This is a genomic window from Curvibacter sp. GW821-FHT01G03, from assembly GCF_059422285.1.
Window position 1 is genome coordinate 170,213 of record NZ_JBWKWP010000009.1, and the last position, 53,752, is coordinate 223,964.

The window sequence follows — 53,752 nt, forward strand, 5'->3', positions numbered from 1 at the left end:
CCAGCGCATGCCCAGGTGGCCGCCGATCAAGCCGCCCAACATGGGGCCGGTGACCTGTCCCGTGTACTGGGCCGAGGTGGAGTAACCCAGCATCTGGCCGGCCGTGCCTTCGGGCACGTTGTGCCGGATCACCGCGGCGATGCAGGGCAGCAGGCCGCCCAGTGACAGGCCCATGAGAAAGCGCAGCCCCACCAGTTGCCACGTGGCCGTGACGAAGGCCTGGGGCAGCAGCAGCAGGGCCGCCACCACCAGGCAGGCGATGACCACATTCCAGTGGCCCACCCGGTCGGCCAGGCGCCCCAGGTGCGAGGCGGACAGGATGCTGCCCAGGGCGGCGGCTGACATCACCAGGCCCGCGTGCAGGGTGACTTGGGCCGGGTCGGGCACCAGGGTGGCCACGTAGACGGTGATGATGGGCTCGATCGACATGTTGGCCAGCATCAGCAGCATGCCGGTGAACAGCATGGCCAGCAGCGGGCGCCGATCCGGAATGGCCTGCCAGCGGCTGGGGGCGCCGGCGGCGGGCCGAGCCGCTGGGCGCACGTCTTCGCGGATCAGGGTGCAGGTGGCGATGAAGGCCACGAAGATCACGGCCCCGGCGGCAAAGAAGGTCCAGCGGATGCCGATCCACTGGGGCAGCACGCCGCCCACCAGCGGGCCGACCAGGCTGCCTGCCATCACGGCCGATGACAGCGTGCCCAGGGCCCAGCCCGACTGGGCCTTGGGGGTCTGGGTGGCCACCATGACGGTCGAACCCGAGGCGTAGCCGCCCAGAAAGCCGGCCAGCAGGCGCAGCAGCACCAGTTGCCAGACGTTGCTGGCCAGCCCGATCAGGGCCATGGCCACGGCCATGCCCAGGCTGGCGCGGATCAGCATCAGTTTGCGGCCGTAGCGGTCGGCCAGCCGGCCCCAAAGCGGCGCCACCAGGGCGGCCGATAGAAACGAGGCCGCATAGGCCGCCCCCGACCACTGCACGATGGCGGCCGGGTCATGCACGCCCAGTTGCTCCACATACAGGGGCAGAAAGGGCAGCAGCAAGGTCATGGCCACGATGGTGGTGAAAGAGCCGAACATGCAGACCCAGAGGTTGCGTTTCCAGTGGGCTGAACCGGCCTGGGCCGATGGGGGTGGTGTGTTCATGCGGGCATTGTTCATGGCGGCGGCCCCCTTGTCTCTTGCCGCTTTGCGGGCTCAGCCATCGTGATCAGGGCGGACTTCCGGCGGGCCTTAGAATCACAGCCCCCAGCGGGTGTCCCGGCAGCTGGGGCTTTTGCATTCCGGGGCCATGTCGAGGAACACCATGTACAAAAACCTCGCCGCCAGGGGGCGCAGTGCGCTCCTGGCCGCCTGTTTTTCCATTCCCTTTGTCGTTCACCCGGCTGCTCAGGTGGCCCCCGCAGCGCCCCCTGTCAAGGCCGCCTTCGTCTATGTGACCCCCATCACCGAGGCCGGCTGGGTGCGCCAGCACGAGCAGGGGCGCCTGGCGGTTGAGGCCGCCCTGGGCGATCGTGTGAAGACCACTTTTGTGCAGGATGTGCCCGAGGGTGCGGATGCCGAGCGCGTGATCCGCGATCTGGCCCAGCAGGGAAACCAGATCATCTTCACGCCCAGCTTCGGCTACATGGAGCCCACGCTCAAGGTGGCTGCCGAGTTTCCACAGGTGAAGTTCGAATCCATCACGGGCTACAAGACGGCGGCCAATGTGGCGGTAGCCAATGCCCGCTACTACGAGGGCCGCTACCTGGCCGGCATCGCGGCCGGCCGCATGAGCAAGAGCCATGTGGCGGGCTATGTGGCGGGTTTCCCCATCCCCGAGGTCTTGCAGGGGCTGAACGCGTTCACGCTGGGCATGCGCTCGGTCGATCCGCAGGCCCGTGTCAAGGTGGTCTGGCTCAACGCCTGGTTCGACCCGCCGCGCGAGCGCGATGCGGCCATGACCTTGATGAACCAGGGCGCCGATGTGCTGGCTTTCCACACCGGCTCGACCGCGGTGATGGCGGCGGCTCAGGAGCGCGGCAAGCTGGCGGTGGCCTACCACTCGGACATGCGCAAGGTGGCGCCGCAGGCGCAGATCCTTGCCGTGACCCACGAATGGGGGGCTTACTACACCGCCCGGGTGAAGGCGGTGGCCGATGGCCGCTGGAAGCCCGCGGCCCTGTGGGGCGGGGTGCGCGAAGGCATGATCCGGGTCGGCGACTTTGGGCCCCAGGTGCCCGTGGCGGTGCAAAACGAGGTGCTGGCGCGCCAGAAGGACATGGCGGCTGGCCGGCTGCAGCCCTTCAAGGCCGGTGCCCAGCCGGTGCGCGACAACCAGGGGCACACCGTGATTGAGCCCGGCCAGGCCTTGAGCGATGAACAGATCCTGAATCTGAACTGGCTGGTCGAGGGCGTGCAGGGCAGCCTGCGCTGAGGATCAAGCGGGGGTATCCACCCGACCTTCAGAGTTCGCCCAGGGGCACCAGCGGCCCGAGCAGCCAGAGCTTGAAGCGCAGCCAGGGGCTGGTTTCGGGCTCTTCGGAGTGCACCGTCTCCTGGCCCTCGCCATTGCGTTCGATCCATTCGATGCTTTGTCCATCGGCCGCCAGACGCAGCTGGTAGACGCTGGCGAGGTCGCTCATGGCCTCCAGTTGGGCGGCCATCTCGGGGCTGTCGATGATCAGGCCCAGTTCGGTGTTCAGGCGCACCGAGCGCGGATCCAGGTTCATCGAGCCGAGGAACACCTGGCGGTGGTCGAGGATGGCGCTCTTCATGTGCAGGGCGCTCAGGCTCTTGCCGATCACGCCCAGGCGCCGGCGCTTGGCGCTCAGGCTGGGGCTGATCTCGAAGATCTCGACGCCCATCTTGAGCAAGGCCTGGCGCTGGCGCGAGTAGCCCACATGCACCCAGGGCTCGTCGGTGGCCGCCAGCGCGTTGGTCACCAGTTGCAGTCGCACCCCCTGCTGGCGCGCGTGGGCCAGGGATTGCAGGGCCGTGTCGTCGGGCACGAAGTAGGGCGAGGTCATCCTGAGCAACTGGCGGCTGGTGGTGAACCACTGGTAAGTGCCCTCGAACACCGTGCCGGTGATGGAGTGCTCGTGCTCGTTCACGCCCTCGGTCTTGCTCAAGGGGTCGACCAGCACCCGGGCCTGGGCCTGAAGAAGGGGGCCCAGCCGGCCCTCGGCCAGCTCGTAGGGCAGGTTGAGCATGCGGACCAGGGCCGGTGGCAGGTGGTCAAAAGGCAGGTCCAGGCCCGAGTCCTCGACCTGACCGTTGTCCGGCACCCGTCCCGTATCGGTGGGCGGGTGGGTCTTGGCGGTCAGGCGTTCGAATTGGGCACGGCGTTGCTCAGGGCTCAGTGGGCTGAAGGCGATCTGGTCCACGGGGTAGACGTGCTCGCTGTTCCAGTACAGGTCAAAGGCGCGCGAGAGTTCGCGCACCGCCGGGCCCGCCACGAAGGTGTCCATGTCGATGAAGTTGCTGCCCTCGGCATTGACCATGTACTCGTCGGCGATGTTGCGCCCGCCCGCCACCGCCGCCACGTTGTCGGCCACGAACAGCTTGTTGTGCATGCGCCGGTCCACGCGACCGATGTCCAGCCCCGAGCTGATGAAGCGCGTCAGCAGGTGGCCGCGCCCGCTGGGGAAGGGGTTGAACAGCCTCAGCTCCACGTTGGGGTGGGCCGCCAGGCCCAGCAGCAACTCGTCGGAACCTGCCGTGTGCAGGTCGTCCACCAGCACGCGCACGCGCACCCCGCGTGCGGCTGCATCGCGCAGGGCGCGCATCAGGGTGCGGCCCGTGTGGTCGGATTGCAGCAGGTAATACTGAACATCCAGGCTGCGCGTGGCCAGCCGGCACAGGGCCAACCGGGTGGCGAAGGAGTTGGGCCCGTAGGGCTGAAGCAGAAAGCCAGAACGTCCGTCATCGGGCAACTGCGCCTGGGTGATGCGGGCCAGCGGTGTGTCCTCGAACCCCTTGATGGCGTGGGTGGGTGGGGCTGGCGGCGGCTTGGGCAGGCTGGAGCAGGCGGACAACGCCGCCAGCACCAGCACAGGGCTCAGGATGCGCAGCAGCCAAAGGGTCAAAGGTCGGGTCGGCATGAAGAATGTTCTTGTTGAGCGTGGACTTTGCAGCAAGGAGGGCGCGCCATCAAGCACTGTCCTGGCGACCCGGCAGGGCCAGCGGCAAGGCGGTGCTGCTTTTGATCTGCTCCATCGAAAACGCCGAGGAAACCCCGCTGAGCTCACCCACCCGGATCAGCTTCTTGTAGAAGGCGTCGTAGCCCTCGATGCTGGTGGTCACCACCTTCAGCAGGTAGTCGACGTCGCCGCTCATGCGGTGGAACTCCTGCACCTCAGGCAGGGCGGTGATGGCGGCGGCAAACTGCGCCAGCCAGCGTTCATCGTGCCGGGCAATGCGCAGGCTGACGAAGACCGTGATCGGCAGGCCCACCTTTTTGCGGTTGACGATGGCCACGCGGCGCTCCAGGTAGCCCTCGTCCTCCAGCCGCTTGACCCGCTTCCAGCACGGCGTGGAGGACAGGCCCACCTGCTCTCCGAGTTGGGCGATGGACAGGCTGCCGTCGTGTTGCAAGGCGTCCAGCAGTTGAAGGTCGATGCGGTCCAGTGGGTTCATCTTGTTTTTTGGCTTGAAATTAGGAAAATTTTCTATCAAAACCCAATTCTTGGGGGATTTTTGGAATGTTTTTCAAAGAGCGAATCTCTAGACTTTCAGCCTTCAGTCACCTCTTGCAACCCCGCTCCCGCCCCATGAATCTGGACCTGCCCGCCGAGCTCTACCTTGATTTCAACGCCACCAGCGCCGTGCTGCCCGAGGCCGCCGCTGCCGCCCAGGCCACCATGCTGAGCGCCTACGGCAACCCCAGCAGCACCCATGCCCTGGGCTTGAGGGCGCAGACCCTGCTCAGCCAGGCCCGGCAACGGGCGCGCGAGGTGTTGGGAGCGACTACAGGGCACTTGCTGTTCACCAGCGGCGCCACTGAGGGCATCCAGACCGCGGTGCTGTCGGCCCTGTGCGGCCTGCGTGACCGACTTCGCCAGGGCCTGCCGGCGGGTCGGGTGCTGTTGTATGGCGCCACCGAGCACAAGGCCGTGCCCGAGGCCCTGGCGCATTGGAACCAGGTGCTGGGTCTGGGTTTTGAAGTGCGCGCCTTGCCCGTGGATGCGCGTGGGCGGCACGATCTGGCGGCCTTGCGTGTCGCCTTGCCCCAGGTGGGGCTGCTGTGCACCATGGCGGCCAACAACGAGACCGGCGTGGTGAGTGACCTGGCCGGCATCGAGGCGGTATTGGAGGAGGCCGGCAGCCCTGCGCTGTGGCTGGTCGATGGGGTGCAGGCGCTGGGCAAGCTGCCGCTGAACCTGGCGGCCAGCCGCATCGACTACGCCCCGTTTTCTGGCCACAAATTGCATGCGCCCAAGGGGGTGGGCCTGCTGTACGTGCGTGAGGGCAGCCCCTTCACCCCCCTGATCGCCGGGGGTGGCCAGGAGGGCGGCGCCCGGTCGGGTACCGAGAACATGCCCGGCATCGCCGCCCTGGGGGCTGTGCTGGCGGCCTTGCAGCGGGGGAACACCTTTTGCCCGCCCGCGCGCTTGAAGGCCTACCGTGAACGCGTGTGGCAGGCCCTGCAGGCGGCATTCCCGGGCGTGGTCCTGAATGCCGCCCTAGAAGACAGCCTGCCCACCACGCTCAATTTCTCCTGGCCCGGTGTGCCGGCACAGCGCTTGATGAGTGCCCTGGAAGCCGCAGGCCTGATGGTGAGTGCCGGCAGCGCCTGCTCGGCGGCCCAGGCCAAGCCCAGTGCCGTGCTGGCGGCGATGGGCTGGCCGGCATCGCGCAGCACGGCCTCGGTTCGACTGTCTCTGGGCTTGCTGGTGGATGAGACTTTCGTGAATCAGGTTTGTGAGCGCCTGCTCGCCTGCGGCGCCGCTCTGCAAGGGGCAGGGCTGCCAGAAGACGATCAGACTGCACCTGCTCCTGCAGGTCTTGCCGAGGCCTTGTGCGTGGCACCTGAAGCCTTGGCGGATTGGCTGGCCCGCCATCCACAAGCCCGCCTGGTGGATGTGCGCGACCCCCACGAGCACCAGGCCAGCGGCCTGACCCGCATGGCCGGCCGGCCAGTGCAGTCGGTGCCCTTGAGTCAACTGGCACAGGTGCTGCCGGGGTGGCTGGAGGCGTCGCCGCCGCTGTTGTTTCTGTGCCGCAGCGGGGCTCGCAGTCAGCGGGCCGCCGCACAGGCATTGGCCTGTGGCCATGTCGAGGTCGGCCAACTGGCGGGTGGCCTGGTTGCCCTGGCGGGCCTGGCGCAACAGCGTTCTGCGGGCATGCCGCTGTCGCGATAGCGGTTATGGCACCTGCCATATGGGCGCCCCGGGGCCTGCGGGTATGCTGCGGCCCCATGAAAGCACACCGCGCCGCCATCCTCCGCTTTGCCGATGACCGTTCTGCCGTCTATGAAGAAGACGGCCTGCTGGTGATCGGCCCCGACGCCCAGGGCCGCCCCGTGGTACGGGCCGTGGGCTCGTACCGCGAGCTGATCGACCGTTACCCGGGCGTGGTGGTGACCCATCACCCGGGCCGCATCCTGGCGCCGGGTTTTGTCGATCTGCACATCCACTGCCCCCAGACCGACGTGATCGGCTCGCCCGCCGAGGGTCTGCTGCCCTGGCTGGAGAACTACACCTTTCCTCACGAATCGCGCTTTCACGACGGCGACTACGCCACCGAGGTGGCGGGCTTCTTCCTCGACGAGTTGCTGCGCCATGGGGTGACGACGGCACTGGCCTTTGCCACCTCGCACCCGACCTCGGTCGATGCCCTGTTCGAGCAGGCCCGCCAGAGGCAGATGCGCTTCATCACCGGCAAGGTGTTGCAAGATCGCTTCTCGCCCGACGGCGTGCGCGATCAGACCGAACAGAGCCTGATCGATACCGAAGACCTGATCCGCCGCTGGCATGGCGTGGACCGGTTGGGCTATGCCATCACGCCGCGCTTTGCCCCGACCAGCACGCCCGCCCAGCTGCGGGGCGCCGGCGAGCTGGCCGCCCGCTATCCGGAGGTCTGGGTGCAGTCCCATGTGGCCGAAAACAAGGCCGAGATCGCCTGGGCCCGCGAGCTGTTTCCCGAGTCGCGCAGCTACCTGGGCACCTATGCCGATTTCGGCCTGATGCGGGAGCGTGCCATCTACGCCCATTGCATCCACTTTGATGACGATGACCGTGCCTTGATGCGCGAAACCGGGGCGGCCGCCGCCATCAGCCCGACCAGCAACCTGTTCCTGGGCAGCGGATTCTTCGACTACGAAGGCGCCGATCGGGTCGGTTACCGATATGGCCTGGCCAGTGATGTGGGCGGAGGCACCTCGTTCAGCCCGTTCCACACCATGCTGGCGGCCTATTACGTGGGCCGCGAGGGGCAGACCAAGCCCGGGCTGTCGCTCAGCCCGCAGCAATTGTGGTGGCAGCACACGGCCGGTGCGGCCCAGGCGCTGGGCCTGGGCGGGGTGGCCGGAGCCCCCGCCATCGGCAACCTGCAGCCCGGCAGCGACGCCGATTTCGTGCTGTTGAACCCCCGGGCCACCCCGCTGCTGGCGCGCAAGACGGCCCAGGCGCGCAACCTGGATGAACTGCTGTTTGCCCTGATCGTGCTGGGTGACGACCGCCTCATCGAGCAGACCTTCGTGGCCGGCCAGGCGGCCCTGGCCCAGGCGTGATCCCCCACGGGCTGCCCTACAATGGGCCGCCCAACGCCTGGCTTGCGCCAGGGCGGGCAACGGAGCATTCCCATGAGCATCAAGAGCGATAAATGGATTCGGCGCATGGCCGAGCAGCACAGCATGATCGACCCCTTCGAGCCGGGTCAGATCCGTGAGCAGGAGGGTCGCAAGATCATCAGCTACGGCACCAGCAGTTATGGCTACGACATCCGCTGCGCCCCTGAATTCAAGGTGTTCACCAACATCCACAGCACGGTCGTCGACCCGAAAAACTTCGATGAAAAGAGCTTTGTCGATTTCGAGGGTGACTCGTGCATCATCCCGCCCAACAGTTTTGCCCTGGCCCGCACGGTCGAGTACTTCCGCATCCCGCGCAATGTGCTGACCATCTGCCTGGGCAAAAGCACCTATGCCCGCTGCGGCATCATCGTCAACGTGACCCCCTTCGAGCCCGAATGGGAGGGCTATGTGACGCTGGAGTTCTCCAACACCACACCGCTGCCCGCCCGCATCTACGCCGGTGAGGGTTGCGCCCAGGTGCTGTTCTTCGAGAGCGACGAGGTCTGCGAGGTCAGCTACAAGGACCGTGGCGGCAAGTACCAGGGTCAGCATGGCGTGACCCTGCCACGCGCTTGAGCACCCCCCAGCTGTCGCCGTTGCAGACCACCGGCTACACGCTGGAGTCGGCCGGGGCGCCCGAACTTTCCCGGCCCCGACCCGAGCGCCTGGAGGAGGGCAACCCTCTGCGCGAAACCTGGACGGCTGTGACCGCCCCGGTGGGCCAGGCCAGTGCCCTGAGCAGCGGGCTCTGGCGTTGCGAGCCGGGCCGTTGGCGCATCGAGTTCGGCGCGCACCAGCAGGAGGTCTTCACCGTGCTGTCGGGGCGCTGCCGTGTGCATGATCGCCTGGGCACCTGGCGCGAGGCCGGTCCCGGGGACAGCCTGCACATTCCGGCGGGTTTTCAGGGGGCTTTCGAAGTCCTGGAGACGGTCACCAAGGCCTGGGTGATCCTCGACTGATTCTGGGCGGGCACCAGGCCAGACGAGCCGGGATTTGGACGGTTTCCATGTTGGTGCCAGCGGCGTTTGTGTCATCTGCTGGACATTTCGCACGGGGGGATGGGCTTCCGTCCTACAGCCCGGAAATATCTGCTTACCTACGATTTCCTGTCACCCAACAGGAGCGCAGTGTCATGAAAAATTCTTCCAGTCCCACGATCCGCTGGACTCAATGGCTGGACCTGCCCATCCTGATTGCCGTTGGGGGCGTGCTGGCTGTCCTGGTCATGATCGAGGTGCTGAGTCGCGGTGGCTTGCTGTACAGCGCCAGCCCGCAAGAGGACGATGCCTTTGCCCCGGCACCGGCCGCCTGGGTGCAGCAGCGAGAACTGTCGGCCATGTGCGGCAGCGTGCCGGGGCGCCCCGTGCACCCGGCCTGCGAGAGCCCGAGCACCCCGCGCCGCAATCCCTGACGCCGGACGCCCTGATACCGGGGCTGTGGCCTTGGCGCCCGCCCGATCGCCGAGTGCTCCGCAGGCGGGCCCCATGCCGTGCCATTTTTCACGCTACCTCATCCCTTTTGAGGACGGCTCCCAGGTAGCATCCGTCCTGACTGCCGTTGATCGGCTTGGGAGTGCCGCATGAAATGGGAAGACCAGAGAAGTTCCAGCAACGTTGAAGACCGCCGTGACGAGCCTGCCTCGGGTGGGGGCGGCTTTTCTTTGGGGGGCGGACGCCTGGGTCTGGGCACCGTGCTGGTGGTGCTGGCCGTGGGCTGGTTCATGGGCATCAACCCACTCACCCTGCTGGGTCTGCTCGAGGGCGGTGCACCCAGCCAGAGCGCGGCCCCCGCCGCCAGCCATGCCCCACCTGCTGACGACCGCTTGGCCCGTTTCGTCTCCGTGGTGCTGGCCGATACCGAAGACGTGTGGAAAGACATCTTCCAGCACTCTGGCGGCCAGTACCGAGAGCCTCGGCTGGTGCTCTTCCGGGGCAGCACGCCGACATCGTGTGGCCAAGGGCAGGCGGCCATGGGGCCGTTTTATTGCGCGGCAGACCAGAAGGTCTACATCGATCTCGATTTCTATGAGGTTTTGCGTACCCGCCTGGGCTCGCCAGGCGATTTTGCCCAGGCCTATGTGATCGCCCACGAGGTGGGGCATCACGTGCAGCACCTGTTGGGCATCAGCCAGAAGCTCGACGAGGCCCGTGGCCGTGTCAGCCCGGAGCGTTACAACGCGTTGAGCGTGCGGCTGGAGCTGCAGGCGGATTGTCTGGCCGGGGTGTGGGCTCAGCATGCCGATCAAAGCCGACACATTCTGGAGGCTGGCGACATCGAGTCGGCGATGAACGCCGCGGCACACATCGGCGACGATGCCTTGCAAAAGGCGGCAGGCCGTGCGGTGGTGCCGGAAAGCTTCACGCACGGCAGCAGTGCCCAGCGTCAGCGCTGGTTTGCCACAGGGCTGCGCGAGGGCACGGTGCGCGCCTGCGACACCTTCAGTGCCCGTAACCTCTAGACCACAGGCCGATGAGCCTTGACCTGACTCAGCAGGCCGCTATCAATTTCATGGCATTCAAGGTGGTGAAACCACTTTTTGGGCGGCAAAAATACGCCGCATTACCGGGTTTTCCCCGCCGGTGCGACAATACAAGGCTTCATGACGACATCATTCTCACATTTATCGCTCGCTGAGCCCCTGGCTCGCGCCGTGGCCGAGATGGGCTACGAGTCCATGACCCCCATCCAGGCTCAGGCCATTCCGGTGGTGCTCACGGGCAAAGACGTGATGGGGGCCGCACAGACTGGCACCGGCAAGACGGCGGCGTTCTCCCTGCCTTTGCTGCAGCGACTGCTCAAGCACGAAAACAGTTCGACGTCTCCTGCCCGCCACCCCGTGCGTGCCCTGGTGCTTTTGCCCACGCGCGAATTGGCCGATCAGGTGGCCCAGCAGGTCAAGCTCTATGCCAAGTACACCCAGTTGCGCAGCGCGGTGGTGTTTGGCGGCATGGACATGAAACCCCAGACGGCAGAGCTCAAGCGCGGTGTCGAAGTTCTGGTGGCCACGCCAGGGCGTCTGCTTGATCACATCGAGGCCAAGAACGCGGTGCTGAACCAGGTCGAGTACGTGGTGCTGGACGAGGCGGACCGGATGCTGGACATCGGTTTCCTGCCTGACCTGCAGCGCATCCTGAGCTACCTGCCCAAGCAACGCACCACCTTGCTGTTCTCGGCCACCTTCTCGCCTGAGATCAAGCGGTTGGCCAGTAGCTACCTGCAAGACCCGGTCACGATCGAGGTGGCTCGCTCGAACGCCACGGCATCGACCGTGGAGCAGCATTTTTATGGCGTGAACGACGACGACAAGCGCCGTGCCCTGCACCAGGTGCTGCGTCGGCAAGGCATCAAGCAAGCCTTTGTTTTCGTGAACAGCAAGCTGGGTTGTGCCAGGTTGGCCCGTTCGCTGGACCGAGATGGTCTGAAGACGGCCGCGTTGCACGGTGACAAAAGCCAGGACGAGCGCTTGAAGGCCCTTGATGCCTTCAAGAAGGGTGAAGTCGATCTGCTGGTGTGCACGGACGTGGCGGCCCGAGGCCTCGACATCAAGGACGTGCCGGCGGTGTTCAACATGGACATCCCTTTCAACGCCGAAGACTACGTGCACCGCATCGGCCGGACCGGTCGGGCGGGTGCTTCGGGTCTGGCCGTGAGCTTTGTGGGCGGCAACAACGATGCCCGTCTGGTGGCTGACATCGAGAAGCTGATCAAAAAGAAGATCGAAGTCGAGGCCCTGGAATACGACGAAGACCGTCCTCGCGAGCGTATCAACGAAGGGCGCCGCATGTACCAGCAAGGCGAAGGTCGTCCTGCTCCGCGTGAACGTGAACGCGAACGCACCGAGGCAACGGCCGAAGGCTATGGCCGTGAGCGCCGTTCCTATCGCACCCATTCTGCGCCGCGGGATCCGTTTTTTGACCAGCCTTATCAGGCCCCGGTGGTCGATGCAGCACCTGCCTGGGAGGCCGCTGCCAAGGCGCCTGCCAGGGCGATTTCGTCGAACATCAAGCCCAAGCGCAAGGTGGCTGCGTTGTTCAAGGCGGCTGATCCGGTGGTTTCCTGATCTCAGCGCCGGGCTTCTGGCCTTTGGCGAGGCTCAAGGCCGGTAGGAATGCCCTCAACGCCCGGGTTTCTGAGCGGGCGGGCATTTCACCTGGATCAATTCCCGATCTTCTGGTCGCTTGCCCAGGCGCACAGCGCTCAGGCAACCACCCCAGACGCAGCCCGTGTCCAGTGACAGCAAATGGGGGCGATTCTGCCAACCCAGGGTGGACCAATGGCCGAAGGCCACCAGGGTGTCTGCAGTAGCCCTTCCCGGCACGTCGAACCAAGGCAGGTAGCCGGGTGGCCCTCCCTCCGCACTTTCGGTGCTGGCGAATTCCATTTCTCCCTGAGGTGTGCAAAAACGCAGTCGAGTGAGCGCGTTGACGATGACGCGCAGGCGGTCGTGACCGCGCAGGCCATCACGCCATCCCAGGGGCAGGTTGCCGTACATGTTCTGCAGAAAATCAAGCCAGTCCGGGCCGCTCAGCATTTGCTGAACCTCAGCGGCCAAGGCCATGACCTGGGTCGGTGTCCAGCTGGGCAGCACCCCGGCGTGGAACATCAGCACCCCGTTCTCATGGCGCGCCAGGGGCTGGCGGCGCACCCAGTCGATCAGGGTGGCACGGTCGTCGGCCTGGAGGAGGGTCTGGAGGGTGTCTTTGCGACCGGGCGGGCGAAGACCCTGCGCTGCAGCCAGCAAGTGCAGGTCGTGGTTGCCCAGCAGGCAACGGGCAGCGTCGTCCAGTTTCATCAGGCGCCGCAGCACCCCGGCCGAGTCGGGGCCCCGGTTGACCAAGTCGCCCAACAGATAAATCGTGTCACGGCTGGGTGAGAAACCCAGCGTGTCCAGCAGACGGCCCAGGGCATCGTTGCAGCCCTGGACATCACCAATCAAGTACATTGCCATGGTGTTGATTCTCCACTCCCCTGCATGGATTTCCTGCTGATTGCCCTGCTGACCCTGCTCAATGCAGTGTTCGCCATGTCCGAGATGTCCCTGGCATCGAGTCGCAAAGCCCGTTTGACCGCCATGGCCGAGGCGGGCGACAAGGGGGCCGCCACGGCACTCGCCTTGCTTGACAAGCCGACCCAGTTTCTGTCGTCGGTCCAGGTCGGCATCACCTCGATCGGGATGCTCAACGGCATTTTGGGCGAGGCCGCTTTCAGCGATCGTCTGGCCCATTGGCTGGTGAGCTGGAACATGCCTGAGGGCGTGGCCGGTGTCACGGCGACCGCGGTGGTGGTGACCGTGATCACCTTCATCACCATCGTGTTTGGTGAACTGGTGCCCAAGCGCATCGGCCAGCTGTATCCGGAGACGGTGGCCCGTTGGATTTCGCGCCCCATGTCCTGGGTGGCGGTCGGGGCCAAGCCCTTTGTGCGTCTTCTGTCGCTCAGTACCCATGCGGTGTTGCGCTTGCTGCGGGTCGATGATTCGGGAGGGCGCTCGGTCACCGAAGAGGAAATCGTGGCCAGCCTCGAAGAAGGGCTGGACGCCGGGGTCATTGAAGAGCACGAGCATCAGATGGTGCAGAACGTGTTTCGCCTGGATGACCGGCCCCTGACGTCGATGATGTTGCCCCGGGCCGAGATCGACTGGTTGGAGGCCCAAGATACGGTGGCGCAGTGCCTGCAAAGGATTCGCGGTGCAGGCGCGCTGAGCAGTCACTCCTGGTACCCCGTCTGCCGTGGTTCGCTGGACGACGTGGTGGGGCTGATCAGTGTGGCGTCGTTGCTGGAACTGGGGCCGGACCACGTCGGCCCCATCGAGGCCCATGCCTTGCCGGCGGCCTTTCTGCCCGAAACCCTCAGCGGCATGGAATTGCTTGAGCAGTTCCGGGCCCGCGCGGCCCGCATGGTGCTGGTGGTGGACGAATATGGGGTGGTACAAGGCTTGATGACTCCGCACGATGTGCTCGAAGCCATCACCGGCGAACTGCAACCCTTGGCCCAGGCCGATGCCTGGGCCGTGCGCCGCGAGGGAGGATCGTGGCTGTTGGATGGCCTGATGCCCGTGGATGAATTGCGGGCTCGATTGGATATTCGCGAATTGCCCGATGAAGAGCGCGGCCGCTACAACACCCTGGCAGGCCTGCTGATGTTTGAATCCGGTCATTTGCCTGCGACGGGTGAACGCATCGAGTGTGCTGGCTGGATTTTTGAAGTCGTCGATCTTGATGGTCGAAGAATTGACAAAGTTCTGGCCTGGCCCCTGGGTACCAGCCCCTGAGTGCCTGGGCATTTGGCCGCGTTGCCGGCGCTTCAATAATCAGGTGCCTGTGTCTGCTTCGTGAAGATAATCCTCAAATTGCAGAAGGGCTCAGCCCTGATCTTTGTACGGCTTGAATTTATTTCTATAATGGGGTTTTAAACACGAATGGGTTGATCAAATCATGAGCACCACTTACAAGGATCTACTGAAGCAACGCGAAGCCCTTGAGCAGCAAATTCAAGAAGCCCGCAAGCGTGAAACCGCTGACGCGGTGGCGCAAGTGCGTACTTTGGTGGCTGATTTTGGTCTGACGGCCGAAGATATTTTCCAGGCACCGCGCGCCCGCAGCAGTTCTGCTGCCAAGGGTGGCAAAGTGGCTGCCAAATACCGCAATCCCGCCACAGGCGAAACCTGGACTGGCCGCGGCAAGGCCCCTAAGTGGATTCAAGATCAGGACCGTGCTCAATTTCTGATTGCCGCGTGATCCCCTGATGATTGATTGAATCCCGTTCTGCGCTTCAGGCGCATGACAACAAAAAGCCCGTGCAGAAACACTTCTGCACGGGCTTTTTGTTGTCTCGTTGGTCAAGAACATTGGGGTTCTCGCGCGTGGTAGCCGAACTTGTGTCTAAATGTGTTTGAGACCCTGCCTTCCGGTGGGCTCATGGATCGGCGGGTTTGATGATGTGAATTGATATAGTGAAAATCATGTGTTTTTGATTTTCATTTTGGGTGCGTGAAGGTATTTGAGATTGGCGTGTTGGCTATCTCCTTGAATTGTCAGTGTCGGCAGAGCGCTTTGTCATTCAAGCAAGGTGCGCCGCAAGGCGGACCCCATATCAGGCCGCAGCGTTGCGCGGATGAAATGAACGGCTGAACCCGTCTGTTCGGCTGGTGCTCAGGATTTCGTCATCCGCAGGAAGACCGGTGCTTTTTGGGAGCGCCATGCCCTGCCGCCTCGATTTTTCCATGGCGGTTCTCCGTTCGTTTTCGCATCGTCGCTGACAAGTCCTTCATGCACCGAACCGGGGCAGGCGGTGCGGCCTCGGCCCGGGATGGGCCTGCCGTGTCATCGGTCATGGGGTGAGTCCAATGATCAGACCTTGCTGCGGGCTGACGAAGACCGTTCTCTAGCAGCCGACCGACGGGATTGAGGTATTTAGGCCGCAATGCTCCACATTCTTATTGTCGATCGGTCGTTTTTGCCTGATAAAGGATGTAACGAAATCGATAGGCTGTCAGCATGAAGGACCAAGACGCCAGTCTTCAGGCGCGAAAAATAACGACCCGACTGGGGATGGCTGCCGGGGTGCTTCTTTCATTGTTGATGTTGTCACCCCCGGTGCGGCTGTTTGAGCGGGGTGAGGGTTTGTGGCTGGGTTTGCACCTTCTGCTGGAGTTGTCGGCCGTGGTGGTGGCCTCTTTGGTGGTGGCCGTGTCCTGGTACTCGCTGGACCGGGTGCAGCGGAGGCAGTCCAATGCCCTGATTTTCGGCTTCACGGTGACGGCTGTCTGCGATTTGTTGCACGCGCTGTCCTACGCCGGGATGCCGCCTTTGTTGTCCACATCGAGTACCTCCAAGGCGATTTACTTCTGGTTGGCCGCTCGGATTTTCGAAACCCTGGCGTTGACGCTGCTGGCGATCAACCTTCGCCTGCCGGGTGCGGCCGGACGCTGGTTCGGAGCCGCCGTGGCGGTTTCGCTGGGCTTGTTCGGGCTGTTCACCTGGCCGCCAGCGGGTTTGCCTGCGGTCTATGTGCCGGAATACGGCCTGACGACATTCAAGGTGTTTGTCGAATACCTGCTGTGTCTGGTCAACCTGGCGATTGCGGTCACTTTCTGGGGCTCGGCACAGCGCACCGGCCGATCGCGTGGGTATTGGCTGGCGGGGGCCTGTTTCGTGATGGCCTTGGGCGAGGTCGTGTTTGCCAGCTACCACGCGCCAGAAGATTCACTCAATGTGCTGGGGCATGTCTTCAAGGTGCTGGCGGATTGGCTCATCTTCCGGGCCGTGTTTGGCATCAACATTCGCCAGCCCTATGAACTGGTGAGGCGGACCGAAGCCTCGTTGCGTGATCGGGAGGCCCAACTGGCTGCCCTGGCCAGGAATATTCCCAACGGACTGCTTTTTCAGGCCGAACGTGACCTGCAGGGCCACAACAGATTTGTGTATGTGAGCGATGCGGTGCAGCGTGTGGGCGGCATGAACATGGCCGATGTTGTGCGCGATCCGATGTTGTTGTACGGGCGCCTGCTACCCGAGGACCTGGACTTGCTACGCGCGGCAGAGGCCGAATCAGCGCGTTCGATGTCCGTGTTGGATGTGGTGGTGCGCATGCCTGGCAAAAATGGGGTCATGCGGTGGCTGCGTGTCTGCTCGGCGCCCAGGCCTTTGGACGATGGTCGCGTCATGTGGGACGGGCTGGTGTTGGACATCACCCGTGAAAAGTTGGACGAGCAATTGCAACGCAGCAATGAAGCCGTCTTGCGCACCATGGTCGACAACATGCCATTTGAGGCCTGGGTGCGGGACGAGCAGGAACGCCTCGTGCTCGAGAACCCGGCACGGGTGGCCCATTTCGGCACCCAACTGGGCCTGACACCGGCTCAGTGCACCGACCAGGTGGAAGAGCAGGCACGCTGGGCACGCTACAACGCCCGAGCCTGGCAAGGCGAAGTGATCGAATACGAGATGGACACCCCGGTGCAGGGCCGGATGCGCTCGTTCCTGTGCATCGTGGCGCCTCTTTGGCAGGGTGAATCGGTGCGGGGACTGGTGGGCTTCAACATTGATGTCACCCCCCGCAAAGAGGCAGAGCGACGGGCCCATGAGAAGGATGCGCAACTGGCCAGCATTCTCATGCAGATGCCCGGTGGGGTGTCGCGGCTGGATCGCGACCTCAGGTTTCAGTTTGTCAACCAGGCCCACGCCTCCTGGTTCGGTCATTCGGTCGAGGCCATGCGCGGGCAGCCCTTGTCGGCCATCGTTTCACCGGACCGGCTGCAGCGCATGCTGCCCTTTGTGGAGCGTACCTTGGCCGGGGAGCTGGTCGTTTTCGAGAACCGGGTGGAACTGCCCTCGGGGCAGGTGCGCTACCGCCACACCACATTGGCGCCCGAGCGTGGGGCGGACGGCGCGATCGTCGGCTTCATTGCCTTTGCCATCGACACCACCGAACGCAAGACCATGGAACTGGCCCTGGAGCAGAACCAGACCCGCCTGCGAGCCCTGGTCAATGCACTGCCTGACATGGTGTTCCTGAAGGACATCGAAGGCCGTTACCAATATTGCAATCCGGTTTTCGAGCGATTTGCCGGGCACGGCGAGGCCGCCATCATGGGGTGCACCGACGAGCAACTGTTCTCGGTGGAGGCCGCCCGGCATTACCGTGCCCGGGACCTGGAAATGCTGAAATTGAAGCAGGCGATGATCTACGAAGAGGACATGGTGTTCTCGGATGGTCACCATGGCTTGTTCGAAACCATCAAGACACCCATTCGGGACAATGAAGGCCAAATCACGGGCATTCTGGGGGTGGCGCGTGACATCACGGATCGCAAGCGAGCCGAGCGCGAAATCGAGCGCCTGGCTTTCTACGATGCACTGACCGAACTGCCCAATCGTCGCCTGCTGATCGATCGCCTGCATCAAGCCTGCCTGTCCAGCGAGCGCATGGGGCATCACGGGGCCCTGTTGTTCCTGGACCTGGACAACTTCAAGGATCTGAACGACACCTTGGGCCACGCCAAGGGCGATCAACTGCTGGTGCAGGTCGGGCGCCGGCTCGTCAAGTGCGTGCGGCAGTGCGATACGGTCGCGCGCTTCGGAGGCGACGAGTTTGTGTTGATGCTGGAAGACCTGGCCCATGACCGGGCTGCGGCCGCGGAGCAGACCGAACGTGTGGCTGAAAAGCTGCTGGCCAGCATGAACAAGCCTTTTGACCTCAACGGCCTGGAGTACTACAGCACACCCAGCATCGGCATCACTCTGTTCCAGGGCGACGAAACCCCGATTGATGAGTTGCTCAAGCGTGCCGACCTGGCCATGTATCAGGCCAAGGCGAACGGGCGCAACACGCTGCGCTTCTTTGACCCGCAGATGCAGGCCGCCGTCACCGCACGTTCGGTGCTGGAGGGCGACCTGCGGCAGGGCCTGCTGCGCCATGAACTGCTGCTGTACTACCAACCCGTGGTGGACGACGCGCGTCGCATCACCGGTGCCGAGGCCTTGGTGCGCTGGGCGCATCCGCAGCGCGGCATGGTCTCGCCGGGGGAATTCATCCCCTTGGCCGAGCAGACGGGACTGATCCTGCCCCTGGGTCTGTGGGTGCTCGACCAGGCCTGTGCCCAGCTCGTGAGGTGGTCAGAGCAGGAGGCCACGCGTGACCTGACCATTTCTGTCAATGTGAGCGCCCGGCAATTCAGACACCCTGATTTCGTGTCCTGGGTACGCCAGAGCCTGTCGCGCTCCGGGGCTCGGGCGCGATGTCTGCAACTGGAGTTGACGGAGAGCCTTCTGCTCACCGATGTGGAGGACATGATTGCCAAGATGACCGAATTGCGCATGGAAGGCGTGCGCTTTTCGTTGGACGACTTTGGCACCGGGTACTCCAGCCTGAGCTATCTGAAGCGTCTGCCGCTGGATCAGTTGAAAATCGATCAGTCCTTTGTGCGTGATGTCCTGGTTGATCCCAACGACGCTGCCATCGTCCGCACCATTCTGGCTTTGGCCGGCAGCCTGGACCTGGCCGTGGTGGCCGAAGGGGTCGAGACGCTGGGACAGCTCGAATTTTTGTTTCAAAGTGGGTGCCGAGCCTTTCAGGGCTACCTCTTCGGGCGGCCGTCGCCAGTCGATGTGCTTGAGCGAGCGCAAGGCTTGGTCGAAAACGAGCGCCAGGAGCGCGGCACAATCCTCGGATGAGTCAGCAGATCGAAGTTTTGGTGGCCGGTGGTGGGATTGGCGGCTTGGCCGCCGCCCTGGCCTGTGCGCAAGCCGGTTGGGTGGTGCGCCTGTTTGAGCGCGCCCCTGTTTTCAGCGAGGTGGGGGCAGGGATCCAGATCAGCCCGAACGTGGTCCGTGTGCTCCATCACTGGGGGCTGGAGGCCGCGCTCAAAGAGGTGGCTGCCTTTCCGGATCGGCTGCAGGTGCGGTCTGCGTTGTCTGGGGCCGTGCTGGGCGGGCTGGCGTTGCGTGGCCGCGCCGAGGCGCGCTACGGCGCACCCTATGCCACCATCCACCGCGCCGACCTGCACCACGTGCTGTTGGAGGCCGTCCGTGCCCATGGGCAGGTGGCGCTGCACCAGGCCTCGTCCGTACTGGGCGTGCATGGGGCGGCCGCTGGGGAGGGGGTGTCACTGGAGCTGGAGGGTCGAAAGCGCATTGAAGGTGATGTATTGGTCGGTGCCGACGGCCTGTGGAGCCAGGTGCGGCGTGAGGTGTGGGGCGACAGTCAGCCGCGTGCCACCGGCCATCTGGCCTTTCGTGCCATGTTGCCGCAATCGTCTTTGCCTGCGGCCTTGAGAACCCAATCTGTCACGGCCTGGCTGGGGCCGCGTCTGCATGTGGTGGCCTACCCGGTGCGGGGGGGCGACTGGCAGAACGTGGTGGCTATCGTGCACGGCGAGGTCGAGGGCGATCTCAGCCATTGGGACCACAGCACCAATGCGCAGCAGTTGCAAATCGCCATGGCCGGGACCTGCGCGGGCTTGCAGGCGCTGATCGGAGCCGTGCCTGAATGGCGCCTCTGGGCCTTGTGCGACCGGCCGCCCGTGGCGGGCGCCGACCAGATGGCTCGCGGGCGTGTGGCCCTGCTGGGCGATGCAGCGCACCCCATGCGCCCCTACCTCGCCCAGGGTGCAGGCATGGCCATCGAGGACGCCCACGCCTTGGCGCAGTCCCTGGCCATGTTCGAGATCGATCTACCCACCCGGCTGCAGCGCTACGCACTGAACCGTTGGCAACGTTGCGCCCGCGTGCAGGCCCGGGCCGAGCGCAACGGGCGCATCTTCCACTCCAGTGGTTTGCTGCGTTGGGGCCGAGACCTGGGCATGCAGCTCCTGGGTGACCGGCTCCTGGACGTCCCCTGGCTCTACGGTGGCGATCCGCTCAACTCTTTGCCGGCGCGCGGCTGAGGCCCTGAGCCTCAGTCGGCAGGCTGGGAGATCTTGCGGGCTTCGTCGATCTGGTATTCAAAGTAGCGCTGAAAACTGTAGACCAGGCTGGCCATCAGCACGCCGGTGCCGATCAACAAGGCGGCTGCCAGCACCGCAACTGTGCCCCAGTGGGTGCGTCCCGGGGGCGCATCACCCGCTGCGCCGGGGTTGTAGCGGCTGTTCCATTTCTCGGGTGTCATCAGTCCGTAGACGATGGCACACAGGGCACAGCCTGCGATGTTGAAACCCATCACGGGCAGCAGCACCCAACTCAAGGTGTCGTCCAGGCCCAGAGCCTGCACCCGCTCAAGACCCCACAGGCCGAGCAGGGTCGGAACCCAAAGCGCCCAGCCCAGCCAGTCACCCCAACCCTTCAAGTAAAAACGATGCAAGCCCAGCGGGCCGCCCAGAAAGGCCAGCCACGCCGCGAGGGTTTTGTTTTTCATGGCCCGACTTTACTCGGGTGAACTGCGGTCGCCCTGACCCAGGCTTTTTTCCATCAGCACGATGTCGAGCCATCGATTGAACTTCCAGCCGCAGGCCTTGAGTACACCGGCCGGAGTGAAGCCGACACTGCGGTGCACGCCGATCGAACCGGCGTTGGCCGAGTCACCGATCACGGCGATCAACTTGCGCACGCCCACGGCCTCGGCCCTGGCGGCCAGTTCGGCCAGCAAGGCGCGCCCCCAGCCCTGGCCCTTGGCCTCCGGGGCCATGTAGATCGAGTCTTCTGCGGAAAAACGATAGGCGGGCCGAGGCTTGAACCAGTTGCAATACGAGAAGCCCACCACCCGGCCCTCGTGCTCCATGACCAGGTAGGGCAGGCCTTTGGCCAGCACGTCAGTGCGCCTTGCGGCCATGTCGGTTTCATTGGGCGGGTCGACCTCAAAAGTACCGGTGCCATGCAGCACATGGTGGGCATAGAGGGCGGTGATGGCGGGTACGTCGGCTTCGGTGCTGGGGCGGATGATCGGCATAAAAACGTGAAGGGGTTATAATCGAGAGCTATTCAGCGTGTCGCTGGCCGGGTGGCTATGTCGCGTGTCTCAACGCTGGAAGAAATTTCGGAAGAAATTCCACCACCCAAGGATAAATCATGGTCGTCATTCGACTCTCCCGCGGCGGCTCCAAGGCCCGTCCGTTCTACAACATCGTCGTCGCAGACAAGCGCGAACGTCGCGATGGCCGCTTCATTGAGCGTCTGGGTTTTTACAACCCCAGCGCCAAGGAATCGGAAGAAGGTCTGCGCATTGCGCAAGACCGTCTGACCTACTGGAAGGGCGTTGGCGCCCAGGCTTCCGACACCGTGGAACGCCTGATCAAGCAACTGGCCAAGAAGGCTGCCTGATCGCGCCACGCGTTCAATCCGCACGCTCTTCGCTTGACTGATTGAGCGCATAGACTGAGCGCATCAACAGGCCGGCAGTGTTCGCACCGCCGGCCTGAATTTTTTTGGGGCCTGCATTTTCATGTCACAGAACTTTCCCCCTCTCGAAGCCGCTGAGCTTCCGGTCGATGCCATCGAGGTGGGTCGCATTGCCGATGCCTGGGGCATCAAAGGCTGGTTCCGGGTGTTGCCTTACAGCGCCTCGCCTGAGGCCCTGTTTTCGTCCAAGCGCTGGTACCTGCAACCGGCTGAAAAAGGGGCCAAGACCTTCACAGGGACCGTGCGCCTGGTGATCAAGGAGGCCAAGGACCATTCGGACTCTGTCGTGGCCACCTCTCTTGATGTGCCTGATCGCAATGCGGCCGAAGCCCTGAAAGGTGCGCGGATTTTTGTGCCGCGCTCCAGCTTCCCGACTGCTGGCGCCGATGAGTACTACTGGGTGGACCTGCTCGGTCTGAATGTGGTGAACCGCGAAGGCCTGGCGCTGGGTGTGGTGCGCGACCTGATGCACACCGGGCCTCAGACGGTGCTGGTCATCGCCTATGAGCAAGACGGCAAGACCCTGGAGCGCATGGTGCCCTTTGTGGCGGCTTATGTGGACAAGGTGGACCTGGCGGGCCGATGCATCACCGTCGATTGGCAGCCTGATTACTGAGCCTGGCCGGCATCAACCCATGCGATTTGACGTCATCACCCTGTTCCCTGAGTTGTTCGAGCCGTTTCTGGCGGCGGGCGTGACGCGCCGGGCCTATGCCTCAGGCCAGGTGAGCGTTCGTCTCTGGAATCCGCGCGATTTTGCCCAAGGCAACTACCGGCGCGTGGATGACCGGCCTTTTGGTGGTGGTCCAGGCATGGTCATGATGATCGAACCTCTGGAGCGTTGCCTGCAGGCCCTGCGTGCCGACCGTGCCAGCCTGGCCGAGGATGAGCGGGCGCCGGTGGTGCTGTTTTCGCCCATCGGGCGGGTGCTCAACCATCCTGGCGTTGAGCGGTGGGCGCAAGGTCCAGGTGCGATCTTGCTGTGCGGTCGTTACGAGGGCATCGATCAGCGCTTCATTGATGCCCATGTCGATGCGCAGATCAGCCTGGGTGATTTCGTGCTGTCGGGGGGCGAGATTGCTGCCATGGCCCTGATCGATGCCGTCACACGTCTGCAGCCCGGTGTGCTCAATGACGAGGGCAGCCACCAATTCGACAGCTTCAATCCGGCCCTCGATGGGCTGCTGGACTGTCCGCACTACACCCGGCCCGAAGTCTGGCAGCCCGGTGAGGGCGCCGCGCCGGTTCCTGTGCCTGAGGTGCTGCTGTCGGGGCACCATGCCCACATCGAGCGATGGCGTCGGGACGAGCGCCTTCGCATCACGGCGCAACACCGGCCTGAACTGATCGTGGCGGCGCGTGAATCCGGTCTGCTGAGTGCCAAGGATGAAGCCGCCTTGGCCAGAAATTCCTGATTGGTTATAATCAAAGGCTTTTCGATCCTCTGGCCGGCCGCTTGATCCGTCATTTTGCGGACAAGCCACCTTGCAAATTCTTCTGAATTGTCCCCAGGGTTGAAGCAGTGTGTCGTGCGCCAGCACGGCGTTTTGCTTCAGTTCTGTGCAGCACGGTGCACGTCATTCCGACACTGCCATCCTGGCGCGGGCAAGATCGTATGAGGTCCTCATGAATCTGATCCAAACTCTTGAGCAAGAAGAAATTGCTCGCCTGAACAAGACCATTCCCGAGTTCGCCCCTGGCGACACCGTGATCGTCAGCGTGAACGTGGTTGAAGGCACCCGCAAGCGCGTTCAGGCTTTCGAAGGCGTCGTGATCGCCAAGCGCAACCGTGGCCTCAACAGTGGCTTCATCGTGCGCAAGATCTCCAGCGGCGAAGGCGTGGAACGTACGTTCCAAACCTACAGCCCGCTGATCGCCAGCATCGAAGTCAAGCGTCGTGGTGATGTCCGCCGTGCCAAGCTGTACTACCTGCGTTCGCGCAGCGGCAAGTCGGCTCGCATCAAGGAAAAGCTGCCGTCGCGTGTCAACAAGGTGGCTGCTGCCGCCTGAGCTTGATAGCTTCTTCCGGGAAAGCCGCTGCAGCCCATGCTGTCAGCGGCTTTTTTGTTTTTGCGGCACACCATCCGGTCTGCCGGGCCATTGCTTTCACCCCAGGGGCCTTTCCTTGAGCACTGAACCCTCCGCCCTCACGCCCTTGTCGCGCCTGCCGAACTTTGACCCCCGTGCGGTGCCGGTGCTGCGCACGGATGCTGATTTGCCGGCCGTCAGTGCGGAGCGAATGCGCCCCGAGGCCATGGCCAAGCGGTTTGCCCTGCCGCCGACCTGGCAGCCCGAAGTGACGATGGAGCGCCGCTTCGCCAATCGGCAACCCGCCCAGGCTTCGGTGCTGGTGCCCATCGTGCTGCGTGACGAGCCTACGGTGCTGCTCACCCAGCGCACTGAGCATCTGTCGACGCACTCCGGCCAGGTCGCGTTTCCAGGGGGGCGCATGGACGACACCGATGCCTCGCCTGCGGCCACGGCCTTGCGCGAAGCCCAGGAAGAGGTGGGGCTGGCGCCAGAGCACGTTCAGGTGCTGGGCAGCCTGCCCATTTACACCACCGGCACGGCTTACATCGTCACCCCGGTGGTGGGCTTGGTCAGTCCGGGTTTCAGCCTGCAGCTCAACCCTGACGAGGTGGCCTCGGCCTTTGAGGTGCCGCTGGCCTTTCTGATGAACCCTGCGAACCACCGGCGCCATGCCTATGAGGCCGAAGGGGTGCGGCGCGAATGGTTTTCGATGCCGTGGATGGACGGTGAGCAGGAGCGTTTCATCTGGGGTGCCACGGCCGGCATGTTGCGCAATTTCTACCGATTTCTGGTCGCCTGAGGGCTGCGACGCTGAAGCGGCAAGAGCCCCCGGTATCATCGCGACATGAGTTTTTTCGCCATTCTTTTGGCTTTGTTGATCGAGCAGGCCCGGCCGTTGGGGCGCAGCAATCCGATTCATGCGGGATTGCGGGCCTGGGCGCGCACGGCCAGCCGCAATTTTGATGCCGGCAAACCTCAGCATGGCTGGATCACCTGGGGCCTCGCTGTGCTGTTTCCGGCGCTGATGGCGCTGGCCATCCACTGGTTGCTGTGGGTGTTTGTGGGCTGGCCAGTGGCCATGCTCTGGAACGTGGCTGTGCTGTACGTCACCCTGGGATTCCGGCAGTTCAGCCACCATTTCACCGACATCCGCGATGCCCTGGAAGATGGGGACGAGGCGCGAGCCCGTGAGCTGTTGGCCCAGTGGCAGCAGGTGGATGCCAGCGAGTTGCCGCGCAGTGAGATCGTGCGCCATGTGATCGAGTACTCGGTGCTGGCGGCCCACCGGCACGTGTTTGGCGTGCTGGCCTGGTACTCCGTGCTCGCGGCGGTCGGCCTGGGGCCCGCAGGGGCGGTGATCTACCGCTTGTCCGAGTTTGTGTCGCGTTATTGGCGTTACCGCAATCGCGTGGGGCAGCAGGCAGTGAGCGATGCCCTTCAACGTGCTGCCGCCCAGTCCTGGACTGTGATCGATTGGCTGCCCGCGCGCCTGACGGCGCTGGTCTTCGCGGTGGTTGGTAACTTCGAGGAGGCCATCGATGGCTGGCGCTACCATGCCCAGCGGTTTCCCAATGACAACGACGGTGTGGTGCTGGCCGCGACGGCAGGGGCGATCAATGTGCGTCTGGGTGGCGAGGCCTTGAAAGTCACCGCCTTGCCTTCTCAACTGCCCGAATTTTCGGCAGGCGAGGCCGATGCCGAGTCGGCAGACAGCGACAGCACGCCGGGCCGAGAGCCGGAGGTCGCTCACCTGGCCCAGATCGTGGGCTTGGTGTGGCGCTCTGTCGTGGTGTGGATGGTTTTGTTGGCCCTGCTGACGCTGGCCCGTCTGCTGGGTTGATCACAGCTGTCAGGACGCTGCGCCTGACAGCCCCGGGCCCGTCCAAGGCCCCGTCTTGATTCTGCCCTGCACCCTGGGGCCCTCATGCAAGCGAGAGATCCGTCATGAATCCAAGTTTCTGGAGCCCCCTGGTGGGCACGCTCAAGCCCTATGTGCCCGGTGAGCAGCCGCGCATGGCCGGCCTGGTCAAGCTCAACACCAACGAGAACCCTTACCCGCCATCGCCTCGGGTGCTGGCCGCGATCCATGCCGCTACCCTTGCGGGCCTGGAGCGCTACCCTGATCCGGAGTCCCTCGAATTGCGTCGCACCATCGCGGCCCACCATGGTTTGCAGTGGGGTGAGGTGTTCGTGGGCAACGGGTCGGATGAGGTCTTGGCCCACGCCTTCCAGGCCTTTTTCCAGCACGGTGGCGCCCCGCTGCTGATGCCGGACATCACCTACAGCTTCTACAGTGTTTATTGCGATCTGTATGGCATCCCTGCGCTGAAAATCCCTTTGCGTGAAGGGCTTCGGCTGGAGGTTGCTGATCTGGTCGCGCCGGCGGGTTCCGTGACCGCAGGTGTGGTGGTGGCCAATCCCAATGCCCCTACCGGTATCGGCTTGCCCTTGGCTGAGATCCAGCGCCTGCTGCGCCAGCACCCCGACAAGGTGGTGTTGGTGGACGAGGCCTATGTTGACTTTGGCGGCCAGAGCGCGGTGTCCTTGATTGAGCAGCACCCGAACCTGCTGGTGGTGCACACCTTGTCCAAGTCCCGCTCGCTGGCGGGATTGCGGGTGGGGGTGGCGATGGGGCAGCGCCACCTGATCGACGCCCTGGAGCGGGTCAAGAACAGCTTCAACTCCTACCCCCTAGACAAGCTGGCCCAAGCGGGCGCGCAGGCGGCCTACGAGGATCAAGCCTATTTTGACAAGACGCGCCAAGCGGTGATGCACAGCCGCGAAGGCCTGGCCCTGCAGCTTGAGGATCTGGGTTTCGAGGTTCTGCCCTCGCAGACCAATTTTCTGTTCGCTCGCCACCCGGCATGTGATGCGGGCTTGCTGGCTGCCGGGCTGCGTGAGCGCGCGGTGCTGGTGCGGCACTTCCGTTTGCCGCGCATTGACCAGTACCTGCGCATCACGGTGGGTACGCCGGACCAGTGCCATGCCCTGGTCGAGGCCTTGCGGCCCCTCTTGCCCGCTTGAGCGGGTGGCGAGGCCGTCAAGGCTTCAATAGCGGCTTTGACTCAGTTCCGCGAACAGGTCGGCATAGATGCGGTAGCGTTGTTCGCTGATGGCGTCCGGCCGGTCTTCGGCGCTCACTGCGGCCATCACGCCGCAGCCTGGCTCGTGCAAGTGGGTGCAGTTGTAGAACTTGCAGTTCGCCACATGGGGCTTGAGGTCGGGCATGTAAGCCGCCAATTGGGCCGGGTCGATGTGATGCAGTCCGAACTCCTGGAAGCCGGGGGAATCGATCAGGCCGGTCTGGCGCTCTGCGTCCACCCAGTACCACGAAGTGCTGGTGGTCGTGTGCTTGCCTGAGTTCAGGGCCTGCGAAATCTCCTGGGTCTCGGCCAGAGCCCCAGGCACCAGCAGGTTGATCAGCGTGCTTTTGCCGGAGCCCGAGGGCCCCAGCACCAGGGTGTTCTTGTGGCTCAGAAGCCGCAAAAGGTGCTCGCGATCGACTTCTCCCGACTGTTTGAGCGACAAGGGCAGAACACCGTAATGCATGTGCCGGTAGGGGGCCAGTCGGGCCCAGGCGCGGGCAAAGGGCTCGACGAGATCGCTCTTGTTAAGACCGATGATCGGCGTGATGTGTTCGGCTTCGGCCGCGATCAGGGCGCGCGAAAGCTGGTGGGCCGAGAACTCGGGCTCGGCCGCCACCAGGATCAGCACCTGATCGAGGTTGGCGGCAAAGGACTTGGTGCGTATTTCGTCTTGCCGGTAGAACAGGTTCTTGCGGGGCAGCACCTTCTCGATGGTGCCTTCCTCGCCTTGGCCCGGCGTGGCCGACAGCCAGCTCACCCGGTCACCCACCACTGCCTGACTCTTCTTGCCGCGAGGGTGGCAGATCCGCCGCACGCCATCTGAACTCTCGACGACGCAGTGGCGCCCGTGGCTGGCGACCACCAGGCCTTCGTGCAAGGTGCGGCGATCACTCACGGGGGCTGCCTGCGGGGTCGGTGTTGAGCAGTCCATCCACCTGGGTGGCGGCATCGAAGTCGCGCTCGGACAGGCCCTTCACATCATGGGTGTTGAAGCGCACCACGCAGCTGTGCGGCCGCACCGTCATTTCCGGGTGATGATCGCGTCGACGAGCAACGAAGGCCACTGCATTGACGAAGGCCATGGTGTCCGCGTAGCTGTCGAATTCAAAGGCCTTCTCGATGCAGACGTCGGCGCCATCGCCGTTGAGTCGCCAGCCTGGGTGGCGCGCCAGTCGGGTCACGATCTCGGTCGGGCTCAGGGCGCGCATGGTGCGCTCGGGCTTCGCGGGGGATTGCGGGGCGTTCATGGTGAGATGCGTGTGGGCCAAAGACAAAACCGTTTCAAGTGCCCAGGCGAACCAGCCGTTCGGAGGCCGGGGGATGGGAGTAGTAAAAATTGGCAAACACCGGGTCCGGCGTCAGCGTGGAGGCATTGTCCTCGTAAAGCTTGAGCAGGGCGCTGGCCAGGGCCTGCCCATCGGTCTGGGCCACCGCGTAGGCATCGGCCTCGAACTCGTGGCGTCGCGACATGCGTGCCATCAGGGGCGACACAAAAAAGCTGAACACCGGCACCACCAGCATGAACAGCAGCAAAGCCAGGGCGTCATTGGCGCCTGTCAGCGAGGGCTGCACCCCCAGCCCGGCAAAGAACCACACCTGCCCACTGACCCAGCCCAGCAAGGCAAAGCCAGCCAGGCTGAACGCAAACACGCCAAGCAAGCGCTTCAGGATGTGCTTGTGCTTGAAGTGCCCCAGTTCATGGGCCAGCACGGCATCCACTTCGGCGGGTGAGAGCTTGCTGAGCAGGGTGTCGAAAAACACCACCCGCTTGGCTGCGCCAAAGCCCGTGAAATAGGCATTGCCATGGGCGCTGCGCCGGCTGCCATCCATCACGAAAAGACCTTTGGCCGAGAAGCCGCAGCGTTGCATCAGGGCCGTCACCCGCGACTTGAGCGTCTCATCTTCCAGCGGTTGGAACTTGTTGAACAGCGGCGCAATGAAGGTCGGGAAGATCACCATCATCAGCAGGCTGAAGGCCATCCAGGTGCTCCAGGCCCAAAGCCACCAGAAGCGCCCGGTGCTGCCCATCAGCCAAAGGATCAGGCTGGCCAGCGGCAGGCCGATCAGCGCACCGAGCAGGCTGGACTTCACAAGATCACCCAGCCACAGGCGCCAGGTGATCTTGTTGAAGCCGAAGCGCTCTTCGATCACAAAGGTCTGGTAAAGCGAAAACGGCAGGTCCAGCAGCCCGCCGATGAGCACGAAGCTGCCCAGCAAGGCCATCTGTTGCACCATGCCCGCGCCCAGCCAGCCAAGCAGGGACTGGTTCAGGGCGTCCAGGCCGCCCAGCAGCGTCCAGGCCATCAGCGTGGCCGTGCTCCAGGCCAGCTCCAGCATGCCCAGCTGACTTTTGGCAATGGTGTAGTCGGCCGCCTTCTGATGTGCGGCCAGGGAGATGCTCTGCGAGAAAGGCGTCGGCACGTTGGCGCGGTGCCGGGCCACATGGCGGATCTGGCGCGACGAAAGCCAAAGGCGCAGCAACACGCTGGCCACCAGGGCCAGTGCAAAAACGCTGGTGAGCAACAGCGCAGGGTTCAGGGTGGAAGAGGCTTCAGGCATGGTGGCGGAGTTTAGGTCATCAGCGACAATCGGCCCATGTCAGAAACCATATCTCCCCTGAGCAAATCCGACCTCAACCTGGTGTGGCTGGATTGCGAAATGACCGGACTGGACCCCGAGGTAGACCGCTTGATCGAGATCGCCGTGGTCGTGACCGGACCGAACCTGGAGCCCCGCGTCGAGGGGCCTGTTTTTGTGATTCACCAGAGCGATGCGCAACTGGACAAGATGGATGCCTGGAACAAGGGCACCCATGGCCGCAGCGGCCTGATCGACAAGGTCAAGGCATCCACCACCACCGAGGCCGAGGCCGAAGCGGGCTTGATCGAGTTCATCCGCCAGTACGTGCCCAAGGGCAAGGCCCCCATGTGTGGCAACTCCATCGGGCAGGACAGGCGCTTTCTGGTCAAGTACATGCCCAAGCTGGAGGCGTTCTTTCACTACCGAAACCTGGACGTCAGCACGCTCAAGGAGCTTTCCAGGCGCTGGAAGCCCGAGGTCTATGCCAGCTTCAAGAAGGCGCAGAAGCACACGGCCTTGGCGGATGTGCATGAATCGATCGACGAGCTGGCGCATTACCGTCAGCACTTCCTCAAGTCATAAATTCGCTGGGTCCGCCATCACCGGCGGCGCATGACGGTCATTTTTGGTCTTTCTCTTGCGGGAAAACCCTGAACCTGTCACAATCGCAGGCTGCACTCGGAAACGGGTGCTTCTTGTGCATCTCCCTTCACTCCCGGGCTTGCGGCTGTGGACGGTGACCCAGAGCTTTCCAGAAAAGCAGGTCTCGTCCGGATCGATGAATGTCGGTCTTCCAGATTCGCTGAAACGCCCACCCGCACCATCGTCTCCCAGACACCAGATGGTTCAGGCTTCGTTTGATGGTTGATGTTGTTTAACCATTGACGAAGCGTCCGCTGGCTACGCCGGCGGCGCATTTCGTGTGAGAAAACCATGACCGACACTCTTGCAGTGCAGGGCGACATCGCGCCTGCCGAATCCTTTGTTTCCACCGCCGCCGTGGTGGCCCAAGTTGCCGCCCAGGTGCTGGGTACCGAATCTGATGCTGCCAGCCAGCCCGCAGAACCCGCTCTCCCCAATGGCTTCGTGAAGCTGGGCCTGGCGCCCGAACTGGTCCAGGCCGTGGCCGACCTGGGCTACACCGAACCCACCTCCGTGCAGTTGAAGGCCATTCCGCTGGCCTTGCCCGCCGATGTGCAAGCCGGCGAAGCCGCCCGCTACATCGACTTGATGGTCTCCAGCCAGACGGGCAGCGGCAAGACCGCCGCCTTCCTGCTGCCGGTGCTGCACACGCTGATCCAGCAGCAGGCCCAGGCCGAGGCTGATGCCCGTGCCGAGTTCGACCGTGCCGTGGCTGAGGCCGCCGCCCGCGGTGAGCCCGCCCCCAAGCGCCCCAAGCGCAAAGACCCCACCAACGCCCGCAATTTCAAGGCCGCCGTTCCCGGCGCCCTGATCCTGTGCCCGACCCGCGAACTGGCACAGCAGGTGGCCCATGACGCCATCGACCTGGTCAAGCATTGCCGTGGCCTGCGCGTTGCCAACGTGGTGGGCGGCATGCCCTACCAAGTGCAGATCGCCAAGCTGCAAAACGCCAATCTGGTGGTGGCCACGCCGGGTCGCCTGCTTGACCTGCAGCGCTCGCAGCAGATCAAGCTGGACCAGGTTCAGTTCCTGGTGGTCGACGAAGCCGACCGCATGCTCGATCTGGGTTTCTCGGACGACCTGGCTGAAATCAACCAGCTCACGATCCAGCGTCAGCAGACCATGATGTTCAGCGCCACCTTCGCGCCGCGCATTCAGCAACTGGCTGCCCGCGTGATGCGCGAGCCGCAACGCATCCAGATCGATTCCCCGCAGGAAAAGCACGCCAACATCAAGCAGGTGCTGTTCTGGGCTGACAACGCTCAGCACAAGCGCAAGATGCTCGACCATTGGCTGCGCGACACCAGCATCGACCAAGCCATTGTGTTCGCCAGCACCCAGGTGGAATGCGACGGCCTGGCCACCGACCTGCAGCAAGAAGGCTTTTCGGCTGTGGCCCTGCACGGGGCCTTGAGCCAAGGCCTGCGCAATCGCCGCCTGATGGCACTGCGCAATGGTCAGGTGCAGATCCTGGTGGCCACCGACGTGGCTGCGCGTGGCATCGACGTTCCCACCATCACCCACGTGTTCAACTTTGGCCTGCCGATGAAGGCTGAAGACTACACCCACCGCATCGGCCGTACTGGCCGTGCAGGTCGCGATGGTCTGGCCATTACCTTTGCCGAGTTCCGCGATCGTCGCAAGATCTTCGACATCGAGGGTTACAGCAAGCAGACTTTCAAGGCCGAAGTCATCCCCGGCATGGAGCCGCAACAGCGCTTCGATGCGCGTCCGCGTGGCGACTTCGGTGGCCGTGGCCGTGGCAGCGAAGGCCGTGACTACGGTCCGCGTGACCGCAAGTTCGGCGGCGGTGGCCGTGGCGGTTTTGCCGGTGGCGATCGCGGCGGTTTTGGTGGCGGTGACCGTGGCGGCTTTGGCGGCGGTGACCGGGGTGGTTTCGGTGGTGGCTTTGGCGGTCAGGGCGACCGTGGCCAGCGCCCAGCCCGCGGCGAAGGTTTCCAAGGGGCTGACAGCTTCGGCGGTGGCCGTCGTGAGCCGCAGCGCGATGGCCAAGGTTACGGCCGCAAGACGGGCTTTGGTGATTTCGGCGGCGCTGCTCCCCGCGGTGATTTTGCTGCCCGCAAGCCGGGTGGCGCGCCGCGCCATGCCGGCCCCGGCCCGGCCCGGCCTTTCGTTCCGCACGATGCGCGCAAGCGTCCCGTTCGTTGAACTTGCTGTCCAGTCAAGGGCCGGTTCGGCCGCTTGACTGACACGGTTGCCGCTTTGAAAGCGCTGACACCGCAAGGTGCCGGCGCTTTTTTGCGTCTGGCGAGGGGGGCAGCAGCCACAAAACCACGGCATGGCGTGGCATGGCAAGCGACCAGAGCCTGGTGCCGGCTTGATCCTCTTACACCACCTGATCCCAGGGGCGGGACAGGCGCATGGCACCGTGGATGATCCCGACCATTGAGTAGGTCTGAGGGAAGTTGCCCCAGAGTTCGCCTGTCTTGGGTGCCAAATCCTCCGAGAGCAACCCCACATGATTGCGATGGCTGAGCAGGCGCTCGAAGCTGGCGCGTGCTTCGTCCAGGCGTCCCACCCGGGCCAGGGCATCCACCCGCCAGAATGAGCACACATTGAAGGCTGTTTCAGGCAGGCCAAAATCATCAGGCGCCTCATAACGACGCATGAAGGGGCCGTCGCACAGTTCGTTGTCCAGAACCCGGACCGTGCTCACGAAACGGGGGTCGAGTGCATCAATGAATCCCACTTCGCACATCAGCAGCACGCTGGCGTCCAGGTGCTCGCCTTCAAAGCTTTCAACAAAGGCCTGGCGTTTGTCGCTCCATGCTCGCTCGAGGATCTTTTGCCGGATCAGCGTGGCTCGTTCAGCCCAGAGAGCTTCACGCTCGGGCAAGATCAGCTTGCGGGCGATCTTGGCCAGGCGGTCGCAGGCGGCCCAGCACATCAGGGATGAGGAGGTGTGCACCCTGGCCCGGGTGCGCAACTCCCACATCCCGGCGTCGGGGGCGTCATGCAAGAGCCAGGCTTGTTCGCCCATGCGTTCAAGCAGTCTGAAGTCTTCGGCATCGGCCCGCCTCTGCAGGCGGTGATCGTGGAAGGACTGGGCCGCGCCCAGCACAATGTTGCCGTACACATCGTGCTGGAAATGCTCGTAGGCCTGATTGCCGACCCGCACCGGCCCCATCCCCCGGTATCCGGCGGGGCCGGCTTGCAGGCGTTCGGGTAGTTGTGACTCCAGGCCTACGCCGTACAAAGGTTGCACGTGACCGGGGCTGGCGCGCACCACATCGTGCAACCAACGCAGGTAGTCTTCCATGGTGCCCACCTCGGCCAGGCTGTTGAGTGCCCGGACCACAAAAAAGGCATCGCGCAGCCAGCAATAGCGGTAGTCCCAGTTGCGCTGGCTGTGTGGCGCCTCTGGCAGGCTGGTGGTCACGGCGGCGAGGATGGCGCCGGTCTCTTCGAACTGGCACAGCTTGAGGGTGATGGCCGCGCGGATCACGGCGTCCTGCCATTCCAGCGGCAGGGCCAGGCGCGAGGTCCAATGACGCCAATAGGCGTGGGTTTCTTCTTCAAAAAGGCGCGCCGTTTCTTCGATGCCCCCGTTGAGCGATTCGTCAGGGCCCAGCAACAGGCTCACCGGCCCGGACAACGAAAACCAGGTCTCCTCCACCAGGTAGGTGATCGGGACATTGGTGTTGACCCGCCAGGTCCCGTCCGGCATCACATAACGCACATGGTTGCTCCCACGGGTCAGCTCAGGCCGGGTGTTGCCCCAATCTGCACGGGGTCTCAGCACGAAGCGCACCCTGGGATGGCCCGCCAGCGGGCGGACCCGGCGTACCAACTGAGCTGGCCTGAACATGCGATCGCGGCTGCGATAACGCGGTGCGAAATCAAGCACCTCGATACCCGCACCGGCTGTGTTGAAAAGACGCGTTCGCACAAGGGCTGTGCTTTCATCGTAGGCCTGCTCTGTCCGGCACAGACCCTCCAACTCGACGGCCAGTGTTCCATCGAGGCCTATGCCGTCGGCTGAATCGAGCAGCGCATGAAACAAAGGATCGGCATCGGGGCGCGGCATGCAGCACCACACGATGCGGGCCTGGCGATCGATGAGTGCGTTGATGGCGCAATTGCCGATCAGGGCCAACTCGAGGTTGGCGTTGGGCTGTAACTGGGGCACGGCACACCTCCTGGATACGGGTTGTCAAATGCAGTCATGTATATTTGTGCAAATGTATTTTGACGGCCCAGTGGGTTGAAGTCCACCCGACGCATGATCTGGCAAATCGGGTTTTCCATGAAGTCCGGACCCGGATGGCGGCAGGGGGAAGGAGATGGGGAGGGGCAAGAAGGGAAGGGTAGAACCATGATTTTGAATACCTTGCGATTGCAGTTCCGATTTTTGTTGCCATTGGTGTTGACCTTGGTGGCAGCTGCCTACCTGGCGCTGCCTTTGATGGACAAGCTCACGCTGCGCTGGTCGTCACGGGACCTGTCGCTGCGGGGCGAGTTGGTGACCCGTGCGCTGACCGAGCCCATTGCCGAGGCCCTGCCTGAGCCCGCGCGCCTGCGCACTGCGCGACTGCAGGCGCTGTTCAATCGGGCGGTGCAGGACGAACGGCTGTTTGCGGTGGCCTTGTGTGGTTCTGACGACACCATCGTCCACAAGACCGGAACCTACCCGCCCGATCTCGGGTGTGCTCAGGCGCGCAGCCTGGCGGCTCAAACCCTGGCCCAGCTGCCTTTGGCCAGCGGCGCGGTGCATGTGGGCATGCATCCGGTGGTGGTCGATGGCGAGCGGGTGGGCAATCTGGTGCTGCTGCACGACCTCAGCTTTGTGGAGCGGCGCAGCCAGGACACGCAGAAATACCTCATCGCCTTCATGGCCGGTCTGGGGCTGGTCATCTCGGTGATCACGGTGGTGGTCGCGCAGCTGAGCTGGCGCGGATGGGTCTCCGGCGCGCGGGCGCTGCTGCGTGGCGAGGGCTTGTTGAGCCCGCTGATCAGCACGCGTGGTGAATTGGCGCCTCTGGCGGCTGATTTTCGCGAGCGCCTGCGTGACCTGGAGGACAGCTACCGGCGATCGCTCGATCGCGATGACCACTGGGGGCCCGAGCGCCTGCGCGCCTTGCTGCGCTCGCAGTTGCGCGGTGACGAGTTGATGGTGGTGTCCAACCGCGAGCCTTACATCCATGAGCATCGCGGTGACAGCATCGTGTGCAAACGACCGGCCAGTGGCCTGGTCACGGCCGTCGAGCCGGTGATGCGTGCATGCTCAGGCACCTGGATTGCCCACGGTGGGGGCAGCGCTGACCGCAGCGTTGTCGATGCGCACGACCGGGTGATGGTGCCGCCAGGCAGTGCCGACTACACCCTGCGACGCCTTTGGCTCAGTGCCGACGAGGAGCGGGGTTATTACAGCGGTTTCTCCAATGAAGGTCTGTGGCCGCTGTGCCATGTGGCCCATGTGCGCCCTGTGTTCCGCGAGTCCGATTGGGTGGCCTACCGCGCCGTGAACGAGCGCTTTGCAGACGCTGTGGTGGCCGAGGCACGCAGTGCAGATCCCGTGGTGTTGGTACAGGACTATCACCTGGCCTTGCTGCCCGCCTTGATCCGTCAGCGCTTGCCGCGGGCCACCATTCTCACGTTTTGGCACATCCCCTGGCCCAACCCGGAGTCCTTTGGCATCTGCCCCTGGCGCGAGGAGCTGCTGCAAGGCCTGTTGGGCAGCACGATCATCGGCTTTCATACGCGCTTCCACTGCAAGAACTTCATGGAAACCGTTGACCGTCACCTGGAGGCTCGCATCGAGCACGAGCATTCGACCATCACCGTCAACAAGCAGACCACGCTGATCGAGAGCTACCCGATTTCAATCGCCTGGCCCGATGAGCAGGAGCGACAACGTTGGCCAGCCATCGCGGCCTGTCGCGAGGCGGTGCGCCAGCGCCTGGGGCTGCCTGCGGGGCACAAGCTGGCCGTGGGGGTGGATCGCTTCGACTACACCAAGGGCATTCTGGAGCGGCTACATGCGGTCGAGCGCTTGCTCGAAAAGTACCCGCAGTGGGTGGGGCAGTTCAGTCTGGTCCAGGTGGCTGCACCCTCGCGCAGCGCGCTGGATGAGTACCAGGCCTTTCAGCAGCGCATCCATCAGGCCACTGAACGACTCAATGCGCGGTTTGGCCGGCCGGACTGCCTGCCGGTCTACCTGTTGGCCGAACACCACGAATTCGACGCTGTGAACGAGCTCTATCGTGCCAGCGAGATCTGCCTGGTCACCAGCTTGCACGACGGCATGAACCTGGTTTGCAAAGAGTTCGTGGCTGCGCGCGACGACGAACAGGGCGTGCTGGTGCTGAGCCGTTTTGCTGGCGCCGCGGCCGAGCTGAACGAGGCCTTGATCATCAACCCCTACCATGTGGAAGAAGGCGCCGATACCTTGCACCGTGCCCTGACCATGCCTGAGGCCGAGCAACGCGAGCGCATGGGCAATCTGCGCACCACGGTGCGTGACGACAATGTGTACCGCTGGGCGGGCCGCATGCTCACCGATGCCGCGCGTTGGCGCCTGCGGGAGCGCATTGAAGCCCGCATGCAACGCCACAACGGCGCTTGAGAGCTGCCATGCAACATCTTTTGACTGCCCAGGGGCTGCAGGCACTGTCCCGTTTGATGTGTCGGCGAGTCTTGTTCGCTTTTGACCTCGACGGTACCTTGGCCCCGATCGTCGAACACCCGGCCGATGCCCGTGTGCCAGATGCCTTGGCCAATCGCCTTCGGCAACTGGCGATGGTGGCGCCGGTGGCGGTGGTCACCGGTCGCAGTGTGGCGGACGCCCGGCCGAGGCTGGGGTTCCGTCCGCACTACCTGATTGGCAACCACGGTGCCGAAGGCTTGGGCCATGTGGCCGAGTCCACTGGATTGGCAAGTCTGCGTGCCCGATGGCTTGAGCGTGGTGGTGTACCGCAGGCGGCCGGCGTTGCGTTCGAGGACAAGCGGTTCTCGCTCGCCCTGCACTACCGCCAGGCACCTGACCCGCAACACGCGTTGCAGGCCATCCAGGACTGGTTGCATCCGCTGCCTGCCGACCTGTCCACGCTGGGGGGGAAAGCCGTCGTCAATGTGTTGCAACGTTCGGCCCCTGACAAGGCCGATGCCGTGCTGCGTCTTCTGGCGCTCAGTGCCTGCAACGGCCTGTTGTTTGCTGGTGACGACGTGAACGACGAGCCTGTCTTTGAACGCGCACGGCCTGATTGGTTGACCGTGCGCATCGGCTCGCCGGAGGCCGTCAGCCGGGCCCTGTATTGCCTGGAAGATCCTGCGGCCATGGCGCAATTGCTGGACCTGATCCTGCCGCAGCTGATGGCGCGGCCCTAGAGGCCGTGCGCGTGGGGGCACGCCTGGGTCCGGGTTTTGGCCGGGTCGACATTCAAGGCAGGTTCAAATCGGCCTTGATCCTGGCCACTTGCTGCTGGATGGCTTCCTTGAGCGCATAGCGGTCGACCATGGTCAGGCCTGGGAAGCCGTTCCTGAGCAACTGTTCCAGGGGTTCGAATGATCGGAGGTACTCCACAGAGCGCCTGTAAAACGCCAGCAGCAGTGTCGATCGCCTCGCATCCAGGGCATGACGCAAGGGCCGTGGTACTTCCGCCGGGCCCATTTGTTGAAACGCTGAATCCAGAAACTCAAGTGCCAGCAGGTTGTCGTGCTCTTCAATGAGATCGATGGCCTTGTTCAGATCGCTTGCTGGCCCCCCGGCTCGTTTGAGTACGCTGTTGACAAAGACTTCCATGACGCAGGCAGGCTTGACGGAGTCTGGATTGTCAATCGTGCCCGCCCCTGGATGCCTTGATCTGAGTGGTGTGTCCGCCAGATTCCGGACCTATTTCACGCCGCGCATCCATCCTGGCCAGCCTGGGCTGCAAGAATCGATCGAGGCCGGTGTTCTGTTCCAATGAGGGCAGTTTCAAACCGGAGAACAATGTGATTGATCGTGCCCTCAGGATTGCCCAGGTGCTCGCCTTGCTGTGGATCGGCTACGAGCTGCATGCTTTGGCCAACCCTGACGCAGAGAGTCCGGACCTCGATAGCACGGTTGATTCTGCGGCCGTGGTGGCACCTCGGTTGTGAGGGCGGTGCCTGCCTGCGCGGGCCTTGGCCTGGGTGCGGGTGTGGCTCGGTACTTGGGCCTCAGTCGTTCCACTGAATCCAAAGCCATGCGCAAAGAATCGAGCCCAGTGCCCAGAGCATCCAGGTTTCTGTGATGGCATAGGGGTAGAGCATCAGAACAAGCCCGCTCCATCTGACGACAGGGCGTTGGGTGTGTTTGCCATGGCGCCAGGCCACCATGCCCACCAGCCCGAACAGCACCGCACCGACGAGGTAGGCCGCGCTGGGCAGCTCAATGCCGAGTTGGGAAAGTGGGTCCATGAGGGCGGTGAGTGAGGGGGGGGTTGGGGCGACGCCGATTTCAGTAATCTACTTGCATCCGCCATGACATCGGATGGAGTGGCCCGGAAACGAAAAAGCCACCCGAAGGTGGCTTTCTTGTCCAAGTGCTTGTCGCACATAGAGAAATTTTGGTGGCGCTTCACGGATTCGAACCGCGGACCTGTGGATTATGATTCCATCGCTCTAACCGACTGAGCTAAAGCGCCAACTTTTCAAAAGCCTTGCGATTGAGGCTTTTGTTTCAAACTCATTTCGTCTGAGCCCTCAATTATAGACACAAAATTTGAGGCGAAATCACTGGTGGGTGAAATTTGGGCTGCGTTTGTTCAAAAATGCGTCCATGCCTTCCTTCTGGTCCTGTGTCGCGAACAGCGAGTGGAACAGGCGGCGTTCGAACATCACGCCATCCGACAGCGTGCCCTCGAAGGCGCGGTTGACCGACTCCTTGGCAGCCATCACTGCAATCTGCGAGTAGGAGCAGATCACCAGGGCGGCCCCCAAGGCTTCTTCCATCAATTTGTCCAACGGCACCACCCGGCTGACCAGGCCCGATCGTTCGGCTTCGGCCACGTCCATCATGCGCGCCGTGAGGGCCATGTCCATGGCCTTGGATTTGCCGACAGCCCTTGGCAGACGCTGTGTGCCGCCAGCACCCGGGATCACACCGATCTTGATCTCGGGCTGACCAAACTTGGCGTTGTCTGCCGCGATGATGAAGTCGCACATCATGGCCAGCTCGCAGCCGCCTCCGAGGGCAAAGCCTGCCACGGCCGCAATCACGGGTTTGCGGATGCTGCGGATGGTTTCCCAGTTGCGCGTGATGAAGTCACCCTTGTACACATCCTGAAAGCTGAACTTGGCCATGGCGGCAATGTCGGCCCCTGCGGCAAAAGCCCGCTCGCTGCCCGTGACGATGATGCAGCCGATCTTGGCGTCTGCATCGAACTCGCGCAGGGCGGCGCCCAGTTCGGTCATCAGCTGGTCGTTCAGGGCGTTGAGCTGTTTGGGGCGGTTCAGGGTGATGATGCCGACCTGATCAGCCTCGACGCGCACTTCGATGGTTTCGTAAGCCATAAACCTATATCTCCGTCAGTAGGGGTTGCCGGGACTATACCCAAGCCATTTGTCGCCAGGCTGTCAAACGGGTTGCAATGCGTGCTGAAGGCTTTGGGCAGAATGATCGATCCAGATTCAAAACACCCAGCAGGAGACTTGGCATGACCGATGAAGCTCAGCCCGCAGTTTTGTATGCCACCGACGACGCCAGTGCTGGCGCAGTGGCCTTGATCACTTTCAACCGGCCCCAGACGCTCAACAGTTTTGACCTGACGATGCACCGCGCCTTGTGGGCGGCCCTGGATGCGGCCGAGGCCGACGAGAACGTGCGGGCCGTGGTGCTGACGGGCGCGGGCCGGGGTTTTTGTGCAGGGGCCGATCTGTCGGCCTTCGACTTTGCCCCGGGGCCCGATCGGGTGCGCCGGGCCGACCCGGGGCCGGTGATCGATCAGGCCTTCAACCCCACCGCCCGGCGTCTGCAGGCCTTGCGCATGCCGGTGCTGGCTGCCGTGAATGGGGTGGCCGCGGGGGCCGGCATGTCGTTGGTGATGAGTTGCGACCTGGCGATCGCCTCGCCTCAGGCCAGCTTCATCCAGGCTTTCAGCAAGATCGGGCTGGTGCCAGATGCCGGCAGCACCTGGTTGCTGCCACGCCGCGTGGGCTTGACCCGCGCGCTGGGCCTGGCGCTGACGGGCGACAAGCTGGGCGCTCAGCAGGCCCGGGAGTGGGGCTTGATCTGGGATGTGGCGGACGACTGCCTGGACACCACCTTGACGCTGGCCCGCCGCCTGGCGGCCATGCCCACGGCGGCCTTGGTGGCCACCCGCCGGCTGTTGCGCGAATCGACCACGCGTGAGCTGGACGCCCAGTTGCTGGCCGAGCGCGACGCCCAGTCAGCCATGGGCCGCACCCACGATTACTTTGAGGGGGTCGAGGCCTTTTTGGCCAAGCGAGCCCCGGTCTTCCGGGGCGATTGAGGCGCTCGGGCCTTGGTTTCAGTGGCGGCGGCCGGTGCACTGGCAGGCACATCGGCTGACGCAGGGGCTGGCATTGGGTCCCCACCCAGCCAGGCCTTGACCCAGGCCGCCTGCTCGATGGCCAGGCGCACCGTGGTGGCCTGGGCGGGCAGCTTCAACGCCAGTCGCAGCAGGCGCCGGTCGCGCGCGACCAAGGCGGTGGCGCGCTTGGCCGGCCCCGCGTACAGCGCCAGGTCGTCCAGCTTGGACAGGCGCCAGCCTTGCGGGCCCACCTCCAGGCCAAGCCATTCATCACCGGCCGCCATGCCGGCTTTCTCGGCCAGGCCACCGCGCAACACCGCCTTGATCTGGACGCTGCCGTTTTCCGTCACGCGCAGGCCCAGGGCTTGCGCGGGTTGGGCTGGGTCATCGTGCCAACGCACACCGGCCTTCGCCAGCAAGGGCTGCACCGGCAGGTCGGCCACGCCGTGCACCCAGGCCTTGAGTTCGGGGCCGAAGTCGCGGCCCGAAACCTCTTTGAGCACCTGGGCAAAGTCGTCTTCGCACATGGGGCCGCCGCTGCAACGCTGCCATACCGCACGCATGGCCTGGTCCAGGCTCTGTCCCTGGGCGCGCAGCGTCAGGTCCAGGCACAGGGCCACCAGCGAGCCCTTGGTGTAGTAGCTGATGGTGGCATTGGCCGTGTTTTCATCCTGCCGGTAGTACTTCACCCAGGCGTCGAAGCTGGCTTCGGCCACGCTCTGCACCAGGCGCCCCGGGGCCTGCAGCACCTGGTTCAGGGCCTTGTTGAGCAGGCGAAGGTAGGCGGCATCGTCGATCAGGCCGGCGCGACGCAGCAGCAGGTCGTCGTAGTAGCTGGTGAAGCCCTCGAAGAACCAGAGCAACGGGGTGTAGTTCTCCTGGGTGTAGTCGTAGCGGGCCAGTTCTGCGGGGCGCAGCCGCTTCACGTTCCAGGTGTGGAAGTACTCGTGGCAGATCAGGCCCAGCAAGGTGGTGTAACCCTCGGGCGTGCGGGCTTCGCCCAGGCGCGGCAGATCGCGGCGGCCGCAGATCAGCGCGGTGCTGGCCCGGTGCTCCAGCCCGCCGTAGTTGTCATCCACCACATTGAGCATGAAGACGTAGCGCGAGTGCGGCACGCCGCTGGCCGCCGGCTGGGCGGCGTCGACCTCGGGGTGCCAGAAACGGATGGCGGTTTCGCAGATCTGCTGGGTGTCGCGCAGCAACCGGGCCGAGTCAAAAGACGCCGGTGCGCCCGCCACCACGATCTGGTGTGCCACGCCGCAGGCGGTGAAGCTGGCCTGCCAGAAGTCGCCCAGTTCGAAGGGGCTGTCCACCAGCTCGTCGTAGTCGGCCGCCTGGTACAGACCAAAACCGCGACGGTCGACCTTCAGCGCCGTCAGCGCCGTGGCTGCGCTCCAGCCTTCAGCCGGGGATTCCACCGTGATCTGGTGGGGCAGGCTTTCCTGGCCGTGCACCCGCAGGCACAGGCTGGTGCCGTTGAAAAAGCCACGCTGGCTGTCCAGCCACGCGGTGCGCACCGAGTTGTCAAAGGCGTAGACCTGGTAGCGCAGTTCCAGCGGGCTGCCGGCCTGGCTCGCCACTTGCCAGCGGCATTTGTCCAGTTGCTGCAGCGCCACGCGCCGGCCTTTCTGCCGGGCTTGCAGCTGTTGCAGGTTCTTGGAGAACTCCCGCACCAGGTAACTGCCCGGAATCCACACCGGCAGGGAGACCTCCTGCTGTGCCGTGGGGGCGGGAATGGTCAGGGTCACCTCATACAGGTGGGCGTGCCGTTGACGGGCGTCGATGCGGTAGTGCGGTGCGCTGGGGTGTTGTTTCATACGGGCCTGAGGCGGGGCGGTCGGCAGAGGGGTCAGGTATTGGCAGCGCCCAGCAGGCAGCTCAGGGTGGCCACCACGGTCAGCCTGAAGCGCAGGGTGAGCCAGGGCCTCAGTTGGGGCGAAGTCCAGGTCTTGCGATCCACCAGGTAGCACACCACCAGCAGCAGGCCCAGCAAGGGCAGCCCAGCATAGATCGGCATCACCACGGCGATCCAGGCCACGATGGGCGGGATCACGCCCCACACCAGATGGATGCGCGGCGCTGCTTCACCCTGTTGAAAGGCGATACCCCAATGGATGCCGCCCAGAAACGAGGCCACGGTGGCCGCATAGGCCATCAGCGCCAGGGCCACAAAGGGCATCAGGTCGGGCGTGACCAGCCACATCAGCAGGGCCAGCAACACGAAAGGCGCCAGGCCGGCATAACCCAGGCGTTCGATCACGAGGGACAGGGGAGCCCCAGCCGGATGGGGAGTCGGGACAGAGGTGTTCATGCCCCGGATTGTGGCCGGGTTTGCGTGCCCCAGCCGCAGGCCAGGGCAATCCTGTGGGGCGAGTGTGGCGTGAACGACGCACTCAGGCGGTACCGGTCCGTGGCCCGGTCACTCCTTGCTGGGGCTGGCCGCCTGGGCAATGCGCTGCTCGATCTGCTGCGTGTTCAGCGCGCCGGGCACCCGGCTGCCATCCGAGAAGATGATGGTGGGCGTGCCGGTGATCTTGTACTTGCGCCCGAATTCCACGTTGCGCGCAATGGCGGCCACGTCGCAGCTGCCATTGGGGGCGGCCTTCTCGCGCACCATCCAGTCAAGCCAGGCGCCGCTCTTGTCCTTGGCGCACCAGTGGTTGCGCGCCTTGTCGGCCGAGTCGGGGCCCAGGATGGGGTACAGGAACATGTAGACCGTCACGTTGTCCACCTTGGACAGGTCTTTTTCGAAGCGTTTGCAGTAGCCGCAGTTGGGGTCTTCAAACACCGCGATCTTGCGCTGGCCATTGCCGCGCACGATCGTGAATGCGTCGCCCATGGGGAGGGTGCTGAAGTCGACCGCGGTGATCTTGGCCACGCGCTCTTCCGTCAGGTTTCGTTGCTGGGCGGTGTCGATCAGCTCGCCCTGGATCAGGTAGTTGCCCTTGGCGTCGGTGTAGAACAGATCATTGCCCACGCGCACCTCGTAGAGGCCGTTCATGGGGGTCTTGCGCACCTCATCAATGTTCTGCAGTTGGGGAAGGCGGGCCGCCAGGGCTTTCTTGATCACCGCCTCCTGGGCCAAGGCGCCCAGGCTGAGCAGGGGCAGGGCTGCCAGCAGCAGGCGGGGGATGAGGGCTGTTTTCATGGTGTGGTGTGGGGCAAAAGGAGTAAAAGACCGTGGTCAGGCCTGGATCAGGCCAGGCCCATGGCCAGGCGGGTCACCCAGTTCTTGAGGGGGCCGCTGCGGTTGAATTGGTTCATGCCCCAGTTGCGGGCGTTCTGTACGCTGGGCAGCGTATGGTCAAACAGGCGCTGCAGCCCGTCGCTGGCCAAGCCCAGGGCCCAAATCCCAGCCTTGCGTTCGCGTTCGTAGCGGCGCAACAGCTTGGGGTCGCCCACGCTGCGCCAGTAGTCACGTTCGCGCAGCACGCGGGCCAGGGCTTCAACGTCGCCCAGGCCCAGGTTCAGGCCCTGGCCGGCCAGCGGGTGCACGGCATGGGCGGCGTCGCCTGCCAAGGCAAAGCTGCGCACCGGGCCCTGAGCGGGCTGGCCGGGCAGGGGCCCCACCCAGCGGTCGGCACGCGACTGCTGCAGCGACCAACTGGCCCGCTCGCTGCTGAGGCTCAGCGAGCCCGCAGGCCAGCCGGCCTGAGCGGCCACGCGATCGGCAAAGTCTTGGGGGGGCAGGGACATCAGTTCGGCAACCTCGGCATGAGGCACTGACCAAACCAGAGCGATGGAGTTCCCTTGATCGCCGCCCAAAGGCAAAAAAGCCATCACCTGAGCCGGTAAAAACCACTGGCGAGCCAGTTGCCCATGGGGCTCCGCGGCCTCCAGTCGGGCCGCAATGGCGGTGTGCGGGTAGGGCGTGGTCTCGTATTGCACGCCAAACTCTTCGCGGGTGCGGCTGGCGCGCCCCTCGCAGACCACCGTCAGGGCGGCATCGCGCGGGCTGTCAACGCGTTCGATCTGGGGTTGGTAGCGCACGGCCTCGGTCAGCCGGGCCTCCAGGGCAGGCACGTCGACGATCCAGGTCAGTGCCGGGGTGTTCTGCTCGCGGGCCGAGAACACCACCTCGCCGCCCTGGTCGCCCAGCACCTGCATGCCGGTGACGGCGGTGACGGCCTCGCCCTCGGGCCAGCAACGCAGCGAATCCAGCAACTGCTGCGACGCGTTATTCAACGCGTAGGCGCGCACATCCTGGGCCGGGGGGGCGGGCTGGGTCGGGCGGGGCGGGCTCACCAGGGCCACCCGCAGGCGTTCTCGGGCCAGCAGCAGGGCCAGGGTCTGGCCGACCACGCCGGCACCACGGATACACACATCAAAGGCTTGCGTCATGGGCCGTGATTGTAGGAGGCAGGCACAATCGCGACCTGACCTTGCGCAAGCGGCATTCGCCCTTGCAGGGGTGTTTGGCCGACATGAATGGATGTAAAGCAGGAGTGAGCAGGACATGACATGGGACGCAGAGGCTGATTTCGACGTTCAGGGCACGGTGGCGCGCCTGTTTGTTCACCCCATCAAATCCTGTGCGGCCGTCGAAGTGCAGGAAGCCGTGCTGACCGAAACCGGCCTGGATCTGGACCGGGCCTGGATGGTGGTCGACCCGGACGGCCTGTTCGTGAGCCAGCGCGAGCTGCCGCGCATGGCCCTGATCCGGCCCCAGCTCAAAACCTTCGAGATGGTGCTGCGCGCCCCGGGCATGCTGGCCTTGCACCTGGCCATTGAGGGTGTCGAGGCGCCCTGCACCGCTCAGGTCTGGAAAGACCGGGTCAAGGCCTACGACATGGGTGACCTGGCCGCCCAGTGGTTCAGCGATTTTCTGGGGCGTCCCCTGCGGCTGGTGCGTTTCGACCCCGAGCAGCGCCGGCTGTCCAGTCTGCAGTGGACTGGCGGCCTGGAGGCCCCCAACCAGTTCAGTGATGGCTTTCCGGTCCTGGTCTGCAGCGAAGCGTCGGTGGACGACCTCAACCAGCGCCTGGGGCAGGCCGGACATGCGCCGGTCGGCGTGGAGCGTTTTCGGGCCAACGTGGTGCTGGCGGGGGTGGAATCGTTCGACGAAGATCGCCTGGAAGACCTCGTGATCCGGGCCGACGAGGGGCCCGTGGTGCTGCGCCCGGTCAAGCCCTGCACCCGCTGCCCCATCCCCGACATCGATCCCGCCACCGCCACCAGCAGCCCCGAAGTGGGCGACACTTTGCGCACCTTCCGCCGGGATGACCGGGTGGGCGGCGGCATCACCTTCGGCATGAACGCCATTGTGATCGAGGGCGCCGAGCGCCTCTTGCGCGTGGGGCAGGTGGTGCAGGGGCGGTACCGCTTCGATTGATGCGGCGCTGATCAGTACAATCAGCGCCAATTTCCCCAGGCGAGGCAAGAGGTCTGTCCATCAGGGCGCCGCTTGCAGGTTTGGCGCGTGGCCCAGTCGCTTGCGCCACGGAGCCCGGGAACCATCACCAAGAAAGCAACCTCCATGAGCCTCAAATGCGGCATCGTGGGCCTGCCCAACGTCGGCAAGTCCACTCTTTTCAACGCCCTGACCAAGGCCGGCATCGCGGCCGAGAACTACCCCTTCTGCACCATCGAGCCCAATGTGGGCACGGTCGAGGTGCCGGATCCGCGTCTTGACCAATTGGCCGAGATCATCAGCCCCGAGCGCATCGTCCCGGCCATCGTCGAGTTTGTCGACATCGCGGGCCTGGTGGCTGGTGCCAGCCAGGGTGAAGGCCTGGGCAACCAGTTTCTGGCCCACATCCGCGAAACCGACGCCATCGTCAACGTGGTGCGCTGCTTTGAAGACGACAACGTGATCCACGTGGCCGGCCGCGTCGACCCGATCGCTGACATCGAAGTCATCCAGACCGAGCTGTGCCTGGCCGACCTGGGCACGGTTGAAAAGACCTTGCAGCGCTCGATCAAGGCCGCCAAGTCGGGCAACGACAAGGAAGCCGCCAAGCTGGTGCAGGTGTTGACCCGCGTGCAGGCCACCCTCGACGAGGGCAAGCCGGTGCGCACCCTGGACCTGAGCAAAGAAGACCTGCTGGTGATCAAGCCGCTGTGCCTGATCACCGCCAAGCCGGCCATGTTCGTCGGCAACGTCAGCGAAGACGGCTTTGACAACAACCCCCTGCTGGACCGCCTGAAGGAATACGCCGCCGGCCAGAACGCCCCCGTGGTGGCCATCTGCGCCAAGATGGAAGCCGACATGGCCGACATGAGCGACGAAGACCGTGCCATGTTCCTGGCCGAGCTGGGCCAGGACGAACCGGGCCTGAACCGCCTGATCCGCGCCGGCTTCAAGCTGCTGGGCCTGCAGACCTACTTCACCGCGGGCGTCAAGGAAGTGCGCGCCTGGACCATCCATGTGGGTGACACGGCGCCCCAGGCCGCCGGTGTGATCCACGGTGACTTCGAGCGTGGCTTCATCCGGGCCCAGACCATTGCCTTCGAAGACTTCATCGCCTTCAAGGGCGAGCAGGGCGCCAAGGATGCCGGCAAGATGCGCGCCGAAGGCAAGGAATACGTGGTCAAGGATGGCGACGTGATGAACTTCCTGTTCAACGTCTGAGCGTGAGTTGAGATCTCGTGAGACGTTCCTAGACAGTCTCACCCCCAGGAAAGCCCCGCCGATGCGGGGTTTTCTGTTTTTTGGCGTCTCATGATGTCCATTGGCATCTCATCTAAAACCGGGTATGCTGCCGGGTATGAAATTCACAGGAGGTCCGTGCTGCCGGGTACGGATGCTTGCCCGGGAACACCATGCTCAACGACACCCAATGCCGAACTGCTAAGCCCAGAGCCAAGCCGTACAAGATGACGGATGGGAATGGGCTGTACCTCGAGGTGAAGCCGAATGGCAAGAAGGCTTGGCGCTACCGGTTTGAACTGCGTGAGGGCGATCAGGTCAAGGAGAGCACCTACGCCGTTGGTGATTACGGCTCTGCCCCCTCAGGTGAAACCCCCGAAGCGGCGCAATTGCGCAAAGCCGGGCGGGTTTTCACACTGGCCGAGGCCCGTGAGGAGCGAGCCAAGGCCAGGGCCCTGGTCGTTCAGGGCATAAACCCCGCGCATCATCGTCAAGCATCTCGTTTGCGACAGGCGTCTGAGTCTGCTGTCACTTTTGAAGTGGTGGCTCGGGAGTGGGTTGCTTCAAAAGATTGGGAATCCCAGACCAAGGGCCGTCGTCTAGATATGTTCGAGCGCGTCGTGTTTCCAAAGATCGGGCGCCTTCCCATTCGCTCTGTAACCGCTGCTCATGTTCTGGATGTTCTGAAGGGGGCTGCTGAGAACAACGGGCTAACTGTTGCTGCTGAGGCCAAGCGTTCGATTTCCGGCGTGTTTGATCTGGCTACATCGACGCTCCGAGCTGATTTCGATCCGGTTTACCCGGTCCGGAAGGCCATTCCTGCGAACAAAACCCAGCACAAGAAAGCGCTCACAAAAGATGAAATCGGTCAGCTCTTGGCCGATATGTCGGGACACGGCGGAAAGGTTGAGACCATCACCGCGTTCCGGCTGATGTGGTGGAGCCTCACCAGGCCAAGTGAAACCATCGAAGCCAAGTGGTCGGAATTTGACCTTGACGCAGCTGTTTGGCGCATTCCTGCTGAACGGATGAAGATGCGGGACGAGCACGTTGTGCCACTCCCTCACCAGGCGGTCGAAGCCCTCAAGGTGTTGAAGCAATTGACTGGTCGCCATGTTCATCTTTTCCCAAACCGAGACGACCGAACACGACCCATGGCGGTTGCGTCCTTTCGGCAAGCTTTGAAGACGGTGGGTTGGGCTGGCCGATACAGCCCGCACGCCACGCGCACAACGGGCAGCACACGTCTCAACGAAATGGGTTATTCAGGTGACTGGGTAGAGCGCCAACTCGGCCACCTTGAACCGAATGTTGTGCGTCGAACCTACAACCATGCTCAGCACCTGGCGGACCGAGTTCACATGATGCAGGCGTGGGCGGACATGCTCGAACAACTGGAGGCAGCAGCGACGCGCCAAAAACCAGAGAAGTGTGCGGCTAAGTGACAGAAATCCGTCACTTAGCCGTGCGCTGATCTGCGAGAAGTCTCGGAAAATTCATCTACGTCCCGGGCAGTCCAGGACAACAAACTTAATCGGAGGTGTAGATCGCTGGCTAGTCAGCGCAGAGAAGGTAGACCATTGGACACCTTGATGGTTTTCAGGCACCCATCAAGCAGAAGCCCCGCAGCTGGAAACTGCGGGGCTTCAAGCCCTGCTCACCAAAGTAGAGACAAGGCAGTCGGGAAGACTTCGTTGATTCTACTCAGCGCGTTCAAACAGACCAATGCTGTTCAAAACGACAGTAGGGTTGCGAACGCCTGGGGGCAGGGGTGTAAGTGCCGTCACTCAACATTGATTTAACGAATGAGCACAACTCAAACAATCCTGCTGAGGCTCCCGCAGGTCCTACAGATCTTTCCTGTTAGCCGAGCTCGCTGGTACGCCGGCATAAAAAGCGGCATCTACCCTAAACCCGTACGAGTGGGGGAGCGCACCGTCATGTGGCGGGCGGAGGATGTCAACCGGTTGATCAACTCGTTGGCCAAGTAGGCAGGCCACCCATGAAGATTTTCAACAGCTCAAAGCTGGGCGCTAGCCTGTGCGGAACACACCCTTGGCCAATGTCGGAAGGGGGCCACTGATGGGGCAATTCATCAAAGAAAACCTGCCGGATCCAGCCTCGTTTTTTGAGGCGCAGGGCCTGAAATTGACGGGTAAGGGCAAATGGCGAACAACATCCTGCAGGTTTCATGGCGGAAGCGATTCCCTTCGAATCAACGTTACGACTGGCGGATGGGTGTGCATGTCCTGTGGAGCAAAGGGCGGCGATGTGCTGGCCTATCAAATGCAGAGCCATGAGCAGACCTTCATGCAGGCTGCACAGGTTCTTGGTGCGTGGTTGGACGATGGCAAGCAGTCAGCTGCACAGCGGCCAACACCACTTACTGCTCGTCAAGCCCTTCAAGTGCTCATGGTCGAGTCGAATTTGGCTGCTGTCGCTGCCGCGAATCTCGCCCACGGCAAGGTGCTGACGGCACAGGACCGCGCTCGACTACTTCTTGCCGCCATGCGTATCAACCGCCTTTCGGAGGCTTTTCAATGAACTTGACAGACTACAACCGCATGGCGTCAGTACTAGACGGGCGTACTTTCCCTGAAATTTTGGACGACGTTAAAAGCGCAGAAGATCAGCGTGATGGAGTTGTCCTAGTTTGCGCTGCGGACATTCAACCGGTTCCAATACGCTGGCTCTGGAATGGATGGTTAGCACGCGGAAAGCTTCACATCATGGCCGGAGCTCCCGGTCAGGGTAAAACAACCATTTCCATGAAGATGGCTTCAACTGTTTCCAGCGGCGGATGCTGGCCAGATGGGTCACAGTGCCCGGCGGGTAATGTTTTGATATGGAGTGGTGAGGACGATCCAGCCGATACCTTGGTGCCTCGCTTGCTGGCCAGTGGGGTAGATCGAAGCCGGTGCCATTTTGTCTCCGGCATGAGGGTTGCGGGCAAGGTTCAACCTTTCGACCCCGCCCGAGACATGAGTGCACTGGAGGCCAGGGCCCGAGAGATAGGTGAGGTAAGACTGCTTATCGTCGACCCGGTCGTAAGCGTTGTGGGTGGTGATTCGCACAAAAATACGGAGGTGCGGAGAGCGTTGCAGCCATTGGTGGATCTCGCCGCTCAGTTGGATGCTGCCGTCCTCGGAATCAGCCATTTCAACAAAAGTAACCTGGGTGGGGATCCAATGGGCAGACTTGTGGGCTCGGTCGCTTTCGCTGCGGTCGCTCGCATTGTCCTCGTCGCGGCGAAAGTCACAAGTGACGATGGCGCAGATCAGGGGATCCTGGCTCGGTGCAAGTCCAATCTCGGCAAGGATTCTGGCGGCTTTAAGTACCATGTTCACAATGGTGAGCCAGCGCCAGGCGTATACGCCAGCCACATCAAGTGGGGTGCTTCTGTTGAAGGCTGTGCGCGTGACTTGCTGAGCGAGGCAGTTGATCAAGAGGAAAGCAATTCTGGGGGCTACGCTCGCGCAGAAGCCGAGGAGTTCTTGATTCAGTTGCTCGACAGGGGTCCATCACCTACCACGCACATACAGACCGAGGCAAAAGCTGCCGGCATTGCGTGGCGAACAATTCGTCGCGCGTCAGACGTCCTGTCAATCAAGAAGAGGAAGCTGAACGGGATCTGGTACTGGTCGAGGCCTGAAGGACCGGCTCAACCTGTCCAAGGTGGCCAACTTGTCCAAGGATTGCCGAATGGACAACCTGATCAATTCGTTGGGCAGGTTGCTAGCCATCCGACATGTGGTGGTACCCCAGCCTAGACTTGCTTCAATTTGTCCAAGCTTTTGCCTTTGGAAAAGTTGGACAAATTGGACAAGTTGGACGGGTTGCCCAATTTGACAAAGGTCTTGAGTCGTCCAACAACTCAAGACCTGCCACTCAATACGGTCAATTCACGTTTATTTCAATTCCAGGGGCCAATCAGTGTTCGATTCGTTAATCCAGGTGGACGTGCGGCGAACGGTGTCGTCGCTGGCCTTCTCGTTGCTTCAGTCTCGAGAAAGTGATGATGACATTGTTAGAACAGGCCTGGCAGTTCAACGCGCTGTCGCTCAATTTCGCCTGTTGAGGCCTGAGGCCGTCCCCAAGGTTGAATCTATGGGGCTTCTGAGCATGGGTGAGGTTGTGCCCATGGATGACTTTGCTCTTGCAAGGCATCTGCTCGCAAGTGATCTCGAACTGGTAGCTGCACTCAATCGAATCTCCAATGGGGTTCCCCCCCTACTCGCTTATGTCTGCATTGTCTGTCTGGGGGAGGAGCCTCTCGGAAACTTTGATCTACGAGCTGCCTTTCACTTCGTTGAGAGCGAGTCCGCGCATGAGGTATCCCAGATTCGCTCACGCGTGGTGGCATTGGCTGACATGGCACGCCATGGAGAAAAGTTTGCTCAGAACCGAAAGACCGGGGTGGTAGCCCCGCTAACCAAGGCTATTCAACAGGCCTTGCGTAGGGAGCCAAATGCTAGCGCCAAAGAGATCTGGGAGGTGTTGAAGGCTCGTCCTCCAAAGAAACATACGTTCCGCGAATCGCCCAGGCTAGGGAAGTACATTGAGGTTGATCAGAAAGCCGGTGTGCCGAAGTCGATCGCATGGTCCACCTTCAACAATCGTGTGTCGCAGGAAAAGGTCCGGCTACGGAAGTAATCACGCTTTTGCGAGGGCGTGAAATCAGTTTTCCATATTTCCTCATCGCATAGCAAGTCGTGCTGTCTTTTGGAGTGGCATCCAGTCCTCCGGCAGTTCGACGATATGCGGTGGAGAACTGATGGAAAAAAAGGTCTTTCGCATCAAGGATCTGGCGTCGACCAGAAAGAGCCACGGGTTGCTTCCCGTTAGCCCCGCAACAATTTGGCGTTGGGTCGCCTCCGGCGCATTCCCTCAGCCCTTCAAGTTGGGGGAACGTACCACCGTTTGGGATGCGGATCAGGTCATGCAATTCATTGCCACCAAGGCTACGAAAGGCATGGCGTAATGAAAAATGCCCAACCCAACTTTGCAGCTGAATTGAGCATCCCTGGACAGGGTGTAGAGATTCTCGCTGATCGTGGCGTCGTCTACAAGCCCCAGGCATTCGATGGCCTTCGCCAGTTCGTTAGCTTGGATGGCGAGCGTCTGGTGACCGACACCCGCCGGGTGGCGAAGCATTTCGGCAAGCAGCACAAGAACGTATTGCGTGCCTTCGATGCGTTGGATTGCAGTGCTGAGTTTCGTCGGCTCAATTTTGAGCCCACGATGGAGAGCGTCCCCGGACCCAAGGGGGCTACCCGTCAGGAGCGCCTCATCCGCATGAGCAAAAACGGCTTCATGTTCCTCGTGATGGGCTTCACCGGCCACAAAGCCGCACAGGTCAAGGAGGCATACATCGGTGCCTTTGACGCTATGGCAGCTCGACTGCATCAGGCGCTGGAAAGCCGACAGGCAAAGCGCGACCAGTTGGCGATTCGCAGCGAGGTGTCCAAAGACAAAGGCTCGTTTGGCTCCGGCCTGATGCACCAACGTCGCCGGGAAAAGCACTTGATCGAGGCTGAGATCCAGCGTTTGAACCAGCCCATGCAAATGGATCTCCTCATGCTGGAGGAGGTGCAGGCATGAGCGATTTGAACCAATCCAAATTGACGGCACTGCAGGACCGCCACCACGAACTGCTGGCCCAAGCTGCGGGCGTGGAAATCGAGATCGCCATGGTGCAGGGTGACCGCCCTGCCGCTTGTGAAGCTCAGGTCCGCATGTTCGCCGAGATTGCAGCCCGCAAGGCACTGCAGGGCCTGGCCCCGAAAGGCGACCAATGACCGCCATCAAGAACTGGACCAAGTTCCAGCACTTCAAAGACCGCCGGCCGCCATGGGTCAAGTTGTACCGCGACATTCTGGATGACCTGGAATGGCATGAGCTCGACCCCGAGGCCGCAAAGGTGCTGGTGATGCTCTGGCTGATCGCCAGTGAAAACGATGGTCGCCTGCCTGAAAACAAGCAATTGGCCTTCCGCTTGCGCATGGCTGAATCGAAGGTCAAAACCATCATTTCCAAGCTGTCTCACTGGCTGGAGCATGACGACATCAGCGCGATATCAAGCGGATATCAAAGTGATGCACCAGAGAGAGAGACAGAGACAGAGGGAGAGCAGATATCAACATCGCCTCCGGCTCGTCTCGCACCCACCAAACCCGAGCCCAAGAAACGCAAAACATTGATGCCTGAGAACTTCGGGGTCAGTGAGCCGGTGAAGACCTGGGCAGCGGGTAAAGGCTTTGGCGATCTGGACCAACACCTGGAGTCGTTCAAGGACAAGTGCCAGGCCAATGGGTACACGTACATCGATTGGGATGCCGCGTTCATGAGCGCCATCCGGGACGACTGGGCCAGGCTCCGCCAAGCCAATCAATTTGCCAAACAACAAACCACGCAAAACAAGGCTTGGGAGGGTGCACGATGAATCAGGCTATCTACCCCTTGGGCGATGCCCGTTCGATTGCTGTAGCCCGCTCCAACGGCCTGGCTCCGGCTTTTACTGTGCTGATCTCGATGATTGGCCGCATGCCTTGGAAAAACCCGCAGGTCTTTGTTGAGGCAGGCAAGCGCTACCGCTGGGATTGGTTGAAAGGTCTTGGCGCGGTGTTGCTGGTCAAGCCGGGCTGCGAGCTCGGCGGTTTGTTGGCGGAAATCGAGAAGGAATACCCCAGTCAACTGGACGTCATCGACGTTGAGCGCCGTGCTGGCTGGTTGATCAACTGGGCAAGTCC

The 53,752-nt window shown here is 63.2% G+C and carries 54 protein-coding genes and 1 tRNA gene (2 of these 55 cut by a window edge); 37 read left to right on the forward strand and 18 right to left on the reverse strand.

Translation table 11 applies throughout. From position 1 onward, the window contains the following. Positions 1-1,140: the 5' portion of an MFS transporter gene (locus AC07VS_RS14890; RefSeq protein WP_492347865.1), read on the reverse strand. 87 nt of this gene lie to the left of the window's left edge; 1,140 of the gene's 1,227 nt are visible here — the first part of the coding sequence; its start codon is at positions 1,138-1,140; the stop codon falls past the left edge of the window. Positions 1,141-1,300: 160 nt separating this feature from the next. Between AC07VS_RS14890 and AC07VS_RS14895 the strand changes: the two genes are divergently transcribed. Continuing rightward, entirely contained in the window at positions 1,301-2,410 is a 1,110-nt protein-coding gene (locus AC07VS_RS14895) for a BMP family ABC transporter substrate-binding protein (protein WP_492347866.1), read from the forward strand. A 28-nt stretch (positions 2,411-2,438) separates the two neighbouring features. On the opposite strand, the gene AC07VS_RS14900 is transcribed toward AC07VS_RS14895, so the two are convergent. Further along, positions 2,439-4,076, reverse strand: coding sequence for a phospholipase D family protein (locus AC07VS_RS14900; RefSeq protein ID WP_494751337.1), 1,638 nt, complete (start codon positions 4,074-4,076; stop codon positions 2,439-2,441). A gap of 49 nt (positions 4,077-4,125) precedes the next feature. Next, positions 4,126-4,611, reverse strand: a complete 486-nt coding sequence (locus AC07VS_RS14905) for an Lrp/AsnC family transcriptional regulator (RefSeq protein WP_494751338.1) — start codon at positions 4,609-4,611, stop codon at positions 4,126-4,128. A gap of 134 nt (positions 4,612-4,745) precedes the next feature. Between AC07VS_RS14905 and AC07VS_RS14910 the strand changes: the two genes are divergently transcribed. The 7 genes from AC07VS_RS14910 to AC07VS_RS14940 all read left to right on the forward strand — a co-directional run bounded on the left by AC07VS_RS14910 (position 4,746) and on the right by AC07VS_RS14940 (position 11,828). Next, the gene (locus AC07VS_RS14910) at positions 4,746-6,335 is read left to right on the forward strand and encodes an aminotransferase class V-fold PLP-dependent enzyme (RefSeq protein WP_494751393.1); all 1,590 of its coding nucleotides are present in this window, start codon (positions 4,746-4,748) and stop codon (positions 6,333-6,335) included. A gap of 56 nt (positions 6,336-6,391) precedes the next feature. Then, the gene (gene guaD / locus AC07VS_RS14915) at positions 6,392-7,705 is read left to right on the forward strand and encodes a guanine deaminase (protein ID WP_492347870.1); all 1,314 of its coding nucleotides are present in this window, start codon (positions 6,392-6,394) and stop codon (positions 7,703-7,705) included. A 72-nt stretch (positions 7,706-7,777) separates the two neighbouring features. Continuing rightward, positions 7,778-8,344 (forward strand): dCTP deaminase, encoded by a 567-nt coding sequence (gene dcd, locus AC07VS_RS14920; RefSeq protein ID WP_492347871.1) that lies wholly within the window; start codon positions 7,778-7,780, stop codon positions 8,342-8,344. After that, entirely contained in the window at positions 8,341-8,727 is a 387-nt protein-coding gene (locus tag AC07VS_RS14925) for a cupin domain-containing protein (RefSeq protein ID WP_494751339.1), read from the forward strand. The genes dcd and AC07VS_RS14925 overlap by 4 nt, the downstream gene beginning before the upstream one ends. Positions 8,728-8,900: 173 nt before the next feature. Continuing rightward, on the forward strand, positions 8,901-9,179 hold the full coding sequence (locus AC07VS_RS14930) for a hypothetical protein (protein WP_492347873.1): 279 nt from the start codon (positions 8,901-8,903) through the stop codon (positions 9,177-9,179). Between the two features lie 168 nt (positions 9,180-9,347). Beyond that, entirely contained in the window at positions 9,348-10,226 is an 879-nt protein-coding gene (gene ypfJ, locus AC07VS_RS14935; protein ID WP_494656952.1) for a KPN_02809 family neutral zinc metallopeptidase, read from the forward strand. Positions 10,227-10,367: 141 nt separating this feature from the next. Beyond that, on the forward strand, positions 10,368-11,828 hold the full coding sequence (locus tag AC07VS_RS14940) for a DEAD/DEAH box helicase (protein ID WP_492347875.1): 1,461 nt from the start codon (positions 10,368-10,370) through the stop codon (positions 11,826-11,828). A 54-nt stretch (positions 11,829-11,882) separates the two neighbouring features. On the opposite strand, the gene AC07VS_RS14945 is transcribed toward AC07VS_RS14940, so the two are convergent. Continuing rightward, positions 11,883-12,716 (reverse strand): symmetrical bis(5'-nucleosyl)-tetraphosphatase, encoded by an 834-nt coding sequence (locus tag AC07VS_RS14945; protein ID WP_494751340.1) that lies wholly within the window; start codon positions 12,714-12,716, stop codon positions 11,883-11,885. A 24-nt stretch (positions 12,717-12,740) separates the two neighbouring features. Here AC07VS_RS14945 and AC07VS_RS14950 point away from each other — a divergent pair, with 24 nt between their 5' ends. The 4 genes from AC07VS_RS14950 to AC07VS_RS14965 all read left to right on the forward strand — a co-directional run bounded on the left by AC07VS_RS14950 (position 12,741) and on the right by AC07VS_RS14965 (position 20,153). Further along, on the forward strand, positions 12,741-14,039 hold the full coding sequence (locus tag AC07VS_RS14950) for a hemolysin family protein (RefSeq protein ID WP_494751341.1): 1,299 nt from the start codon (positions 12,741-12,743) through the stop codon (positions 14,037-14,039). Positions 14,040-14,202: 163 nt separating this feature from the next. After that, complete coding sequence (locus AC07VS_RS14955) at positions 14,203-14,505, forward strand: H-NS histone family protein (protein ID WP_019574726.1); 303 nt, start codon at positions 14,203-14,205, stop codon at positions 14,503-14,505. A gap of 843 nt (positions 14,506-15,348) precedes the next feature. Further along, the gene (locus AC07VS_RS14960; protein WP_492347878.1) at positions 15,349-18,942 is read left to right on the forward strand and encodes a bifunctional diguanylate cyclase/phosphodiesterase; all 3,594 of its coding nucleotides are present in this window, start codon (positions 15,349-15,351) and stop codon (positions 18,940-18,942) included. Beyond that, on the forward strand, positions 18,939-20,153 hold the full coding sequence (locus AC07VS_RS14965; RefSeq protein ID WP_492347879.1) for an FAD-dependent monooxygenase: 1,215 nt from the start codon (positions 18,939-18,941) through the stop codon (positions 20,151-20,153). The genes AC07VS_RS14960 and AC07VS_RS14965 overlap by 4 nt, the downstream gene beginning before the upstream one ends. 11 nt (positions 20,154-20,164) lie before the next feature. Here the strand turns inward: AC07VS_RS14965 and AC07VS_RS14970 are convergent, their stop codons facing one another. After that, positions 20,165-20,620 (reverse strand): NINE protein, encoded by a 456-nt coding sequence (locus AC07VS_RS14970; RefSeq protein ID WP_492347880.1) that lies wholly within the window; start codon positions 20,618-20,620, stop codon positions 20,165-20,167. Between the two features lie 9 nt (positions 20,621-20,629). Next, a complete protein-coding gene (locus tag AC07VS_RS14975) occupies positions 20,630-21,151 on the reverse strand; it encodes a GNAT family N-acetyltransferase (RefSeq protein ID WP_492347881.1) in 522 nt (173 codons plus the stop codon). 119 nt (positions 21,152-21,270) lie between these two features. Here AC07VS_RS14975 and rpsP point away from each other — a divergent pair, with 119 nt between their 5' ends. From rpsP to hisC, 7 genes are all read left to right on the forward strand, one after another. Beyond that, a complete protein-coding gene (rpsP, locus tag AC07VS_RS14980; protein WP_019574721.1) occupies positions 21,271-21,522 on the forward strand; it encodes a 30S ribosomal protein S16 in 252 nt (83 codons plus the stop codon). Between the two features lie 121 nt (positions 21,523-21,643). Beyond that, positions 21,644-22,216 carry a ribosome maturation factor RimM gene (gene rimM, locus AC07VS_RS14985; protein WP_492347882.1) on the forward strand — a complete coding sequence of 191 codons (573 nt, stop codon included), beginning with the start codon at positions 21,644-21,646 and terminating at the stop codon, positions 22,214-22,216. 19 nt (positions 22,217-22,235) lie between these two features. Further along, a complete protein-coding gene (gene trmD / locus AC07VS_RS14990; RefSeq protein ID WP_492347883.1) occupies positions 22,236-23,015 on the forward strand; it encodes a tRNA (guanosine(37)-N1)-methyltransferase TrmD in 780 nt (259 codons plus the stop codon). 211 nt (positions 23,016-23,226) lie between these two features. Continuing rightward, on the forward strand, positions 23,227-23,610 hold the full coding sequence (rplS, locus tag AC07VS_RS14995) for a 50S ribosomal protein L19 (RefSeq protein WP_492347884.1): 384 nt from the start codon (positions 23,227-23,229) through the stop codon (positions 23,608-23,610). Positions 23,611-23,725: 115 nt separating this feature from the next. Then, the gene (locus tag AC07VS_RS15000) at positions 23,726-24,430 is read left to right on the forward strand and encodes a CoA pyrophosphatase (RefSeq protein WP_492347885.1); all 705 of its coding nucleotides are present in this window, start codon (positions 23,726-23,728) and stop codon (positions 24,428-24,430) included. A gap of 45 nt (positions 24,431-24,475) precedes the next feature. Then, positions 24,476-25,471: a CobD/CbiB family protein gene (locus AC07VS_RS15005; protein ID WP_492347886.1), complete on the forward strand. Its 996-nt coding sequence runs from the start codon at positions 24,476-24,478 to the stop codon at positions 25,469-25,471. Between the two features lie 104 nt (positions 25,472-25,575). Next, complete coding sequence (hisC, locus tag AC07VS_RS15010) at positions 25,576-26,655, forward strand: histidinol-phosphate transaminase (RefSeq protein WP_494656950.1); 1,080 nt, start codon at positions 25,576-25,578, stop codon at positions 26,653-26,655. Positions 26,656-26,679: 24 nt separating this feature from the next. Here hisC and rsgA read toward each other — a convergent pair whose 3' ends face one another. From rsgA to AC07VS_RS15025, 3 genes are read right to left on the reverse strand one after another with little or no spacing between them, the layout of a single operon-like run. Next, complete coding sequence (rsgA, locus tag AC07VS_RS15015; RefSeq protein ID WP_494657038.1) at positions 26,680-27,648, reverse strand: ribosome small subunit-dependent GTPase A; 969 nt, start codon at positions 27,646-27,648, stop codon at positions 26,680-26,682. Beyond that, positions 27,605-27,964 (reverse strand): 4a-hydroxytetrahydrobiopterin dehydratase, encoded by a 360-nt coding sequence (locus tag AC07VS_RS15020; RefSeq protein ID WP_494656948.1) that lies wholly within the window; start codon positions 27,962-27,964, stop codon positions 27,605-27,607. Before AC07VS_RS15020 ends, rsgA begins: the two co-directional genes overlap by 44 nt. A 34-nt stretch (positions 27,965-27,998) precedes the next feature. After that, on the reverse strand, positions 27,999-29,276 hold the full coding sequence (locus AC07VS_RS15025) for a M48 family metallopeptidase (protein WP_494751342.1): 1,278 nt from the start codon (positions 29,274-29,276) through the stop codon (positions 27,999-28,001). Between the two features lie 36 nt (positions 29,277-29,312). Here AC07VS_RS15025 and orn point away from each other — a divergent pair, with 36 nt between their 5' ends. Both orn and AC07VS_RS15035 read left to right on the forward strand, forming a co-directional pair. Further along, complete coding sequence (orn, locus tag AC07VS_RS15030; RefSeq protein ID WP_492347891.1) at positions 29,313-29,879, forward strand: oligoribonuclease; 567 nt, start codon at positions 29,313-29,315, stop codon at positions 29,877-29,879. 351 nt (positions 29,880-30,230) lie between these two features. Further along, positions 30,231-32,108: a DEAD/DEAH box helicase gene (locus AC07VS_RS15035; RefSeq protein ID WP_492347892.1), complete on the forward strand. Its 1,878-nt coding sequence runs from the start codon at positions 30,231-30,233 to the stop codon at positions 32,106-32,108. Positions 32,109-32,286: 178 nt separating this feature from the next. On the opposite strand, the gene AC07VS_RS15040 is transcribed toward AC07VS_RS15035, so the two are convergent. Further along, the gene (locus AC07VS_RS15040; RefSeq protein WP_494751343.1) at positions 32,287-34,089 is read right to left on the reverse strand and encodes a glycoside hydrolase family 15 protein; all 1,803 of its coding nucleotides are present in this window, start codon (positions 34,087-34,089) and stop codon (positions 32,287-32,289) included. 186 nt (positions 34,090-34,275) lie between these two features. Here AC07VS_RS15040 and AC07VS_RS15045 point away from each other — a divergent pair, with 186 nt between their 5' ends. Both AC07VS_RS15045 and otsB read left to right on the forward strand, forming a co-directional pair. Further along, positions 34,276-36,525 (forward strand): alpha,alpha-trehalose-phosphate synthase (UDP-forming), encoded by a 2,250-nt coding sequence (locus AC07VS_RS15045; RefSeq protein ID WP_492347894.1) that lies wholly within the window; start codon positions 34,276-34,278, stop codon positions 36,523-36,525. 8 nt (positions 36,526-36,533) lie between these two features. Further along, on the forward strand, positions 36,534-37,286 hold the full coding sequence (otsB, locus tag AC07VS_RS15050; RefSeq protein ID WP_494751344.1) for a trehalose-phosphatase: 753 nt from the start codon (positions 36,534-36,536) through the stop codon (positions 37,284-37,286). A 52-nt stretch (positions 37,287-37,338) separates the two neighbouring features. Here the strand turns inward: otsB and AC07VS_RS15055 are convergent, their stop codons facing one another. After that, positions 37,339-37,701 carry a hypothetical protein gene (locus tag AC07VS_RS15055; protein WP_492347896.1) on the reverse strand — a complete coding sequence of 121 codons (363 nt, stop codon included), beginning with the start codon at positions 37,699-37,701 and terminating at the stop codon, positions 37,339-37,341. A 191-nt stretch (positions 37,702-37,892) separates the two neighbouring features. Here AC07VS_RS15055 and AC07VS_RS15060 point away from each other — a divergent pair, with 191 nt between their 5' ends. Beyond that, entirely contained in the window at positions 37,893-38,039 is a 147-nt protein-coding gene (locus AC07VS_RS15060) for a hypothetical protein (protein ID WP_492347897.1), read from the forward strand. 60 nt (positions 38,040-38,099) lie between these two features. On the opposite strand, the gene AC07VS_RS15065 is transcribed toward AC07VS_RS15060, so the two are convergent. The 3 genes from AC07VS_RS15065 to AC07VS_RS15075 all read right to left on the reverse strand — a co-directional run bounded on the left by AC07VS_RS15065 (position 38,100) and on the right by AC07VS_RS15075 (position 39,434). Next, on the reverse strand, positions 38,100-38,339 hold the full coding sequence (locus tag AC07VS_RS15065) for a hypothetical protein (RefSeq protein WP_494751345.1): 240 nt from the start codon (positions 38,337-38,339) through the stop codon (positions 38,100-38,102). A gap of 150 nt (positions 38,340-38,489) precedes the next feature. Next, positions 38,490-38,566 (reverse strand) — tRNA-Met (locus AC07VS_RS15070). Between the two features lie 88 nt (positions 38,567-38,654). Then, positions 38,655-39,434, reverse strand: a complete 780-nt coding sequence (locus tag AC07VS_RS15075) for an enoyl-CoA hydratase (RefSeq protein ID WP_494751346.1) — start codon at positions 39,432-39,434, stop codon at positions 38,655-38,657. Positions 39,435-39,577: 143 nt separating this feature from the next. Here AC07VS_RS15075 and AC07VS_RS15080 point away from each other — a divergent pair, with 143 nt between their 5' ends. Beyond that, complete coding sequence (locus AC07VS_RS15080; RefSeq protein WP_492347900.1) at positions 39,578-40,393, forward strand: enoyl-CoA hydratase-related protein; 816 nt, start codon at positions 39,578-39,580, stop codon at positions 40,391-40,393. Here AC07VS_RS15080 and AC07VS_RS15085 read toward each other — a convergent pair. From AC07VS_RS15085 to AC07VS_RS15100, 4 genes are all read right to left on the reverse strand, one after another. After that, positions 40,333-42,231: a M61 family metallopeptidase gene (locus tag AC07VS_RS15085; RefSeq protein ID WP_494751347.1), complete on the reverse strand. Its 1,899-nt coding sequence runs from the start codon at positions 42,229-42,231 to the stop codon at positions 40,333-40,335. The genes AC07VS_RS15080 and AC07VS_RS15085 overlap by 61 nt on opposite strands. Before the next feature lie 32 nt (positions 42,232-42,263). After that, positions 42,264-42,725 carry a DUF3429 domain-containing protein gene (locus AC07VS_RS15090; protein WP_027478084.1) on the reverse strand — a complete coding sequence of 154 codons (462 nt, stop codon included), beginning with the start codon at positions 42,723-42,725 and terminating at the stop codon, positions 42,264-42,266. A 108-nt stretch (positions 42,726-42,833) separates the two neighbouring features. Beyond that, a complete protein-coding gene (locus AC07VS_RS15095; protein ID WP_492347902.1) occupies positions 42,834-43,562 on the reverse strand; it encodes a DsbC family protein in 729 nt (242 codons plus the stop codon). A gap of 47 nt (positions 43,563-43,609) precedes the next feature. Beyond that, positions 43,610-44,755 carry an FAD-dependent monooxygenase gene (locus AC07VS_RS15100; protein WP_492347903.1) on the reverse strand — a complete coding sequence of 382 codons (1,146 nt, stop codon included), beginning with the start codon at positions 44,753-44,755 and terminating at the stop codon, positions 43,610-43,612. Between the two features lie 115 nt (positions 44,756-44,870). On the opposite strand from AC07VS_RS15100, the gene AC07VS_RS15105 reads away from it, so the two are divergent. The 12 genes from AC07VS_RS15105 to AC07VS_RS15160 all read left to right on the forward strand — a co-directional run. Beyond that, positions 44,871-45,746: an MOSC domain-containing protein gene (locus AC07VS_RS15105; RefSeq protein ID WP_494751348.1), complete on the forward strand. Its 876-nt coding sequence runs from the start codon at positions 44,871-44,873 to the stop codon at positions 45,744-45,746. A gap of 144 nt (positions 45,747-45,890) precedes the next feature. After that, positions 45,891-46,985 carry a redox-regulated ATPase YchF gene (gene ychF, locus AC07VS_RS15110; protein WP_492347905.1) on the forward strand — a complete coding sequence of 365 codons (1,095 nt, stop codon included), beginning with the start codon at positions 45,891-45,893 and terminating at the stop codon, positions 46,983-46,985. A gap of 191 nt (positions 46,986-47,176) precedes the next feature. Next, entirely contained in the window at positions 47,177-48,448 is a 1,272-nt protein-coding gene (locus tag AC07VS_RS15115; protein WP_494751349.1) for a tyrosine-type recombinase/integrase, read from the forward strand. A gap of 360 nt (positions 48,449-48,808) precedes the next feature. Continuing rightward, on the forward strand, positions 48,809-48,994 hold the full coding sequence (locus tag AC07VS_RS15120) for a helix-turn-helix transcriptional regulator (RefSeq protein WP_494751350.1): 186 nt from the start codon (positions 48,809-48,811) through the stop codon (positions 48,992-48,994). 91 nt (positions 48,995-49,085) lie between these two features. Then, complete coding sequence (locus AC07VS_RS15125) at positions 49,086-49,547, forward strand: CHC2 zinc finger domain-containing protein (protein WP_494751351.1); 462 nt, start codon at positions 49,086-49,088, stop codon at positions 49,545-49,547. A 20-nt stretch (positions 49,548-49,567) separates the two neighbouring features. Further along, positions 49,568-50,773 (forward strand): AAA family ATPase, encoded by a 1,206-nt coding sequence (locus tag AC07VS_RS15130; RefSeq protein WP_494751394.1) that lies wholly within the window; start codon positions 49,568-49,570, stop codon positions 50,771-50,773. A 163-nt stretch (positions 50,774-50,936) separates the two neighbouring features. Then, entirely contained in the window at positions 50,937-51,656 is a 720-nt protein-coding gene (locus tag AC07VS_RS15135; protein ID WP_494751352.1) for a hypothetical protein, read from the forward strand. 121 nt (positions 51,657-51,777) lie between these two features. Beyond that, complete coding sequence (locus tag AC07VS_RS15140) at positions 51,778-51,984, forward strand: helix-turn-helix transcriptional regulator (protein WP_494751353.1); 207 nt, start codon at positions 51,778-51,780, stop codon at positions 51,982-51,984. Continuing rightward, a complete protein-coding gene (locus AC07VS_RS15145) occupies positions 51,984-52,604 on the forward strand; it encodes a Rha family transcriptional regulator (RefSeq protein ID WP_494751354.1) in 621 nt (206 codons plus the stop codon). Before AC07VS_RS15140 ends, AC07VS_RS15145 begins: the two co-directional genes overlap by 1 nt. Beyond that, complete coding sequence (locus AC07VS_RS15150) at positions 52,601-52,801, forward strand: hypothetical protein (RefSeq protein WP_494751355.1); 201 nt, start codon at positions 52,601-52,603, stop codon at positions 52,799-52,801. The genes AC07VS_RS15145 and AC07VS_RS15150 overlap by 4 nt, the downstream gene beginning before the upstream one ends. Beyond that, positions 52,798-53,445 (forward strand): hypothetical protein, encoded by a 648-nt coding sequence (locus AC07VS_RS15155; protein WP_494751356.1) that lies wholly within the window; start codon positions 52,798-52,800, stop codon positions 53,443-53,445. The genes AC07VS_RS15150 and AC07VS_RS15155 overlap by 4 nt, the downstream gene beginning before the upstream one ends. Then, positions 53,442-53,752, forward strand: partial view of a hypothetical protein gene (locus tag AC07VS_RS15160; protein WP_494751357.1) — the 5' portion only. Its footprint extends 175 nt past the window's final position; the window shows 311 of its 486 coding nt (coding positions 1-311); it begins with the start codon at positions 53,442-53,444; its stop codon lies beyond the right edge, outside the window. Before AC07VS_RS15155 ends, AC07VS_RS15160 begins: the two co-directional genes overlap by 4 nt.

What these genes read in the sequence shown, in the direction of transcription:
- AC07VS_RS14895 (WP_492347866.1), top strand. Translation starts at nt 1,301, where the DNA reads ATGTACAAAAACCTCGCCGCCAGGGGGCGCAGTGCGCTCCTGGCCGCC.
- AC07VS_RS14900 (WP_494751337.1), bottom strand. Translation starts at nt 4,076, where the DNA reads ATGCCGACCCGACCTTTGACCCTTTGGCTGCTGCGCATCCTGAGCCCT.
- AC07VS_RS14905 (WP_494751338.1), bottom strand. Translation starts at nt 4,611, where the DNA reads ATGAACCCACTGGACCGCATCGACCTTCAACTGCTGGACGCCTTGCAA.
- AC07VS_RS14910 (WP_494751393.1), top strand. Translation starts at nt 4,746, where the DNA reads ATGAATCTGGACCTGCCCGCCGAGCTCTACCTTGATTTCAACGCCACC.
- guaD (WP_492347870.1), top strand. Translation starts at nt 6,392, where the DNA reads ATGAAAGCACACCGCGCCGCCATCCTCCGCTTTGCCGATGACCGTTCT.
- dcd (WP_492347871.1), top strand. Translation starts at nt 7,778, where the DNA reads ATGAGCATCAAGAGCGATAAATGGATTCGGCGCATGGCCGAGCAGCAC.
- AC07VS_RS14930 (WP_492347873.1), top strand. Translation starts at nt 8,901, where the DNA reads ATGAAAAATTCTTCCAGTCCCACGATCCGCTGGACTCAATGGCTGGAC.
- ypfJ (WP_494656952.1), top strand. Translation starts at nt 9,348, where the DNA reads ATGAAATGGGAAGACCAGAGAAGTTCCAGCAACGTTGAAGACCGCCGT.
- AC07VS_RS14940 (WP_492347875.1), top strand. Translation starts at nt 10,368, where the DNA reads ATGACGACATCATTCTCACATTTATCGCTCGCTGAGCCCCTGGCTCGC.
- AC07VS_RS14945 (WP_494751340.1), bottom strand. Translation starts at nt 12,716, where the DNA reads ATGGCAATGTACTTGATTGGTGATGTCCAGGGCTGCAACGATGCCCTG.
- AC07VS_RS14950 (WP_494751341.1), top strand. Translation starts at nt 12,741, where the DNA reads ATGGATTTCCTGCTGATTGCCCTGCTGACCCTGCTCAATGCAGTGTTC.
- AC07VS_RS14955 (WP_019574726.1), top strand. Translation starts at nt 14,203, where the DNA reads ATGAGCACCACTTACAAGGATCTACTGAAGCAACGCGAAGCCCTTGAG.
- AC07VS_RS14960 (WP_492347878.1), top strand. Translation starts at nt 15,349, where the DNA reads ATGTTGTCACCCCCGGTGCGGCTGTTTGAGCGGGGTGAGGGTTTGTGG.
- AC07VS_RS14965 (WP_492347879.1), top strand. Translation starts at nt 18,939, where the DNA reads ATGAGTCAGCAGATCGAAGTTTTGGTGGCCGGTGGTGGGATTGGCGGC.
- AC07VS_RS14970 (WP_492347880.1), bottom strand. Translation starts at nt 20,620, where the DNA reads ATGAAAAACAAAACCCTCGCGGCGTGGCTGGCCTTTCTGGGCGGCCCG.
- AC07VS_RS14975 (WP_492347881.1), bottom strand. Translation starts at nt 21,151, where the DNA reads ATGCCGATCATCCGCCCCAGCACCGAAGCCGACGTACCCGCCATCACC.
- rpsP (WP_019574721.1), top strand. Translation starts at nt 21,271, where the DNA reads ATGGTCGTCATTCGACTCTCCCGCGGCGGCTCCAAGGCCCGTCCGTTC.
- rimM (WP_492347882.1), top strand. Translation starts at nt 21,644, where the DNA reads ATGTCACAGAACTTTCCCCCTCTCGAAGCCGCTGAGCTTCCGGTCGAT.
- trmD (WP_492347883.1), top strand. Translation starts at nt 22,236, where the DNA reads ATGCGATTTGACGTCATCACCCTGTTCCCTGAGTTGTTCGAGCCGTTT.
- rplS (WP_492347884.1), top strand. Translation starts at nt 23,227, where the DNA reads ATGAATCTGATCCAAACTCTTGAGCAAGAAGAAATTGCTCGCCTGAAC.
- AC07VS_RS15005 (WP_492347886.1), top strand. Translation starts at nt 24,476, where the DNA reads ATGAGTTTTTTCGCCATTCTTTTGGCTTTGTTGATCGAGCAGGCCCGG.
- hisC (WP_494656950.1), top strand. Translation starts at nt 25,576, where the DNA reads ATGAATCCAAGTTTCTGGAGCCCCCTGGTGGGCACGCTCAAGCCCTAT.
- rsgA (WP_494657038.1), bottom strand. Translation starts at nt 27,648, where the DNA reads ATGGACTGCTCAACACCGACCCCGCAGGCAGCCCCCGTGAGTGATCGC.
- AC07VS_RS15020 (WP_494656948.1), bottom strand. Translation starts at nt 27,964, where the DNA reads ATGAACGCCCCGCAATCCCCCGCGAAGCCCGAGCGCACCATGCGCGCC.
- AC07VS_RS15025 (WP_494751342.1), bottom strand. Translation starts at nt 29,276, where the DNA reads ATGCCTGAAGCCTCTTCCACCCTGAACCCTGCGCTGTTGCTCACCAGC.
- orn (WP_492347891.1), top strand. Translation starts at nt 29,313, where the DNA reads ATGTCAGAAACCATATCTCCCCTGAGCAAATCCGACCTCAACCTGGTG.
- AC07VS_RS15035 (WP_492347892.1), top strand. Translation starts at nt 30,231, where the DNA reads ATGACCGACACTCTTGCAGTGCAGGGCGACATCGCGCCTGCCGAATCC.
- AC07VS_RS15045 (WP_492347894.1), top strand. Translation starts at nt 34,276, where the DNA reads ATGATTTTGAATACCTTGCGATTGCAGTTCCGATTTTTGTTGCCATTG.
- otsB (WP_494751344.1), top strand. Translation starts at nt 36,534, where the DNA reads ATGCAACATCTTTTGACTGCCCAGGGGCTGCAGGCACTGTCCCGTTTG.
- AC07VS_RS15055 (WP_492347896.1), bottom strand. Translation starts at nt 37,701, where the DNA reads ATGGAAGTCTTTGTCAACAGCGTACTCAAACGAGCCGGGGGGCCAGCA.
- AC07VS_RS15065 (WP_494751345.1), bottom strand. Translation starts at nt 38,339, where the DNA reads ATGGACCCACTTTCCCAACTCGGCATTGAGCTGCCCAGCGCGGCCTAC.
- AC07VS_RS15075 (WP_494751346.1), bottom strand. Translation starts at nt 39,434, where the DNA reads ATGGCTTACGAAACCATCGAAGTGCGCGTCGAGGCTGATCAGGTCGGC.
- AC07VS_RS15080 (WP_492347900.1), top strand. Translation starts at nt 39,578, where the DNA reads ATGACCGATGAAGCTCAGCCCGCAGTTTTGTATGCCACCGACGACGCC.
- AC07VS_RS15085 (WP_494751347.1), bottom strand. Translation starts at nt 42,231, where the DNA reads ATGAAACAACACCCCAGCGCACCGCACTACCGCATCGACGCCCGTCAA.
- AC07VS_RS15090 (WP_027478084.1), bottom strand. Translation starts at nt 42,725, where the DNA reads ATGAACACCTCTGTCCCGACTCCCCATCCGGCTGGGGCTCCCCTGTCC.
- AC07VS_RS15095 (WP_492347902.1), bottom strand. Translation starts at nt 43,562, where the DNA reads ATGAAAACAGCCCTCATCCCCCGCCTGCTGCTGGCAGCCCTGCCCCTG.
- AC07VS_RS15100 (WP_492347903.1), bottom strand. Translation starts at nt 44,755, where the DNA reads ATGACGCAAGCCTTTGATGTGTGTATCCGTGGTGCCGGCGTGGTCGGC.
- AC07VS_RS15105 (WP_494751348.1), top strand. Translation starts at nt 44,871, where the DNA reads ATGACATGGGACGCAGAGGCTGATTTCGACGTTCAGGGCACGGTGGCG.
- ychF (WP_492347905.1), top strand. Translation starts at nt 45,891, where the DNA reads ATGAGCCTCAAATGCGGCATCGTGGGCCTGCCCAACGTCGGCAAGTCC.
- AC07VS_RS15115 (WP_494751349.1), top strand. Translation starts at nt 47,177, where the DNA reads ATGCTCAACGACACCCAATGCCGAACTGCTAAGCCCAGAGCCAAGCCG.
- AC07VS_RS15120 (WP_494751350.1), top strand. Translation starts at nt 48,809, where the DNA reads ATGAGCACAACTCAAACAATCCTGCTGAGGCTCCCGCAGGTCCTACAG.
- AC07VS_RS15125 (WP_494751351.1), top strand. Translation starts at nt 49,086, where the DNA reads ATGGGGCAATTCATCAAAGAAAACCTGCCGGATCCAGCCTCGTTTTTT.
- AC07VS_RS15130 (WP_494751394.1), top strand. Translation starts at nt 49,568, where the DNA reads ATGGCGTCAGTACTAGACGGGCGTACTTTCCCTGAAATTTTGGACGAC.
- AC07VS_RS15140 (WP_494751353.1), top strand. Translation starts at nt 51,778, where the DNA reads ATGGAAAAAAAGGTCTTTCGCATCAAGGATCTGGCGTCGACCAGAAAG.
- AC07VS_RS15145 (WP_494751354.1), top strand. Translation starts at nt 51,984, where the DNA reads ATGAAAAATGCCCAACCCAACTTTGCAGCTGAATTGAGCATCCCTGGA.
- AC07VS_RS15150 (WP_494751355.1), top strand. Translation starts at nt 52,601, where the DNA reads ATGAGCGATTTGAACCAATCCAAATTGACGGCACTGCAGGACCGCCAC.
- AC07VS_RS15155 (WP_494751356.1), top strand. Translation starts at nt 52,798, where the DNA reads ATGACCGCCATCAAGAACTGGACCAAGTTCCAGCACTTCAAAGACCGC.